57 protein-coding genes, 6 tRNA genes and 1 pseudogene are annotated in these 57671 nt (G+C 41.8%); 20 read left to right on the forward strand and 44 right to left on the reverse strand.

From position 1 onward, the window contains the following. The 19 genes and pseudogenes from FTU75_RS12440 to FTU75_RS12530 all read right to left on the reverse strand — a co-directional run. On the reverse strand, positions 1 to 718 hold a 718-nt coding region (locus tag FTU75_RS12440), incomplete at its 3' end, for an elongation factor Tu (protein WP_180116091.1). Between the two features lie 155 nt (positions 719 to 873). Beyond that, positions 874 to 948 (reverse strand) — tRNA-Thr (locus tag FTU75_RS12445). Between the two features lie 23 nt (positions 949 to 971). Beyond that, a tRNA-Gly gene (locus FTU75_RS12450) sits at positions 972 to 1047 on the reverse strand. 38 nt (positions 1048 to 1085) lie between these two features. Continuing rightward, a tRNA-Tyr gene (locus FTU75_RS12455) sits at positions 1086 to 1169 on the reverse strand. A gap of 54 nt (positions 1170 to 1223) precedes the next feature. After that, positions 1224 to 1299: transfer RNA gene (locus FTU75_RS12460), tRNA-Thr, on the reverse strand. 98 nt (positions 1300 to 1397) lie between these two features. Then, a complete protein-coding gene (gene trpE, locus FTU75_RS12465; protein ID WP_180024951.1) occupies positions 1398 to 2891 on the reverse strand; it encodes an anthranilate synthase component I in 1494 nt (497 codons plus the stop codon). Between the two features lie 117 nt (positions 2892 to 3008). Continuing rightward, a complete protein-coding gene (gene gph, locus FTU75_RS12470; RefSeq protein WP_180116092.1) occupies positions 3009 to 3677 on the reverse strand; it encodes a phosphoglycolate phosphatase in 669 nt (222 codons plus the stop codon). Between the two features lie 77 nt (positions 3678 to 3754). Then, positions 3755 to 4504: an FHA domain-containing protein gene (locus FTU75_RS12475; protein WP_180024947.1), complete on the reverse strand. Its 750-nt coding sequence runs from the start codon at positions 4502 to 4504 to the stop codon at positions 3755 to 3757. 77 nt (positions 4505 to 4581) lie between these two features. Further along, on the reverse strand, positions 4582 to 6813 hold the full coding sequence (gspD, locus tag FTU75_RS12480) for a type II secretion system secretin GspD (protein WP_180116093.1): 2232 nt from the start codon (positions 6811 to 6813) through the stop codon (positions 4582 to 4584). 42 nt (positions 6814 to 6855) lie between these two features. Next, entirely contained in the window at positions 6856 to 7722 is an 867-nt protein-coding gene (locus FTU75_RS12485; protein ID WP_180067030.1) for a type II secretion system protein N, read from the reverse strand. Further along, positions 7722 to 8465 (reverse strand): type II secretion system protein N, encoded by a 744-nt coding sequence (gene gspN / locus FTU75_RS12490; protein ID WP_180092862.1) that lies wholly within the window; start codon positions 8463 to 8465, stop codon positions 7722 to 7724. Before gspN ends, FTU75_RS12485 begins: the two co-directional genes overlap by 1 nt. A gap of 167 nt (positions 8466 to 8632) precedes the next feature. Further along, a complete protein-coding gene (locus FTU75_RS12495; protein ID WP_078190459.1) occupies positions 8633 to 8959 on the reverse strand; it encodes an H-NS family nucleoid-associated regulatory protein in 327 nt (108 codons plus the stop codon). Positions 8960 to 9101: 142 nt separating this feature from the next. Continuing rightward, the gene (locus FTU75_RS12500) at positions 9102 to 9533 is read right to left on the reverse strand and encodes a thioesterase family protein (RefSeq protein WP_180050746.1); all 432 of its coding nucleotides are present in this window, start codon (positions 9531 to 9533) and stop codon (positions 9102 to 9104) included. Between the two features lie 9 nt (positions 9534 to 9542). After that, a complete protein-coding gene (locus FTU75_RS12505) occupies positions 9543 to 10736 on the reverse strand; it encodes a heme biosynthesis protein HemY (protein ID WP_180116094.1) in 1194 nt (397 codons plus the stop codon). A 6-nt stretch (positions 10737 to 10742) separates the two neighbouring features. Then, complete coding sequence (locus FTU75_RS12510) at positions 10743 to 11585, reverse strand: hypothetical protein (RefSeq protein ID WP_180116095.1); 843 nt, start codon at positions 11583 to 11585, stop codon at positions 10743 to 10745. After that, positions 11582 to 12361: a uroporphyrinogen-III synthase gene (locus FTU75_RS12515; protein WP_180116096.1), complete on the reverse strand. Its 780-nt coding sequence runs from the start codon at positions 12359 to 12361 to the stop codon at positions 11582 to 11584. Before FTU75_RS12515 ends, FTU75_RS12510 begins: the two co-directional genes overlap by 4 nt. Positions 12362 to 12364: 3 nt before the next feature. Further along, positions 12365 to 13282 (reverse strand): hydroxymethylbilane synthase, encoded by a 918-nt coding sequence (hemC, locus tag FTU75_RS12520; protein ID WP_180116097.1) that lies wholly within the window; start codon positions 13280 to 13282, stop codon positions 12365 to 12367. A 95-nt stretch (positions 13283 to 13377) separates the two neighbouring features. Next, the gene (locus FTU75_RS12525) at positions 13378 to 14118 is read right to left on the reverse strand and encodes a LytTR family DNA-binding domain-containing protein (protein ID WP_078190465.1); all 741 of its coding nucleotides are present in this window, start codon (positions 14116 to 14118) and stop codon (positions 13378 to 13380) included. A 53-nt stretch (positions 14119 to 14171) separates the two neighbouring features. Further along, positions 14172 to 15325, reverse strand: a pseudogene (locus tag FTU75_RS12530) (sensor histidine kinase). Between FTU75_RS12530 and argH the strand changes: the two are divergent. Together argH and FTU75_RS12540 are read left to right on the forward strand one after the other, a co-directional pair. Then, complete coding sequence (gene argH / locus FTU75_RS12535) at positions 15316 to 16746, forward strand: argininosuccinate lyase (protein WP_171319324.1); 1431 nt, start codon at positions 15316 to 15318, stop codon at positions 16744 to 16746. The pseudogene FTU75_RS12530 and the gene argH sit on opposite strands and share 10 nt — an antisense overlap. Positions 16747 to 16773: 27 nt before the next feature. Beyond that, positions 16774 to 17046: an oxidative damage protection protein gene (locus FTU75_RS12540; protein WP_078193129.1), complete on the forward strand. Its 273-nt coding sequence runs from the start codon at positions 16774 to 16776 to the stop codon at positions 17044 to 17046. A 748-nt stretch (positions 17047 to 17794) separates the two neighbouring features. On the opposite strand, the gene pgsA is transcribed toward FTU75_RS12540, so the two are convergent. From pgsA to uvrC, 3 genes are all read right to left on the reverse strand, one after another. Further along, positions 17795 to 18382: a CDP-diacylglycerol--glycerol-3-phosphate 3-phosphatidyltransferase gene (pgsA, locus tag FTU75_RS12545; RefSeq protein WP_078190467.1), complete on the reverse strand. Its 588-nt coding sequence runs from the start codon at positions 18380 to 18382 to the stop codon at positions 17795 to 17797. Positions 18383 to 18486: 104 nt separating this feature from the next. Further along, the gene (locus tag FTU75_RS12550; RefSeq protein ID WP_180116197.1) at positions 18487 to 19281 is read right to left on the reverse strand and encodes a thioesterase family protein; all 795 of its coding nucleotides are present in this window, start codon (positions 19279 to 19281) and stop codon (positions 18487 to 18489) included. Between the two features lie 136 nt (positions 19282 to 19417). Further along, positions 19418 to 21217 carry an excinuclease ABC subunit UvrC gene (gene uvrC, locus FTU75_RS12555; RefSeq protein ID WP_180116099.1) on the reverse strand — a complete coding sequence of 600 codons (1800 nt, stop codon included), beginning with the start codon at positions 21215 to 21217 and terminating at the stop codon, positions 19418 to 19420. A gap of 178 nt (positions 21218 to 21395) precedes the next feature. Here uvrC and FTU75_RS12560 point away from each other — a divergent pair, with 178 nt between their 5' ends. Beyond that, positions 21396 to 22442, forward strand: a complete 1047-nt coding sequence (locus FTU75_RS12560; RefSeq protein ID WP_180116100.1) for an AAA family ATPase — start codon at positions 21396 to 21398, stop codon at positions 22440 to 22442. Positions 22443 to 22468: 26 nt separating this feature from the next. On the opposite strand, the gene FTU75_RS12565 is transcribed toward FTU75_RS12560, so the two are convergent. The 4 genes from FTU75_RS12565 to lpxO all read right to left on the reverse strand — a co-directional run bounded on the left by FTU75_RS12565 (position 22469) and on the right by lpxO (position 26730). Further along, positions 22469 to 23719 carry a WG repeat-containing protein gene (locus FTU75_RS12565; RefSeq protein ID WP_180116101.1) on the reverse strand — a complete coding sequence of 417 codons (1251 nt, stop codon included), beginning with the start codon at positions 23717 to 23719 and terminating at the stop codon, positions 22469 to 22471. Positions 23720 to 23771: 52 nt separating this feature from the next. Continuing rightward, a complete protein-coding gene (locus FTU75_RS12570; RefSeq protein ID WP_180116102.1) occupies positions 23772 to 24182 on the reverse strand; it encodes a PH domain-containing protein in 411 nt (136 codons plus the stop codon). A gap of 180 nt (positions 24183 to 24362) precedes the next feature. Continuing rightward, positions 24363 to 25445, reverse strand: a complete 1083-nt coding sequence (locus FTU75_RS12575; protein WP_180116103.1) for a diguanylate cyclase domain-containing protein — start codon at positions 25443 to 25445, stop codon at positions 24363 to 24365. A gap of 370 nt (positions 25446 to 25815) precedes the next feature. After that, on the reverse strand, positions 25816 to 26730 hold the full coding sequence (gene lpxO / locus FTU75_RS12580) for a lipid A hydroxylase LpxO (RefSeq protein WP_078190472.1): 915 nt from the start codon (positions 26728 to 26730) through the stop codon (positions 25816 to 25818). 471 nt (positions 26731 to 27201) lie between these two features. Here lpxO and fadB point away from each other — a divergent pair, with 471 nt between their 5' ends. The 3 genes from fadB (at position 27202) to FTU75_RS12595 (ending at position 31631) form a co-directional block, all read left to right on the forward strand. Then, positions 27202 to 29355 carry a fatty acid oxidation complex subunit alpha FadB gene (gene fadB, locus FTU75_RS12585; RefSeq protein WP_180116104.1) on the forward strand — a complete coding sequence of 718 codons (2154 nt, stop codon included), beginning with the start codon at positions 27202 to 27204 and terminating at the stop codon, positions 29353 to 29355. A 12-nt stretch (positions 29356 to 29367) separates the two neighbouring features. After that, positions 29368 to 30540 (forward strand): acetyl-CoA C-acyltransferase FadA, encoded by a 1173-nt coding sequence (gene fadA / locus FTU75_RS12590; protein ID WP_180036233.1) that lies wholly within the window; start codon positions 29368 to 29370, stop codon positions 30538 to 30540. 371 nt (positions 30541 to 30911) lie between these two features. Further along, positions 30912 to 31631, forward strand: coding sequence for a hypothetical protein (locus FTU75_RS12595; protein WP_180116105.1), 720 nt, complete (start codon positions 30912 to 30914; stop codon positions 31629 to 31631). Positions 31632 to 31780: 149 nt separating this feature from the next. On the opposite strand, the gene tehB is transcribed toward FTU75_RS12595, so the two are convergent. Next, complete coding sequence (gene tehB / locus FTU75_RS12600) at positions 31781 to 32653, reverse strand: SAM-dependent methyltransferase TehB (RefSeq protein ID WP_180116106.1); 873 nt, start codon at positions 32651 to 32653, stop codon at positions 31781 to 31783. Between the two features lie 297 nt (positions 32654 to 32950). On the opposite strand from tehB, the gene FTU75_RS12605 reads away from it, so the two are divergent. Beyond that, on the forward strand, positions 32951 to 33571 hold the full coding sequence (locus tag FTU75_RS12605; RefSeq protein WP_180116107.1) for a hypothetical protein: 621 nt from the start codon (positions 32951 to 32953) through the stop codon (positions 33569 to 33571). Between the two features lie 54 nt (positions 33572 to 33625). On the opposite strand, the gene FTU75_RS12610 is transcribed toward FTU75_RS12605, so the two are convergent. From FTU75_RS12610 to FTU75_RS12655, 10 genes are all read right to left on the reverse strand, one after another. Further along, positions 33626 to 34987, reverse strand: coding sequence for a GGDEF domain-containing protein (locus tag FTU75_RS12610; RefSeq protein ID WP_180116108.1), 1362 nt, complete (start codon positions 34985 to 34987; stop codon positions 33626 to 33628). 376 nt (positions 34988 to 35363) lie between these two features. Further along, entirely contained in the window at positions 35364 to 35642 is a 279-nt protein-coding gene (locus tag FTU75_RS12615) for a hypothetical protein (RefSeq protein WP_180116109.1), read from the reverse strand. 79 nt (positions 35643 to 35721) lie between these two features. After that, entirely contained in the window at positions 35722 to 36471 is a 750-nt protein-coding gene (locus FTU75_RS12620; protein ID WP_180101567.1) for a hypothetical protein, read from the reverse strand. 192 nt (positions 36472 to 36663) lie between these two features. Continuing rightward, on the reverse strand, positions 36664 to 37191 hold the full coding sequence (locus tag FTU75_RS12625; RefSeq protein ID WP_257223778.1) for a hypothetical protein: 528 nt from the start codon (positions 37189 to 37191) through the stop codon (positions 36664 to 36666). A 193-nt stretch (positions 37192 to 37384) separates the two neighbouring features. Continuing rightward, positions 37385 to 38119: a class I SAM-dependent methyltransferase gene (locus FTU75_RS12630; protein WP_180116110.1), complete on the reverse strand. Its 735-nt coding sequence runs from the start codon at positions 38117 to 38119 to the stop codon at positions 37385 to 37387. A gap of 105 nt (positions 38120 to 38224) precedes the next feature. Beyond that, positions 38225 to 38947, reverse strand: coding sequence for a hypothetical protein (locus tag FTU75_RS12635; protein ID WP_180116111.1), 723 nt, complete (start codon positions 38945 to 38947; stop codon positions 38225 to 38227). Next, positions 38947 to 39396, reverse strand: a complete 450-nt coding sequence (locus FTU75_RS12640) for a hypothetical protein (protein WP_180106120.1) — start codon at positions 39394 to 39396, stop codon at positions 38947 to 38949. The genes FTU75_RS12635 and FTU75_RS12640 overlap by 1 nt, the downstream gene beginning before the upstream one ends. A gap of 157 nt (positions 39397 to 39553) precedes the next feature. Beyond that, positions 39554 to 39629: transfer RNA gene (locus FTU75_RS12645), tRNA-Phe, on the reverse strand. Between the two features lie 137 nt (positions 39630 to 39766). Continuing rightward, a tRNA-Phe gene (locus tag FTU75_RS12650) sits at positions 39767 to 39842 on the reverse strand. Positions 39843 to 40036: 194 nt separating this feature from the next. After that, positions 40037 to 40426 (reverse strand): GNAT family N-acetyltransferase, encoded by a 390-nt coding sequence (locus FTU75_RS12655; RefSeq protein ID WP_078193146.1) that lies wholly within the window; start codon positions 40424 to 40426, stop codon positions 40037 to 40039. 97 nt (positions 40427 to 40523) lie between these two features. Between FTU75_RS12655 and hisB the strand changes: the two genes are divergently transcribed. The 9 genes from hisB (at position 40524) to FTU75_RS12695 (ending at position 46977) form a co-directional block, all read left to right on the forward strand. Continuing rightward, entirely contained in the window at positions 40524 to 41117 is a 594-nt protein-coding gene (gene hisB, locus FTU75_RS12660) for an imidazoleglycerol-phosphate dehydratase HisB (RefSeq protein ID WP_078190487.1), read from the forward strand. Next, the gene (hisH, locus tag FTU75_RS12665; protein WP_078193147.1) at positions 41117 to 41734 is read left to right on the forward strand and encodes an imidazole glycerol phosphate synthase subunit HisH; all 618 of its coding nucleotides are present in this window, start codon (positions 41117 to 41119) and stop codon (positions 41732 to 41734) included. Before hisB ends, hisH begins: the two co-directional genes overlap by 1 nt. Positions 41735 to 41864: 130 nt before the next feature. Beyond that, positions 41865 to 42374 carry a DUF805 domain-containing protein gene (locus tag FTU75_RS12670; protein WP_180009276.1) on the forward strand — a complete coding sequence of 170 codons (510 nt, stop codon included), beginning with the start codon at positions 41865 to 41867 and terminating at the stop codon, positions 42372 to 42374. Between the two features lie 228 nt (positions 42375 to 42602). Beyond that, a complete protein-coding gene (locus FTU75_RS12675; RefSeq protein WP_180035467.1) occupies positions 42603 to 43076 on the forward strand; it encodes a DUF805 domain-containing protein in 474 nt (157 codons plus the stop codon). 155 nt (positions 43077 to 43231) lie between these two features. After that, positions 43232 to 43897 (forward strand): 3'-5' exonuclease, encoded by a 666-nt coding sequence (locus FTU75_RS12680; RefSeq protein ID WP_180116112.1) that lies wholly within the window; start codon positions 43232 to 43234, stop codon positions 43895 to 43897. A gap of 433 nt (positions 43898 to 44330) precedes the next feature. Continuing rightward, positions 44331 to 44807: a hypothetical protein gene (locus FTU75_RS18470; protein WP_257223779.1), complete on the forward strand. Its 477-nt coding sequence runs from the start codon at positions 44331 to 44333 to the stop codon at positions 44805 to 44807. After that, a complete protein-coding gene (locus FTU75_RS18475; protein WP_257223780.1) occupies positions 44797 to 45096 on the forward strand; it encodes a hypothetical protein in 300 nt (99 codons plus the stop codon). Before FTU75_RS18470 ends, FTU75_RS18475 begins: the two co-directional genes overlap by 11 nt. Positions 45097 to 45289: 193 nt before the next feature. Further along, the gene (gene hisA / locus FTU75_RS12690; protein ID WP_078190493.1) at positions 45290 to 46021 is read left to right on the forward strand and encodes a 1-(5-phosphoribosyl)-5-[(5-phosphoribosylamino)methylideneamino]imidazole-4-carboxamide isomerase; all 732 of its coding nucleotides are present in this window, start codon (positions 45290 to 45292) and stop codon (positions 46019 to 46021) included. Positions 46022 to 46089: 68 nt separating this feature from the next. Continuing rightward, complete coding sequence (locus tag FTU75_RS12695; protein WP_180116113.1) at positions 46090 to 46977, forward strand: DMT family transporter; 888 nt, start codon at positions 46090 to 46092, stop codon at positions 46975 to 46977. 90 nt (positions 46978 to 47067) lie between these two features. Here the strand turns inward: FTU75_RS12695 and FTU75_RS12700 are convergent, their stop codons facing one another. From FTU75_RS12700 to FTU75_RS12710, 3 genes are read right to left on the reverse strand one after another with little or no spacing between them, the layout of a single operon-like run. Continuing rightward, positions 47068 to 47460, reverse strand: a complete 393-nt coding sequence (locus FTU75_RS12700) for a hypothetical protein (RefSeq protein ID WP_168378990.1) — start codon at positions 47458 to 47460, stop codon at positions 47068 to 47070. A gap of 39 nt (positions 47461 to 47499) precedes the next feature. Next, positions 47500 to 48126, reverse strand: coding sequence for a DUF1294 domain-containing protein (locus tag FTU75_RS12705; RefSeq protein WP_180024921.1), 627 nt, complete (start codon positions 48124 to 48126; stop codon positions 47500 to 47502). Positions 48127 to 48153: 27 nt separating this feature from the next. Further along, positions 48154 to 49104 carry a homoserine kinase gene (locus tag FTU75_RS12710; RefSeq protein ID WP_180077976.1) on the reverse strand — a complete coding sequence of 317 codons (951 nt, stop codon included), beginning with the start codon at positions 49102 to 49104 and terminating at the stop codon, positions 48154 to 48156. A gap of 110 nt (positions 49105 to 49214) precedes the next feature. Between FTU75_RS12710 and hisF the strand changes: the two genes are divergently transcribed. Continuing rightward, positions 49215 to 49976, forward strand: a complete 762-nt coding sequence (gene hisF / locus FTU75_RS12715; RefSeq protein ID WP_320109244.1) for an imidazole glycerol phosphate synthase subunit HisF — start codon at positions 49215 to 49217, stop codon at positions 49974 to 49976. A gap of 374 nt (positions 49977 to 50350) precedes the next feature. Here hisF and FTU75_RS12720 read toward each other — a convergent pair whose 3' ends face one another. Then, positions 50351 to 50971, reverse strand: a complete 621-nt coding sequence (locus FTU75_RS12720) for a hypothetical protein (RefSeq protein WP_180116114.1) — start codon at positions 50969 to 50971, stop codon at positions 50351 to 50353. 111 nt (positions 50972 to 51082) lie between these two features. Between FTU75_RS12720 and FTU75_RS12725 the strand changes: the two genes are divergently transcribed. Both FTU75_RS12725 and aqpZ read left to right on the forward strand, forming a co-directional pair. Continuing rightward, positions 51083 to 52093, forward strand: a complete 1011-nt coding sequence (locus FTU75_RS12725; protein ID WP_180116115.1) for an AraC family transcriptional regulator — start codon at positions 51083 to 51085, stop codon at positions 52091 to 52093. 164 nt (positions 52094 to 52257) lie between these two features. Beyond that, positions 52258 to 52944 carry an aquaporin Z gene (gene aqpZ / locus FTU75_RS12730; protein WP_180063003.1) on the forward strand — a complete coding sequence of 229 codons (687 nt, stop codon included), beginning with the start codon at positions 52258 to 52260 and terminating at the stop codon, positions 52942 to 52944. 97 nt (positions 52945 to 53041) lie between these two features. Here the strand turns inward: aqpZ and FTU75_RS12735 are convergent, their stop codons facing one another. Together FTU75_RS12735 and FTU75_RS12740 are read right to left on the reverse strand one after the other, a co-directional pair. Then, positions 53042 to 53290 (reverse strand): hypothetical protein, encoded by a 249-nt coding sequence (locus tag FTU75_RS12735; RefSeq protein WP_111884516.1) that lies wholly within the window; start codon positions 53288 to 53290, stop codon positions 53042 to 53044. Between the two features lie 117 nt (positions 53291 to 53407). Then, the gene (locus FTU75_RS12740) at positions 53408 to 54496 is read right to left on the reverse strand and encodes a DNA/RNA non-specific endonuclease (protein WP_180116116.1); all 1089 of its coding nucleotides are present in this window, start codon (positions 54494 to 54496) and stop codon (positions 53408 to 53410) included. A gap of 263 nt (positions 54497 to 54759) precedes the next feature. Between FTU75_RS12740 and FTU75_RS18685 the strand changes: the two genes are divergently transcribed. Beyond that, positions 54760 to 55476, forward strand: coding sequence for a hypothetical protein (locus tag FTU75_RS18685; protein ID WP_180116117.1), 717 nt, complete (start codon positions 54760 to 54762; stop codon positions 55474 to 55476). Positions 55477 to 55679: 203 nt separating this feature from the next. Here the strand turns inward: FTU75_RS18685 and FTU75_RS12750 are convergent, their stop codons facing one another. Then, positions 55680 to 57560, reverse strand: a complete 1881-nt coding sequence (locus tag FTU75_RS12750) for a potassium transporter Kup (RefSeq protein ID WP_078193161.1) — start codon at positions 57558 to 57560, stop codon at positions 55680 to 55682. Positions 57561 to 57671 lie beyond the last annotated feature (111 nt).

Here is a 57671-nt window from a genome sequence, read left to right on the forward strand (position 1 = left end):
TCACGATACCAGTTTCAACACGGCCAGTTACTACTGTACCACGACCTGAAATTGAGAATACGTCTTCGATTGGCATAAGGAATGCTTGGTCGATAGCACGTTCTGGTTCTGGGATGTAAGAGTCAAGAGCTTCAACAAGAGCAACTACAGCATCTTCGCCGTATTGACCAGCTTCACCATTAAGCGCTGCAAGAGCAGAACCACGGATTACTGGAGTGTCGTCGCCTGGGAAGTCATAAGTAGAAAGAAGTTCACGAACTTCCATTTCTACTAATTCAATTAATTCTTCGTCGTCTACGATATCGCATTTGTTTAGGAATACAACGATATAAGGTACACCTACCTGACGAGAAAGGAGGATGTGTTCACGAGTTTGTGGCATTGGACCATCAGTCGCCGAACAAACAAGGATCGCACCATCCATTTGCGCAGCACCAGTAATCATGTTTTTAACATAATCGGCGTGACCTGGGCAGTCTACGTGAGCGTAGTGACGGATTGGAGAATCGTATTCTACGTGTGAAGTATTAATTGTAATACCACGTGCTTTTTCTTCTGGTGCAGAGTCGATTGCAGCGTAATCTTTCGCTTCACCACCGAATTTTTTTGCACACACAGTTGCAATCGCAGCTGTTAAAGTCGTTTTACCATGGTCAACGTGACCGATTGTGCCCACGTTAACGTGCGGCTTATTACGTTCAAACTTAGCCTTAGCCATGCTTTTCTTCCTCGTTTACGTCGAACACAATTCTGAGTAAAACCCAGCTCCGACATATCGCCTAAAAAAAATAAACACCCAATACTTGAAAAGCAGACTAAAAAGCCTGCTTCTGGAATCTTGCGCAACATCTAAAGTTGCTAAACTGTAAAATCTGGAGCTCTTATCGAGATTTGAACTCGAGACCTCTCCCTTACCAAGGGAGTGCTCTACCACTGAGCTATAAGAGCAAATATAAGCACTTCAATAGATATGGAGCGGGAGACGAGGGTCGAACTCGCGACATGTAGCTTGGAAGGCTACCGCTCTACCAACTGAGCTACTCCCGCACGATGTTGGTACAAACCACTTATTGAAGTCTTAAAATTGGTGGTGAGGGAAGGATTCGAACCTTCGAAACTTTCGTAGCGGAGTTACAGTCCGCCCCCTTTGACCGCTCGGGAACCTCACCATTTTACACTTACTTCAGTGTTGTTCTCTCTACTCACTCTCAAACTTTCTAAGATGGTGCCGGCACACGGATTCGAACTGTGGACCTACTGATTACAAGTCAGTTGCTCTACCAACTGAGCTATGCCGGCGTTTCTTAGTGTTTCGTACGTTTCGTATCGGAACGGTGTGCAGTTTAGCAAATCTTGAAATCCTTGCAAGTGTTTTTTCTAAAAAAAACGTGAAAAACTCATAAAATCAATCCATTTGATGATAATTCAACCGCTTTGATCACTGCGCGAGCTTTTATTTGGGTTTCATTCCACTCTGATTCAGGATTTGAGTCGTACACCACCCCTGCTCCAGCTTGAACATAGACCTTATTTTCACGAATTACACAGGTACGAATCGCAATCGACATGTCCATTTCGCCATGCCAGCCTAAATAACCAACAGCACCACCAAAAATTCCACGTTTTACTGGTTCAACTTCGTCAATAATTTCCATAGCACGGATTTTTGGTGCGCCTGAAAGCGTACCCGCAGGGAATGTTGCCTTAAAAACATCCAAAGCATCGATATCATCACGTACTTCACCTTGCACATTTGACACAATGTGCATGACATGCGAATAACGTTCGATCACCATTTGATCAGTCACGTGAACTTTACCGATTTTAGAAACGCGTCCAACATCATTTCGCCCCAAATCGATCAACATCAAATGCTCTGCAATTTCTTTTTCATCAGATAGCAAATCTTTTTCTAGCGCTAAATCTTCTTCTTTTGTTTTACCCCGTGGTCGCGTTCCCGCCAAAGGACGAACTGTTGCCACACCATTTTCTAAACGAGACAAAATTTCAGGTGATGAACCAACAATATGAAAAGGAATGTCATTTTCTAGTGTCTGCCCTTGCACCAAGAACAAATATGGCGATGGATTGAGGTGACGTAGTGCACGATAGACCTGTAAAGGCTCACCATCAAAATCGGATACCATACGATGACCTGGCACAACCTGCATCACATCACCTGCTTTAATGTACTCTTTTACTTTTGCAATAGAGTCAATAAAGTTATCGTGTCCAGTGATGGATTCAAACTGTGGTGCAGTATGCTTATTTGCTTTGAGTGCAATTGGGGTTGCCAAAAGTTCTTCTAGCTCATCCAATTGTTGCTGCGCCTTGGTATAGGCCTCAGCATCATTTACATCGGCATGCACAATTAAGAATAAGGTATCCTTAAGGTTATCAAAGACGATGACGGTTTTTGATAGCATCATCCAAATATCCGGAATCCCGACCGGGTCAGCTTCTGGAACGTTATTGAGCTTTGGTTCGATATAACGTACAGCATCATAACCAAAGTATCCAACCAATCCACCGGTAAAGCTCGGCAACGCTGGCAAATCTTGCTGTGTAGGCACTTTATATTGTGCTTGGAAGTCACGAATGTATTGAAACGGGTCATCACATTGTTGTTTTTCAACCGAGCCATCAGCATGTTGAACGGTCAACTGCCCTTCATTACACGAAAATACGGTCGACTCGCCCAAGCCAATAATGGAGTAACGCGCCCAGTTTTCGCCACCCTCTACAGATTCAAATAAATAGGCTTGTTTATGTTGTTTTAATCGCGCAAAGACAGAAAGTGGAGTTTCTGTATCTGCCAAGCGCTGACGATATACGGGAATCAAGTTATATCCAGCAGTTTTCAGTTGTTCAAATTGAGTTTGTGTAGTCATTTGGGTTTCTCTATATTTCGCGTAGTCAATTTCAGTTAATTTCTTCTCATGCTGATTGAGTGACGCCATCGAAATACTACACACTTGCTCATTTTCACTTCCTTAACCCTACTTATTTCAACCCAATAATTCTTTTAAGTTATCAACCACGTGCTGCGGCTGACACTCTCGAATATTTTCACCATGATTATAGCCATAGCTGACCACAATACAATCAATACCCGCACGACGTGCTGCCTCTACATCATTGACAGAATCACCCACCATCAAAATTTGCTGTTTCGGCAAGGCATAATGCTCCGCACAATACTCTAGCTGCTTGGGATGTGGTTTACGCTCTTCAAAACGATCTCCGCCAATCACATCATCAAAGTATTCATGCATACCTAGTGCCTGCACAATACTGCGTGCCGGTTGCTCTGGTTTATTGGTCACACAAATCAGAATTTTCTCTTCTGCTTTTGCCCAATCCAAGAACGATAGAATGCCGTCAAAGGGCTGCGTCAAAACACAAGGATCGGCATTGTAAATCTTTAGAAAAGTTTCCAGTAAAAGATGGTGCTGTGCGGCATCCACCTTCCCGGTCAAGTATTCAAGTACGCTATGACAAAACAATGAAGTTCCTTTCCCAATCCAGTTTCGCACCTGCGCTTCTGTGACCAACGGTAATTGCAACGCATTTAAACTCATATTCATCGCGCGATGTAAGTCAGATGCTGAATCGACTAGCGTTCCATCCAGATCAAATAAAATCATTTGGCGTTCTGCTAAACGAACTTCAAACATAATGTCCCTCTATTTTTTTGTAAATTTTCCCCATAAAAAAGGCATGCCCATGCATGCCTTTTGAGGAATGTCTCGGTTTATTTAAACAAGACCCATGCAATAATTGCAAGAATGATTAAAACAATGACTGAGATTAAGCCCACAGAGGCATTTTTTTGCGCTTCACGCTCTTGCTCTACACATGTCGCTGGAATTTCTACATCACATGCTTCATTTTTCGGAACAGCAGTTACGTCAATTCCCTCAGGAATTGGTGCAGGTTTAGGCACACCTACATTGGTCGGCATACCATCACGAGTCAATTGAACCGAGCCATCTCGCTCTTTCAACTCTGGCATACCTTGATCATTCATTTGTTGTGCTGCGGTTTTAACAACAGGCTCTTGTGCCTTAGTTTCAGACGTGTTTGCTACAGACTCTTGTGCCACAGTTTCAGAAACTGCAACAGCTTCAGACGGCTGCTGAACAGGTGTAATTTCTTCTGTTTGCAACGCTTCAACGCTTTGTTCAATATCCGCTGGGATCTGAACAGCTTTAGCTGGAGCCAATAAACTAAACTTCACACTGGCAAACTGTACAATATCACCTTCTTTTAAAAGTGATTCACCAGTCAAACGGACATCATTAATAAACGTCCCATTGGATGAATTAAGATCTTGCAACCAGAGTGCCTGATCTTTCAGTACAAAGGCAGCATGTTTACGCGATACATCAGATTCTTGCAAAACAATATCTGCTTGTTGATGGCGACCCACCAACATATCACGCTCAATACTAATTTCTTGTCCTGTTAAATCACCAGAAATTGCTTGAATTTTCCAAGTCATGAAGTTAATTCTCTATTGCTCGTTTTTTTCATCATAGCATGCTGTGGTTTCAAAGCTAAACCACCCTGCTGTCTCACCTAAGGCGTGCCCGCCACTTTGCCATTCGGTACGGTAATGGTTTCGCGCTTCACCGCAGGCTCAATGGCGACTGGCGTGGAGACCACTGCCGCTGGCTGTGTCGTTTGCGGTGCTGTCGGTACCGTCTTATACACAGGGGCTGGTGCTGTACCCTTTGAAACAGGTATGCGCTGTTGATACACATCGTCCACATTTTCAGGTAATTTCGCAAAATTACCGTCATTATCCAGTGCCAGTTGCAGACTATAGAGCTGACTGTAACGCTGCTGAGACATTTTCTTCACATCAGCAGAATTTCCAACAATGGTCGGATGAATAAAGATCAGCAAATTGCGTTTACTGTTGGATTTTCCTTCCGAGCTAAAGAGTTTGCCCAGTACAGGAATAGCCCCCAACCCAGGAACCGATTGGCGTCCATGCAATGTATTGTCCGAGATCAACCCCCCCAACACAATCGTTTGACCATGCTCTGCCAAGATCGAGGTTTTGATCGCGCGTTTAGTCGTAACCAAATCCGACGCTTGGCCTTTATTGTCTTTTACATCAGAAACTTCTTGCTCTACCTCTAAACGCACAGAGCCGCCGTCGCCAATATGCGGCACAACTTTCAAAGTAACACCGACATCTTTACGCTCAATCGATGTATATGGATTGGCTGTACCACCATTGGTGGTGACAGAACCTGTCACAAATGGAACGTTCTCACCCACCACAATATAGGCTTCTTCGTTATCCATCGTCACAATAGACGGTGTAGATAATAAATTGGATTTGGTTTTTTCTTTTAGGGCCTGAATCATCGCACCATAGAGTTTGCGTGAACCATCACTGCCTTCACGATAATCACCAAGGACCAAAGAAGTACCGGCACTCACCGCGCTACCTGCACCCGCAGCGCCGCCAGTTAAATATCCTGCGGCAATATTTTTTAAACTCGAACCAAAGTTATCAAAGTTAATTAAGCCGATACCACTACTGATATCACCCAACGCCCATTGCACACCGAGTTGATCGGTATCCGTGCCTTCGACTTCAATAATCGCCGCTTCGATCAGCACTTGCTGACGACGAATATCGAGCTGTTGAATCGCAGATTCAATTTCACGCATGAGCTGCGGATCTGCTTTCACAATCAGTGCATTTTGTGTGGTATCGGCAATAATACTGACGCCATTGGCATTAAAACTTGAAATACCGTTTTGCGTATTATTGGAAGAGTTATTGCTGTTGAGGTTAATACCTGAACTGGTGTTATTTTGTGAACTGAATGACTGTGAATTTGAACTGTTATTATCATTCATTAAGCTGTTCATCGTGCTGCTATTTGAGCTATTCGATGAATTCGTACTCGAAACGGCCTGCCCCGTGACCAAGCCTTGTAAGATTTCCGACAAGTTTTTGGCACTTGCATACTTTAGACGAAAAACTTTCAATCCACCCAATCGATCTGCCGCAGGCACATCTAAGGTTTCAATAATTTTACGAATACGCTTACGTGTCGCTGTATCACCTTTAATGATAATACGATTGGTTCGATTGTCCGCAATAATACGAATTCGTGACCCTTTCGGGTCTTTTGATGCGCCGGTCGAACTCATCGACTCTAACAGCCCAATCATTTCTTCGGCCTGACTCGATTGCAGCGTCACTGCTTCGATATCATTTTGACCCGTTCCATCTAAATTACGAATAATCGTTTCGAGCTGGTAAATATTACTAGCACGGTCTGAGACGATCAGCGCATTGGTCCCTGCCACTGCCGACAAATGTGCAAATTGTGGCATTAAGGGACGTAGGGCTGGAATTAAGTCATTCGCATTGGTGTTATCGAGCCAAATTACTCGGGTGACAATTTGGTCTCCAGACGCACGGTGGCGCGCATCATAAGGAATGCCCGAGCTTTTTACATTACTGTCTGGAACCAGTTTAATGGTGTTGCCCGATGGAATTGCCACTACACCATTCACATTCAACACACCGAGAAACAGGTCATAGACTTCATTTTTATTTAAAGGCTTATTGGAAATAACCGTTACATTTCCTCGTACCCGTGGATCAACTGCAAAATTTTTCCCCGTGATATCTGCGACTTCATTAATGAATGCCGTAAGATCTGCATCACGTAAATTGATTTTCCAAGTTTGTGCATAACTTGCTGTGCTGACCATAGCAACCAAGGGCACCATGGCATAGGCAGCTAAAGTTGAACGGTTATTATTAAATAAAGCCATATACGCCTGTGTTTCCTAACCCTATAAAGTGATGAGACATCACTAAAAATCCTGTTGTATGGTCATCACTTGATCACCACGTTTGACTTCAAGTTTCACCTGCCCTTCACGGCGGGCTTGTTCTAATAATTGCGCCTCAGATTGTCCTGCACCGACCGCCTGCCCATTTAAAGACATGATGCGGTCACCCGGCTGCAAACCCAATTTATTTCTTAAGGCTGCAGGTGTTCGATTTGAAACTTCAAACCCACCATTAACTGATGGATTTACCCCCATTTCCTGCATATATTGTTCACGATTTTCAGTCATGCGTTGTACGGCCTGACCAATCGCGGACTGCGTTGTGCTTTGCCCTAAATTTGCAGGATCAGTTGTATTTTGCATGCTGTTATTCTGCAAAGATCCGCCTGATGTTGCATTGGCTGTAGGGACAATCGGTTGATCTAATCCGTTTTCAATACCTTGGAACGCCAATTCACGCCGTGCACCATTACCCTGCGTTAAAATCACCTTATCCCAATAAACTTCAGCCAGTTGATATGATGAACCTTGAATGGTTTCTCCAACCAAGTAGCGATCTGAACTCTCATTGACCTTAATCACTGCTGACGAGTAGCGACTTGGCTGTCCCACCACCACACCTTGCAATACCATATTTAACTGCGCGTCAGCTGCTGAACTACGATTTTCCTGAAACAAGGCAAAAGAGCTAATATTAGGAACTTGCGTTTGCTGTGAACCCAATTCAACTCGGTCTAACTGCATGGCTTGTGGCGGTGCAATCAATAACCAAAATAAAGCGGCTAACTTCCAGCACAGGTACAAAATTATTAAAGCCAAGACCACAGGTGCAAGTCGATCTGTTTGCTTCCAATTGATCTCGCGGATTTTTTCGAAATAGTCAGCCATCAGTTCACCCCACTCAATAGGGGTTGACGCGAACTAATCACATACGTATCTAATCCGGCCTTACCTTCATAGGAAGCAACATTCATCAAAAAGCGCTGGGTTAATTGCACATCCAACATGAGGTCTGGCTCAAGTGACAAATTCATCATTTTTTGTTCACGTTGATCTCGAACATCAATCGATAATTTGCCATTATCATCTTTTAATTGGGCCAACATGGCAGGCACATTCATTGACTCTTGACGCTGTGCAAAGCTAAAGGATAAATCCCCGCCTGCCCACTGCATCTCACCTGATGACTGACTAAATCCCTGTTGTGGCTTATATTTAAACTGCACGTCATTTAATTGAATGGCATTCGTTGGCCATTGCCAATCGGCAAAACTTTTTAAGGTTTCAGGAGCAATTTGACCCTCTAAGTTTTTAATACTAATACTTTTACCAAAACCATAGCCCATCACACCTTGTAGTTTGGTATTGCCACTATGAATCTCAACATTTGCACCCAAGCGCAATAAGATCAAGTCCCACGGGCGTGTGCTCCAGTTTAACGAGCCTTTCAAATTTCCTCGTGTCCAATCTGCTTGCCCGTGCCAAATATTGCCACTGACGTTATGTAGCATTTGGTTATTTTTATAAAATTTTGTAATGAGCCAAGCTGCAGGTACTTGCAGCATAACGAAAATTAAAAAACTGATCGCAGCAAAAATGAGCCACCGAATATTATTAGTTTTATTGATCATCCCACCACAACCGATCCATCAATTTTTTTCCATCATTTAAACATTTTTCTTTATAGACACATTATGCATACTTTTTCTTCATAGCCAATTCAAAGAGATAAAAAAACCAGGCATTTGCCTGGTTTAATTATCCTGAACTCAAGATATGACGATTTCATGAATTATTCTTAAATTAAGAAATCTTCTAGTTTCGCGCCTTTTTCCAACTCAGCCACTAACCAACGTGGTTGCTTACCACGACCAGTCCAAGTGTCATCTGCATTGGTTTTGCTACGGTAACGTGGCTCAACCGCTTTACGAGTTGATTTTTTACGTTTGCTTGAACCAAATTCAAGGATTTGTTCAACGCTTAAATCTAAATTTTCTGCAATTTCAACAATACGGTTGTACGCATCTTCAATCGCTTGATCTTTTTTAGATGCAATCAGTGCTTCAGCTTCTACTTGAAGCTTCTTTAACTCTTCAACTGATAAATTACTAATATCAGGCATAATCTTTAACTCCGAAATTTCATTTTAATAATGCTTATGAAAACTCGCTCATAATATTATAATAAAATTTTTATTCAATAAATAATTTTCATTTTACTACAATATTTTAACACGACTCCTTAAAATATATAAAGTTAAATTGTATTTAAATATTATTTCCCACTGAAATCTCTAAAGCTTTTATTTTGGTCTTTATACTTTCTGGAATTGAAGTTTTTTGTAGGGTAGTTTTATCCACGCACACAATAACTGCATCGCCTGTTGCAACGATTTTTTGTTGCTTTTCACTCCATAATATATAACTCATACGAAATGCACTATTCCTTAATTCTTCAACGCGCGTTGCCACTTTTAAAATATCAGGATAAATCACGGGGCTTAAATATTTACACTGGCTTGAAGCCACAACCGTAACCACAGACTGATCAAATATATCCAACTGGTCTAAATAACCAATCCGCGCACTTTCCATATAACGATAATAATGCACGTTATTTACATGCCCAAAAGCATCCATATCCCCCCAAGCGACGTGTTGAGTATGAACCAATGAATATTGAGCTAAATCTTCTTGCATATAATGTCCTTATATTCGAATTTCCATAAAATTGGCATTATTTTCAAATATTAAATTTAATTGTTTGATCAAGTCATCCTGCTGATTTAAAGCTGACTTGATGCGTAAATAACTCATTAATACATCATCTGGATATAATTCTAACAATGCATCTGCTTCAGCTTGGCGTGCTGTCGCTTGGTAAATATTCCATTTTGCAAAACTAAAAACAGGCAGCGCAGGATACTTTTCTTCCCAACGTCGAATCTGCTGTTCTACAGCCACATAGTCAGGGTTTTGCTTCAGCATTTTTTGCTGGAACCACAAAAAGAACACTTCTTTGTTAAATTGCTGTTCCAGCAAATGAATAGCCAATTGCTCATGTTCCTGACTCATCTCTGGCATACGAGACAAGACTTTCAACCATAGCACTTTGACCGCATATTTACGCTCTGTAATTTGATCTTGCAGATCCAAATAACGCTGCTTTAAATGCTGTAAGTCATCGACATCAGCTTGATCAAATGCAGATAATAATTGTTCCAACCAAGCTTGTTTTGTCAGCTCATCTAAATGTCCATAACGTGTCGAACGCAAATACAACCAAGGAAACTGCAACGCAAACATGCCCCATAGCGTGGTTAGGCGCTGCTCATAGGCACTACTGACTTTTTGCAACCATGGCGATAGTTCATGTTGATTTAAAAATTCAAGATGCGTTAAAGCCTTTTCACCCTCTTGTTGAGATAAATAAATTTCAATCCGTTGCAATTCTGCAAGCTCAAAAGCCATTGGATTGGTCTGAGTTAATGCATTTAATGCTGTTTCATATTGTTGCTGAATCCAATATAAACGCGCATCGATCACCCCTTTTAATAATCCAGACTCAGTAAAAGCTTGCTGAATAAAGTTTTTTTGATCTTGCGCAGCATTTAAAAGCCAAATGACAGCCAATTGCTCATAGGGATGTAGTTTATTAAAACTAAAGACCGTTTCAGATTTACGTTGTTCTCGACTTAAATAACGTTTAACCGCATACCAAAACATTTGCACGATCAAACTCAGTAGTGCCAGCAATAATGCTAAAAACCAAATATTAGATTGAACTTGCCATTCACGCCAGTATAAATACACATAGCCTGCACCATGTCCAAAACTCAGCAAACTAATAATGGCAACAACCAATAAGCTAATAAATAAATAGGCCAATAATATATGTTTCATAGTCAATTATCCTATGAGTGCCCGAGTATTTAATAGCGGTACAGAAATAACCGGAATGTCCTTTAATTGTTCTAAACGCTGGCGTATCGGTTTTAATGAAGCATCTGGCAATTGCTGCATAATTTGCATAATTTCAGTAATTTCTTGTTGAAACTGAGGATATTGTCCTTGATTTAAAACTTGCTGAGCCAAAATTAAACGTAACTGCATTTCTTTTAATACTAAGCTACGCTGCATTAATACGGGACTTGGTTGTTCGACTGATTCGACTTGAATCCATTTTTGCCAAAAAGAAAGACCTTTTTGCTGCTCTATTGAACTGTATGGCTTTAATATTTCTTTTTCTAACAATTGATCGATCGATTGCAGAGTATTTTTCACTTTATCAGATTGCAACTGACGCTCTGTCACATATTGCTTTAAGGTCTCACGGTCTTTTTGAATCACCTGATGCAAACTCATGCGCAATGCAGGTGCCAAGCTCAACTGGTCTAATTGTTGATCTAATTGGTTTAATTTTTCCAAAGCAACAGCAAATTGTTGTTGCTGCATGGCAAATTCAACCAAATCAAGTTGCTGACCCACCACAATCATTGGCTCAATACTATGGGTCGCCTCAGCAGTAATCGAAGCATTCGATGTCGTTGCAGCCGACATCTCGGTCGCTGTGCCGTTCAACTGGCGTTTCAAAGCCACGACCTGATCATTCAAACCTGCATTGCGCTGTTGCAATAAAGTTTGTTGTTGCATCAGTTCGGTTTGTTGAGCATTGACCTGAAACAAATCAAAACTGAGTTTAGCCAACCAAAGTACGGCGACAATGACCACAACGACAAACAACTTCTTCATGTATTTCCCTGCACGACTTGCACATGCTGCAATATGTGTGTCGCGTTTAAATCTTCGAGTTGAATAATTTTAAAATCTTTGTTCAGTGTTATACGACTTTGCTCAAGTAGCTCGAACAACCTTACACCTAAAACTAAAAAATGTGCATGGCGCAGTACTGATAAATGCGACTGAATCAGGTCAAGCCAATTGAGCCAACTGGCCTCACTGGTGATCAACATACAATATGGAGATGACAACTGATGTTCAGAAATGAGTGTTTTTACTTTTTGAATGGTCTCTTCCGGTAGATGCCGTTCATATAGCACAAAATTGAGAACCTGAATGCCACGTGCTAGCAACTGCTGCATCATAAATTGACGACCACCTTCACCGCGCCAAAACGCAACACAAGCCCCGGCCTCTAATTGTTCTACATGGCTTAAGGTGAGCATTCCCTCCGAGGTTTCTACCTGCGGTACGACACTGTGAATGCCATAATCAGCCAGCTTTGCTGCAGTTGCATCACCGACTGCAACCCATTGAATATGTTCGAGCTGATCAAGTGAAATGCCTGCCTTACGCAAACCTTGCATTCCAAAGGTAACCGCAGATGGGCTCACCACAACCAATACATCCGCAGCACTCAACTGAGCGTAGCACGCTGCCAATACTTCTGACCATGCCCGTGGCTTGAGCTCAAGTAATGGAAGCTCAGCCACAGCAACACCCGCAGAGCGCAGCGTCAAGCTAAGCTGCGTTGCACGATCTGTCGGACGTGTATTGATAAAAAGCATGTATTAATACAGTGCCTTTAAAATTTCACCTGCACCTTGAGCTAACAAGTCTTGTGCCAATTTGACACCGAGCTGTTCAGCCTGTTCGGGAAGACCTACTTGCTTTGCTTTCAACAAGGTTTGACCGTCAACACTACCGACACGACCTTCCAAATGAATCTGACCATTTTCTAAGGTTGCATAACCTGCAATCGGTACTTGGCAGCCACCTTCTAGATATGCATTAAATGCACGTTCTGCGCGTACACAGGCATTGGTCTCTGTATGCATTAAGGGCAAAATTAAATCCAATACAGTTTGATCTTGGCTACGACATTCTAGGCCCAATGCACCTTGTCCAACTGCAGGTAAACTCACAACAGGCTTAAGAGTATGACGAATACGCTCTGCTAAACCCAGACGCTTCAACCCTGCACTCGCCAAAATAATCGCATCATAGTTACCCGCATCGAGTTTAGATAAACGCGTACCCACATTGCCACGCAGATCAATAATCTCAAGATCAGGACGTTGTTTTAAAATTTGGCATTTGCGGCGCAAGCTCGATGTCCCAACCTTCGCACCTTGTGGTAAATCATCAAAACTGTTATAGGTATTTGAAACGAAAGCATCTAATGGGTCTTCACGCTCACAAATCACGGCCAAGCTTAAACCTTCAGGCAATGCCATCGGCACATCTTTCATCGAATGAACTGCTAAGTCTGCACGACCATCCAACAACGCCGCTTCTAATTCTTTTACAAATAATCCTTTTCCCCCAATTTTGGCTAAAGGGGTATCTAGAATCTTGTCACCTTGAGTCACAAAGGTCACCAACTCAACTTTCAAATTTGCATGAAGTGCTTCTAAGCGTGCACGAATATGTTCCGCCTGCCAAAGTGCAAGCGGGCTTTGTCGAGTTGCGATCTTAAGGATATTCATAAATTTTTAAATACAGTCTATAGGGCTATTATTCTAAACTTAACTTGCTCAGTTGAAAATGCAAGCTTAATTCGCAATGTGCTTTGACCCTTGCCCTATAATTTTTGTATTCGCTCACGTAAATTCGGTAAATGTCGACGGCTGACCGCCAAACGTTCTTCTAAATCTCGACAACGCACCTGATATTGCCCTGAGCTTACGACTTCTAAACCATCTAAAAAGCTCACAGACACCAAGGCATTACGATGGATGCGTATAAAGCGATCACCAAATTCATGCTCTAAATCTTTCAGCGTTTCATCAATGAGTACGCTGCCATTTTTGTGCCGAACAGTGACATATTTCTGATCTGCAAGAAAATAGTAAATATTTTCCACAGGTACCAACTCTACACCACGATAGGTCTTTGCCGCGATTTGATGGCGGCTGATTTTAATTTCGTCCATATTTTCTTTTTGTTTTATCGTGCTCAATTGAGCTTGGGTTAATTTAGTTAAATGATCTAAAACCTGCTGCAATTCCTGTTGCATAACTGGTTTTAGTAAATATCCCTCTGCATTCGATTTAAATGCATCAAGTGCATGATGATCATATGCAGTACAAAAAATAATAGCAGGCATGGGGTCTAATTCACGCAACAATTTCGCGCAAGTCAACCCATCCATTTCAGGCATTTGAATATCTAGTAAGATGACATCAGGCTCGAGGCTTTGAGCCAAGTCAATCGCTTGTTGACCATGTGAGGCTTTCGCAACCACTTGATGTCCAAGTTGAGTGACTAAACGTGACAATCGCTCTACTGCTAGAGGCTCATCATCACAGATTAGGATGTCCATTTCTCCTCCTTATCTCGTTAACGTCATTTATTTTTATTGGTCAACTGAGATTTCTATTTATATTGATATTGCACCACAGTCGTATACATTCCCTCGCCTGCGTAGGTTTGAAAAGTGACATGCTGACCATAATATGCCTCAAGTCTCTGTTTCACGTTTTCGATGGCAATACCATTCCCCTGACGTAATTTAATTGTATCCTGTGTATAGGGATTTGTAATAACGATATTAATTTGATTTTGTAATATTTCAATCAATATATTTATCGTACTCTTTGTCAAAATCTTTTCAACTCCATGAAAAATACTATTTTCTAATAAAGGTTGTAAAGTTAATAGTGGAATTTGTACTTGAGCGTATTGTTCAATACCTTCTAGTTTCCACTCCACCTTAAGCCGATCACCTAAACGCATTTGTTCAATGGCCAAATAACGCTGACACAGATCGATCTCATCTTTGAGACTTACCAACTTCAATTCTTGAAAACTTGCACGGAACAATCGAGATAAATTCAGTAGCATTTGCTCCGCTTTATCTGGGTCAATCGCAATCAAGCTAATCACATTGTTTAAGCTATTAAATAAAAAATGTGGATGAATCCGAGCTTGCATAGCCTGAATGCGTGAGTTTAATTCACTATGATGTTGTCGACCCCACTGTTCTCTTAAATATAAATATCGAAAACAAAATGCCCCAAGTAATACCCCATAGCTCAGATTTAAAACCACACCAGCAGTTAAAACGTCTGCACTCAAACCAGCTAAACTGAAATTTTCACCAAAATAGATCAAAACATTTAAAGTTATGGTGGTGAATAACACCAAAGCTTGCAATAAAACAAACCCGCTAAACATGAGCATTTTCATGCTTAAACCACGCGTCTTAGTCTGCAAAAGCTCTGAAAATGCAGCAAATGCCAATAAAATCCAGTTAATAAACAACACATGCTGCATGACACTGGAAACACTTAAGGCTTGCCACGAATGAGCTTGTGCCAAAGCCAAGACCAACGCCACAATATTACCCGCAAGAAAAAGCTCCCACAGATAGTGCCAACGGCCCATTTTTCCTGAAAATACAGAAATTGTCATAGACCTAAACCCTGTCTAAAAGTTTGATCAACTTGCCCTTCGGCAACTGGGTTCGAATTTGCTATACTCTTGCTCAGTTCTATGCTTTTTATCTTATTGAGCCGACATGACCACATCTTCTAATTCCTCAAATCCGTCACAAGCCCAAACTTCAGGCATGTGGGGCGGTCGTTTTTCCGAAGCTACTGACGCTTTTGTTGCTGAATTTACAGCATCTGTACAGTTTGACCAACGCTTTTATAAACAAGATATTGCAGGTTCAATTGCACATGCAACCATGCTTGCAAAAGTTGGCGTTCTAACTGAACAAGAGCGTGACGATATTATTAATGGCTTAAACACCATTAAAGCAGAAATTGAAGCGGGTAACTTCGAATGGCGCATTGACCTAGAAGATGTGCACATGAATATTGAGTCACGCTTGACTCAACGTATCGGTATTACAGGTAAAAAACTACACACCGGTCGTAGTCGTAATGACCAAGTTGCAACCGATATCCGTCTGTATGTTCGCGACGAAATCGATGCGATTTTAGAATTATTGAAAAAATTACAAAAAGGCATCCTAGGCTTAGCGGCGAAAAATACCAATACCATCATGCCGGGCTTCACGCATTTACAAACTGCACAACCAGTGACTTTTGGTCACCATTTAATGGCATGGTTTGAAATGTTAGTACGTGATTCAGAGCGTTTAATTGACTGCCGTAAACGTACCAACCGTATGCCTTTAGGTTCTGCTGCACTTGCAGGAACAACTTACCCGATCGACCGCGCATTCACTGCAGAATTACTAGGTTTTGAAGCTGTCGCTGAAAACTCTTTAGACGCCGTATCTGACCGTGATTTTGGTATTGAATTCAATGCGGCAGCATCACTCATCATGATGCATTTATCACGCATGTCAGAAGAAATGATTCTTTGGACATCGGCTCAGTTCAAATTTGTGAACATTCCTGACCGTTTCTGCACTGGCTCTTCAATCATGCCGCAAAAGAAAAACCCAGACGTTCCTGAGTTGATTCGTGGTAAAACTGGCCGTGTATATGGTGACTTGATGAGCCTATTGACCCTAATGAAAGGTCAACCTTTGGCATACAACAAAGACAACCAAGAAGATAAAGAACCACTATTCGATGCAATTGATACTGTTCGTGGCTCACTCATGGCATTTGCCGACATGATCCCTGCACTAGTGCCAAACATTGACATCATGCGTGAAGCAGCGCTGCGTGGCTTCTCAACTGCAACTGACCTTGCCGACTACCTGGTTAAAAATGGCGTGGCATTCCGTGATGCACATGAGATTGTGGGTAAAGCAGTTGCTCTCGGTGTTCAAGAAGGCAAAGACCTTTCAGAATTAACCCTTGAGCAACTTCAACAGTTCTCTGACTTGATTCAAGCGGATGTCTTCGAAAAAGCTTTAACACTCGAAGCATCTGTCAATGCACGTAACCACATTGGTGGTACTGCACCTGCTCAAGTTGAAGCAGCAATTGAACGCGCGCATGCACGTTTAGAAAAACTTTACGCATAACTTTTTCAAGTTAAATGGAGTATTGATATGTCTCGACAAGTTTTTTGCCGTAAATATCAGGCTGAAATGGAAGGTTTAGACTTTGCACCATTCCCGGGTGCAAAGGGACAAGAATTGTTTGATACGGTATCTAAACAAGCTTGGCAAGAATGGCTAAAACACCAAACTACGTTGATCAATGAAAAACGTTTAAACGTGTTTGAAGCTGACGCGAAAAAGTTCCTTGAAGAGCAACGTGAAAAATTCTTCAGCAATGATGAATCTTTAGAAAAAGCCGAAGGCCTAAAGCCTGAGGCGTGATAAAGCGGAGCACTGCTCCGCCACGCCGCAAGACAAGCAGCTATGCTGTGCGTAGGCTTTAATTGAAAAGAATCTCCAATCTTGGGGATTCTTTTTTATTGCTCTAAAAATTACGCAAGACAAGCGAAGCGCTTAGCTTCAAATGTCATGAAGGAGCCTAAAAAGGCTCTTTTTTTGTGCTTCGGAGCACTGCTATTTTCGCAAAACCAAGATGACGTCTGTGTAAGCTTTCATTCAGAAATGGTCTTCATCATTGCTGAAATATCTTTTATGCATTGATCAATTTTATTTAAACTTAAATAAATGAATTTATTATTTAAATAACGTTAAATGTATTTTTATCATCACATATATCGATTTTCATTGTTTAAATCCAAACAAAACCTACCAAAGTTATCGGCCAATTTGTATCAAAAATTCTTAATGTAAATTTGTGATACATTTCTCAATAAAACACAACATTACACTACAAGAAACTCCATGTATTTCTAAAATGGCTTTCCTATAATAGTAATCAAGGAGATGGAAACATCTTCCATAATAGCGATAAGTAACCCCGATTTTCCTTCCCAGATTTCCCCCAAAATCTGGGAATTTTTTTATCCAAAATTTGCGCTAACGTCTCACATTTAACTTCAAGCTCTAATCAAATGAAGCGCTGTTCAATCTAGTCAAACCCTCAATTTTTTTCTAAAAGCTCGGCAATAAAAAAGCCCCGATAACGGAGCTTTTAATAACTTACTTTAAATCAAGGTTGCTTTAAATACGGCCATGCGGCTTTTAAATAAATAAACATCGACCATAACGTTAAAACTACGGCTGTATAGAGCAATCCATACGCCAACATTTCTAACGGTTGCCAATTTAGCAAGAATACTGAAATCGCAATCATCTGAAATGCTGTTTTATATTTACCAACGGTTGAAACCGCAACACTTGTACGCGCGCCTAATTCAGCCATCCATTCACGAAGCGCAGACACCGTGATTTCACGAGAAATAATCACAATCGCTGCAAAGGCCATCGAAATGGTCGGTTGCCATTGCACCAAAACGATCAACGCTGTTGCAACCATCAATTTATCTGCAACAGGATCGAGAAAACGTCCAAATGCTGAAGTTTGATTTAAACTTCTTGCAAGGTAACCATCAAACCAGTCAGTGACAGCTGCGATCACAAAAATAGCGGTCAGCAATATATGACGTGACATGCTTGCAGCATGCTCACCCACGCCCATTGCAGGTGGCCAGTACGCCACCAACAAAAACACAGGAATTAAAGCAATTCGTGCCAATGTTAAAATATTAGGAATATTCAGGATTCGACCTGTTGTCATAGACACCCCAGTTTTCCCCTCATGCACGATGAAAATGCAGAATAATTTAAGGATTTATCCATCGTTAGTTGCACTCACTTTATACGAAATGCCCCGCAGTGTCACTAGGCAAACACCGTAACAGTCTGTCGCGCAATCGCAATCAACTGGTCATTTTCATCCCATAAATGAGCATATTCTGTAGCGTATCCATCCGCTGCATAATCGGTAAATACTTTATATTTAAACCAATTATGTAAGTTTGATTGCAAGGGATGTACATAGGTCAATGTCCACGTTAAAGAACTCGCAGGTGCCATGGTTTTGTACATAGGCAGTACACCGGGCGGCCACATATCCATCGAGACCATTAGGTCAGCAACAGTCATCTTACGGTTATCATGGCGTTCTGGATTAAAACGCATCCAACCACTAAAGTCAGGCTTTTTGCTTGCTGTACACGGATACTGCCCATCTACCCAGGCCAAATCCATTTGCTGAAAACACTGGGGTGCAAGTGGATGATGTTCCGCGATCTTTAAGCTGCTCACTTTTGGGAAGTCGGGTGCTTGACGCTCCTGATTGACGGCAATGCTTGATTCACGTGGAACACCAAAACTCGCCAATAAAATGCTTTGTACAACATCATCTTGCCAAAGTCGAACTTCGATGGTGGTGACGGATTTGCCCTGTCTTAAAATTTCAGCACTTAAACGCACGGGCGCCAATTGTACTGGCCCAACAAAGGTCACATTACAACTGAGTAAACGTCGCTGCGGATCGGCAATGGTGGCAACGGCTTTGTGCATCATCATGCCAGCCACTAAGCCGCCATAGATCGTACGCCCTTGCAACCATCCTTCTGGAATCTCAACCCATTCATTGTGTTCAATATGTTGATACAACTGTGCGAGTGACATCATCATCCCTGACCATATTTTTGATTTTTATATCATTGTATAAAAATCGAATGATGTGAATGATCAGTGACTCATGCGTCAATGAGCATTTTGGCAAATTAAGACTTGATGCGTCATCGATTGGGCTTAGTTCGCGCTATTCATGCAGGATTTTATAAATGGTGCGCGCCATCACATCGCCTAATCCCGGTACAAGTTTTAAATCATTTTCCGAAGCTTTGAGTACCCCCTGAATGCCACCAAAATGGGTCAACAGATCCCGACGACGTTTTGGCCCTAAGCCCGGGATCACCTCAAGTACCGAAGAGCCGCGCTTTTTATCTCGTTTCGCTCGGTGTTTGGTAATGGCAAAGCGGTGGGCTTCATCACGAACCTGTTGAATCAAATGCAGGGCTTTATGGTCTTCGGGCAATTGGATTTTTTCACCATCGGTAAAGTGCAATGTTTCCAGACCAGGTTTACGCCCCTCACCTTTGGACACCCCGACCATAAAGGCATCGAGCTCGAGCTCCTGCATGACTTCCATCGCCATGTGTAATTGACCTTTACCCCCGTCAATTAATAGCAAATCGGGTAGCATATGCTTTTTATAGCGGCGGGTCAGCGCTTGACGCATGGCAGCATAATCATCGCCTTCGGTAATGTCATTTATGGAAAATTGTCGATAGTCGCGCTTTCTTGCACCGCCAGCATCAAAGACCACACAAGACGCGATAGTTGCCTCACCCATAGTGTGAGAAATATCAAAACACTCAATACTGTCAATCGGCCGCCCAACGACTTGCTCTAACTGATGAAAGCGCTCATTCAATTCAAAATGATCAGCCAATTTACCTTTAATGGCGTGTTGCACATTCATTTGTGCAAGCTCTTGCCACTCTGCACGGGTTTCACGCACTTTATGTTTGATTTGAATTTTTTTATCAAAGTGCTGATGTAGTGCATCTTCCATGTCTTTGCGATCTGGAATATCGACATTGATGATGAGTTCAGTTGGAATCTCATCTGCAACTTGAAAGTAGAAATTGGCAATGAAGTCCGAGAGCATTTGACCTAGATCATCACCCTGCATATCAGGGAAATAACTCTTTCCGCCGAGCATTTTGCCATTGCGCACATGCATGATTTGCACACAGGTCACACCGGCTTGATAAGCAATGGCAATGATATCAGCCTCACCTTTGACTTTATAAATCGCTTGCTGAGTTTGCACATCACGCAGCAGCGCCATACGATCACGATAAAACACCGCCTTTTCAAACTCGAGTGCTTCGGCCGCAGCTTCCATTTTCCCAATCAGCTCTTGATTAAGCTCTTTGGTGTCGCCTTGTAAAAACCGAATCGAGTTATTGACATCTTCTTTGTAATCTTCGGGTGAGATCAAACCCACACAAGGCGCGGAACAGCGTTTAATTTGGTATTGCAAGCATGGTCGTTTGCGCTGCGAAAAATAGCTATTTTCACACTGACGCACATTAAACAGTTTTTGCAGCACCACCAAAGTGTCACGCGCGTTATAAGCACTCGGATAAGGCCCGAAAAACTTACCGGCCTGATGCTTCGCTTTGCCTCGCCCTGCGGCAATTCGTGGATAGGGTTTATCGGCTGAAATAAAGATATAAACATAAGACTTATCATCACGCAGCATGATGTTATACGGTGGACGATGCAGCTTAATCAGGTTTTGTTCGAGCAATAGGGCTTCCGTTTCAGAACGCACCACCAAGGTTCCAATATCATAAATACGGGCGACCAAGGCTTGCGTCTTGGGATGCTCAATGGTTTTCACAAAATAACTCGACACACGATTTTTTAAATTCTTTGCTTTACCCACATACAGCAACTCACCGTCTTTACCCAGCATGCGGTAAACACCGGGTAGAGTCGTCATATTGGCAAGAATTTTTTCAATATGTTCGCGTGCGTTTTCGTTCACTTTTGCCTTGTTCCGTCTTCGATATTGCTCTTTGACATGATGTGATGCTTTTACCTACATTTTCAAGCAATCCCGCAAATTTATTGTTGCTCATAGCAATGATCTGATTGCTAAAAGCTATTAATGCAAAATTCTAAATTTGCTATGCTCAAAACATCACGCTTTAGGAACATGATGCATGACGAACGCCAATCCCGCCATCCATGTCGTACACCCGACAACTTCGACGCATAGCACTGCTGAAAAAAACCGTTTGATGGGTAAGCCGCGTTTTCATTTTGAACCGCATGACGTTATGCAACGCCTAAAGCAACGGATCATTGGACAAGAAGCAGCATTAGACGAAATTGAAAAAATGCTGCATGTGGTCAAGGCTGATTTTTCCAGTCCTGAACGACCGCTCTCCGTAACCTTAATGCTTGGACCGACAGGTGTTGGTAAAACCGAAACTGTGCGTTTAATCAGTGAAGTGATTTATGGCCGACCTGATGCCTTTTGCCGTATTGATATGAACACGCTCGCACAGGAACATTATGCGGCTGCCATTACTGGTGCGCCTCCGGGCTATGTCGGTTCTAAAGAAGGCCATAGTTTATTTGATGAAGTTTCCATTGCAGGTAGTCATACCCGACCGGGCATCGTGCTTTTTGATGAACTGGAAAAAGCGTCAACCGAAGTGCTTCGCGGCTTAATGAATGTGCTAGATAGCGGAAAATTAACCCTAACCTCAGGTACAAAAACCATCGACTTTCGTAATTGTATGATCTTTATGACCAGCAATGTCGGTGCACAAGCGGCACAGCAATATCTAGATAAGTTAAATTTTTTGCCCGAAAAAATACAAAAGGTTTGTCTCAAGCGCGTGCCGGTCAGCAGCATTATTGAAAAAGTCATGCAACGTAAATTCGACCCTGAATTTATTAACCGTATTGATCGTGTATTGCAATATCAACCCGTTCAAGATGATGCCTTGCCCCGTTTGGTGGAGATTGAACTGGAAAAACTTAATCAACGCCTACAACATCAAAAACGCAGTATCAAACTTACAGATGCAGCCAAAGCACATTTTTATCAGAACCATGATATTCGTTATGGCGCACGACATTTAGCACGAAAAATACGGGTTGAACTTGAACCTATTGTGGCGGTGTATTTTTTACAATATTCTGAGAAAAATAGTCTCCAATTAGATTTTCAAAATCAAAAATTTATGGTCATCGAATAATTTTTTATAAGACCCTACCTCAGGATTTATTGCCAATATTCCACGCCATGCTGGTCTATAAATCCTGAATTAATATCACATCCTTTCTCTTTAAAAACATAAAGTAAACCTGATTCGTCAAAATTCCCAAAATGCATAGCATATTTAAAATCAATTACGCGCTGTCCTTCTTGATCCATAAAAGCATAAGGCTTTTCTAAGCTGTATTTAACTAACGTACATAGTGCTCCGTGATAATCCATAAATACATCTGTACAGCCTAAAGAGGCTTTCATTACTCCATTTTCATCTATATATGTTGCTTGCTGATCTATAGATACTGCGCAGCGTTGTTGCCGAAATCCGTAATCACTCAACTCATCGAATTGATGTTCAATCTGCAATTTAACTCCTGAATCATCCACTTTATAAAAGCCCCATTTCTTTTTATATTGAGTCGCAATTAATGCCCGTCTACCTGTGGGAATAAGATTGAGATTTTCATTACTCAAAAAGTTCAGCTGATGAACTTTAGTTTCTTTGGTCTTTAAAACAACTTGACCACTTTTATTAATAAATTCTAGGTATTTAGTCCGTTGAATCAAACTATAGCCAAATGCACAAAGCTCCACATGTTTGAGCTGATCAGCAATGATTTCTCCCATTGAATTAATCACAGAAAAATATTGTTGTTTACCCTTCCCGAAGCTCACTACAGCAATGCCATCACAAAAATGACTAGCATTGCTAAACTGCGCAGAAATCACTTCCTGCCCGGTTTCATCCGAAACAAAACCATAAAGATTACCTTGATTTGGAACATAGCGTTTAAAACATCGCAAGCCGGACTGTTCTTCACCAAGATATTGATATTGTGCATGAATAGTCCAATGTCCATTGACATCTACCACACCCCAGATTGAACCTAAATTTTTTCGAGCAATACTCACAATTGCACGATGATTACTGAATGGGTGAATTTTTGAAAACTGCATAGAAATCAACTGTTGATTTGAGTAATCTACAAACCCCCAGCTTCCATCATCAGACTGCACACCAATGAGTTCTTGACTGTCATAATCTACTGCTAAATATTGTGGTTCTATTTCAACAATTTGACCATTTTCGTAATAGATCCACCCATAGCGTTTATGCTCATTTAAAGTAAAACACAACCAACCTTGATTGAATTTGAAAGGTTTGAGTATTTGGAAATATTTACATTCAATAAGAAAATTCAGCTCAACATCAACAATGCCAAATTTTTGATTTTTATGATAAGGAATTATTGGAGTCATTTTTATTCCCTTGTATTTCAAATATTTTCATATCAAATCAAATTAATTTAATCTATTTATATATACCTAAGGCCTTCAAAAAATACTGTTGATCTTTGGGTGAAACCATGACGAAATTGCGTTGTCCATTCTGTATATATTCAATTTTTAAACGTTTAATGGAAAGCGCAGGTGCCGCAGATAAATCCTGACTTGCACTGATGCGTTGGATATCCTGCAAAGGAATCTGCCAATGTAGAAACATGCTACGGATGTTTAATTCTGTAGCGGAAATTTGATAACGTGTATTGAATATTGGCCACCACAGCAGTAATACCGTTAAAATATACACCGCGGTATGAAGAGGATATTGCTGCATCGTACCTTTGGCTTGCATGGTGAGTAATAATTGAATGAGTAAACCGCTCATACAAACAATAAACGCCACCACCCACCAATCTTTTTTTGAACGAAAAACTTGCATCTTATCCCCCATCAACTGCTTTTATTCTATACAAGATTTTGCAGGATGCATCTGCTATTTCAGCTTTATTTTTGCAGGAAATAAGCATACTTATCACATTATTTTCAAGAATATGGAGATCCATTTAGCTCAAGTTTCGCTAGTCATCTCTTGTTATTTTTGGCGTTCTTTACGCTCGGATCACGCTTCTTTCGGCAAGGGTTGTTCCTGCAAACGTTTATAATTCTTTTTCTCTTGATACATTTTAGCATCGGCTTGTTGTACCAAGCTCATGGCATCTATATAGCCTTGCTGATGGTCTGTTTGACAGAGCCCAATACTTAAACTTAAGCCTGCTTCCATTTCAGCCACCGCTTCTAATAAACGCGGGATAAAACTCGCTTCCACATGCTTTTCACTGCAACCAGGCAAGACCAAACAAAATTCGTCTCCGCCATAACGGAAGCAATGATCATCTAAACGTGCAACCGACTTTATGGCCGCAGCAACCGTTTGTAGTACCTGATCTCCACGTGGATGACCTTGTTCATCATTGATCTTTTTAAAATCATTGATATCAATAAACACCACTGTCACAGGTTCATGATTACGCTGTGCAGTATATAAAATACTGGTCAATAAGGTCGATAAATGCCGGACATTTAACAGTCCTGTTAATGGATCACGCTGTGAAAGTTCTTCCATTTCTTGTGCACGAAACTCTAGCGCATGCGCATACTGTTCCATTTTTTCACGGGAGATCTTCACCTCATTAATCAAACTCCACACATAGGTTTCCACCACCAATGTAGTGTCGAACATAAAGAGCTTTTCCAAGGTGTTAATAATCCGCTGATACTGTTCCGTATCATTAAAGGTACGCTGAATTAAGCGGAACAACATAGTCTTTAGGGTATGCACCGCAGAGAGATACAACTTCGGCTCTACACCTATGCGCTTATGAACCAAACCAATCCGTAAACGGTTATTCACATAAGCGCTGTCATAGCGTCCCGAAAATAAGTCCAATAAATATTGATGCTGCGCGCGTTGCAAACGCTTCAAGGTATCAAGATCACCAATCAAAGTGGCAATTTCTGGAATTGAGGTCTGATTTTCATAAAATTCATCAACCATACTGTCGAGTATCGGCGCCACAATCCCACCAATCGAAGCCAATTCCGCCAGCTCTAAATCAGTCAAGCCAAGCAACTGTTTACGTCGTTCTATATCTTGCATCGAAATATGCATTTGATGCATCAATGTTTGGTTGGTTGCTTTCATGAATCGGATCCCCTTCCCGCCAAATCCCTCTCTTCAGGCGTTTACACAGGGTTTCTATGCAGTAGGTCTGCAATGTTTCCACCGTTTTCACCCTTGGGTTTTGGCTATCATTGATGATGACGCGTTTCTTTCAGCTCAACGGTTTTGCATGGGCTTAAGTTCGGACGTCAACATCATATTCCTCGTCTATTGGCTCATTTTTTCTGGCTTATTCTGATTCTGGCTTATTTTGGCTAACACGATTCCTGTATTTAGCTGATTTGCTCTGCATAATTATTTTTATTCTGCTTCCACGATAACTGATATTTCACTGACTGTCAGCATAAAAAAACGCCCCTAAGGGCGCATTTTTTCAATATTTATTCTACTTTTAAAATAAATATGGACGTACAAAAATCAGGAAAAACAGCCCCAACATCAGGAACCACTTTAAAAAGTAATACAGTGAACGATTGGTTTTTTTCAAGGCTTTGGCTTTTATGCGAATTTGATAGACATAGCCAAACACTTTATTTAAACCACCCGTTTTATCACCACTTTCATTCGGTGAACTCGCAGCAGTCATGACATTTTTACCAAACCAATGGTTAAAAGCTTCCATCCACTTCGACTTTAATGGCCGTTCAACATCTGCAAAGAAAATGATCCGGTTCTGATCCGTTTTATTTTCAGCATAGTGAATATAGGTTTCATCAAACACCACACTCTCGCCGTCACGCCATGAGTACCGCTGACCATCGACATCAATAAAACAACGGTCATCATTGGGCGTCAGTAAGCCCAAGTGATAACGCAATGAACCAGCATAGGGATCTCGATGACGGACTAAACGACTGTCTGGCGCCAACTCAGTAAACATCGCGGCTTTAATGGTGGGTAGGTTTTTCAATAAAGCCGTGGTTTTTGGGCAAAGTTCAGCAGCTGAAGGATGGGCTGAGTCATACCATTTTAAATAAAAGCGTTTCCAACCTGTTTTAAAGAACGAGTTAAATCCAAGGTCATCATAAGTACTCGATGCTTTGATACCCCCTTTTTCATATAAGGCCTTAGCTTCATCACGAATCATTTCCCAGTTTTCATCTAAGACTTTTAAATCTTTAAAATGCTGCGTGTCGATATAGGGTTGGCTCGGCACTTTTGAAAACATGTACATGAGAAAATTGATCGGTGCGAGCAATGTCGAATGATCAAAAAACTGACGATAAAATGAATGACGGACTTTACCGCGTTGTTGGATATAAAACGCAGAAATGACAAAGACCGCCAGGATAATCCACTTAATCATATGAGGACCTCGTGCTAATAAGCGTTGTGCTTAATGAAAAATTAACTTTTGAGAACGCGGCGAGTATAGCATAGTGCTCAGTGATGCCTAAATAAGCAGCATAGAACACTGTGTCTCAGCAAAGATGGATGACAATGTTAAAAGTGAATTGACCATTCTGCCGATAAATACACTTGCTTTTTTCTTGAATTTTTCTTTTGCATCTCAATCTATAGCTTACATTTATAAAAAAATGTGAACTGAAACATAAGCTTCAACATATTTAATTAGAGCGATAGCGTTTAAAGGCAGATCCGAAGGCTATTTCCAAAAGAAATTTTGATGACCCTAGCGTCACGGCTTGATACAACTTGTTATGTTCTTTTTAGATATAGTTATCGTAAGATTAGCGAGGCATAAAGTGTACGCAGGAACCGCGTACTCGCTTCACAACATCAACTTAGAAGTCCTCCAAAATAAAGGAGATCAGGCATGATCCACGCTGGCAATGCCATTACCGTCCAAATGCTTTCGGACGGAATTGCAGAATTCCGCTTTGACTTACAAGGTGAGTCGGTCAACAAATTTAACCGCGCAACAATTGAAGATTTTAAAGCTGCAATTGACGCTGTTAAAGCAAACGGTGACATCAAAGGTTTAATCGTTACTTCAGGTAAATCTACATTTATCGTGGGTGCAGATATCACTGAATTCGGTGACAACTTCGCTCAAGGCGAACAAGCGATTGTGGATTGGGCATTGCCTGTTCACGACATCTTCAATGCGTTTGAAGATCTAAACGTTCCTAAAGTTGCTGCAATCAATGGTATGGCATTGGGCGGCGGTTTTGAAATGTGCTTAGTGTGTGACTATCGTGTGATGTCAGAAGCTGCACAAGTTGGCCTTCCAGAAATCAAACTGGGTATCTACCCTGGTTTTGGTGGTACGGTTCGTTTAAGCCGCGTGATTGGTATCGACAATGCGGTTGAATGGATGGCAATGGCTGCACCGAAAAAGCCGGCTGCTGCGCTCAAAGACGGTGCTGTTGATGCAGTTGTTGCTGCAGACAAACTACAAGACGCTGCAATTGACCTTGTGAAACAAGCAATTGCTGGCCGTGTAGACTGGAAAGCAAAACGTCAAGAAAAATTAGATCCTGTTAAATTGAACATGCTTGAACAAATGATGGCATTCAATACAGCGAAAGGTGCAGTTCTTGCAAAAGCAAATCCTGCTCAATACCCAGCGCCAAAACTTCTTCTAGACTCATTACAAGCAGGTGCAAGCCTTCCACGTGATGAAGCATTGAAAATCGAAGCGCAAGGTTTTGCTAAAGCGGCTGTGACTCCACAAGCAGGTGCGTTAATTGGTTTATTCCTTAACGACCAAATTGTGAAGAAAACTTCGAAGAAATATGAAAAAGGTGCTCACCCTGTCAACCAAGCTGCTGTACTAGGCGCAGGTATCATGGGTGGTGGTATTGCTTACCAAGCGGCAAGCAAAGGCACACCAATCATCATGAAAGACATTGGTAACCCACAATTGGCGTTAGGTATGTCTGAAGCGAACAAATTGTTGACTAAACAAGTTGATCGCAAAAAAATGACTGCGGCGAAAATGGGTGAAACTCTTGCGCGCATCCGTCCGACTTTAAGCTATGACGAGTTTAAAGAAGTGGACATCGTGATTGAAGCAGTTACAGAGAACCCTAAAGTTAAGGGTATCGTACTTACTGAAACTGAGAAGAATGTTCGTGAAAACACGATCATTGCGTCTAACACATCAACCATTTCAATCACACGTTTGGCTGAAAACCTAGAGCGTCCTGAAAACTTCGTAGGTATGCACTTCTTTAACCCAGTTCACATGATGCCATTGGTTGAAGTGATCCGTGGTGAGAAAACATCTGCTGAGGCAATCGCAACGACTGTGGTTCTTGCTCAGAAAATGGGTAAAACCCCAATCGTTGTCAATGACTGCCCGGGCTTCCTTGTAAACCGCGTATTGTTCCCTTACTTCGGTGCATTTGACCTTCTACTGAAAGACGGTGCTGACTTCCAGCAAGTTGATAAAGTGATGGAAAAATTCGGCTGGCCAATGGGTCCTGCTTACCTCATCGACGTTGTGGGTATCGACACAGGCGTACACGGTGCGGAAGTAATGGCAGAAGGTTTCCCTGACCGCATGAAGCCTGACTTCAAAGGTTCAATTCAAACAATGTACGAAGCAAAACGTTTGGGTCAAAAGAATGACGTTGGTTTCTACAAATACGAACTTGACCGTAAAGGTAAGAAAGCCAAAGTGGTTGATCCAGTGGCTTACGAACTTGTGGCTTCTGTTGCAACTGCGGAAAAACGTGAATTTGATGCTCAAGAAATCATTGACCGTATGATGCTGACGTTCTGTAACGAAACTGTTCGTTGCCTAGAAGACAATATCGTAGCGACTGCTGCTGAAGCAGATATGGCGATGATCATGGGTGTAGGTTTCCCTCCATTCCGTGGTGGTCCATGCCGTTACATCGACCAAACAGGTGTCGCTGAATACGTAGCGCTTTGCGACAAATATGCGTATTTAGGTAAGGCTTATGAAGCGCCACAAATGTTGCGTGACATGGCTGCAAACAACAAAAAATTCTACGGTTAAGGAGCAACGTGAATGGCTACTTTAAATCCACGTGACGTTGTCATCGTTGATGGCGTACGTTCAGCAATGGGTAAAACCAAAAATGGTATGTTCCGTAACGTACGTGCTGACAGCTTATCTGCTGAATTAGTACGCGCGCTTGTTGCTCGTAACCAGTTTGATACCAATGAAGTTGAAGACGTAATCTGGGGCTGTGTAAACCAAACCCTAGAGCAAGGTATGAACATTGGTCGTAACATTGCGTTATTGGCTGATCTTCCAAAGACTGTTGCAGGTCAAACAGTGAACCGTCTTTGTGGTTCTTCTATGCAAGCAATCCACACGGCGGCTGCGCAAATTGCAACCAACCAAGGTGATATCTTCATCATTGGTGGTGTAGAGCACATGGGTCACGTTGGCATGATGCACGGCATCGACATCAACCCAGAAGCGTCTAAGCACTATGCAAAAGCGTCTAACATGATGGGCTTAACGGCTGAAATGTTAGGTCGTATGAACGGTATTTCTCGTGAAGAACAAGATGCGTTTGGTGTTGAATCACACCGCCGTGCTTGGGCTGCAACACAAGAAGGTCGTTTCAAAAATGAAATCGTGGGCGTTGAAGGTCACGATGCAAATGGCTTCAAAATTCTGTGCGATATCGATGAAGTGATTCGTCCTGATGCAAACCTTGAAGCATTCCAAGCTTTACGTCCAGTATTCGACCCGAAAGGCGGTACAGTAACTGCTGCAACATCTTCAGCTTTGTCTGATGGTGCTTCTGCAATGTTGCTGATGTCTGCTGAACGTGCTCAAGCTTTAGGTCTTAAGCCACGTGCTGTGATTCGTTCTATGGCGGTTGCAGGCTGTGATGCTGCGATCATGGGTTATGGTCCTGTACCAGCAACTCAAAAAGCGCTTAAACGTGCTGGCTTGTCAATTGCTGATATTCAAACGTTTGAATTGAACGAAGCGTTCGCAGCACAAGGTTTGTCTGTTCTTAAAGGCTTAGGCATTTATGACCAACAAGACCGTGTGAACTTGAACGGTGGTGCGATTGCATTAGGTCACCCATTGGGTTGTTCTGGTGCGCGTATCACAACGACTTTACTGAACGTTATGGAACAGCAAGATACACAAATCGGTCTTGCGACGATGTGTATCGGTCTTGGTCAAGGTATCGCGACGATTATCGAACGTGTTTAATGTTTAGTTAAATACTGAGATAAAAAGAAACCCCGCTTATTGCGGGGTTTTTTTATTTGTTAACTAAACTCACATGAATACATACTGAAAATCCCTTCTCCCTCTAGGATGAGCAGCATGCTCCGCAAGAGGATGAGGGAATTTTTTCATATAAATCCTCTCCCTGAGCGGTATTCTGCGCAAGTCTCCTTAAAAGGAGAGGGAAATTTCATAGTGAAATAAATTTTGTTCAAAAATCTTCAACAATAAACCGTGCTAAACAAACCGTAAAAACGTCTCAGCATATTTTTAAAGTTAATACGTTAATTCTCGATTTTCAGCGATTTTTGAATTATGGTAAGGCCTGAACTAAAACTTAAATATGCATAACAATGATAAATAAACGACTTCACTACCTCTTAAAGATGAGCTGCCTAAGCACTTTTATTTTTCTTACAGCTTGCGCTACAAATAATGAAATCGGTGAACTCTCCCGTGATCTGTTTCAAAAATACGAAACAAAATATGCATGGAGAACAATCCTTGAAGATGATGTGATCGCATTTGGCAAACCCGCTAAAGCAATACCCAATGAACCAATCGATAGCATCGTAGTCGCAGGCAATAAATACAGCTATGTGATCAATAAAGGCGGTGCTGATTTTATTCAACTGATTAGCCAACTCAATCCACAATATATTCGTCTCCATCGAGAACTTGACTTTAATTCTCCGAGCCCGAACAGCACTAAATTTAGCGGAAGCTTTAAATTTTATTATGCGCCTCCCAATGGAACACTAAGTCCTACGGAAAGGGCATTATTCAACCAATATGGCGTAGCACCATGTGATTGTTCAAAGGCAGAACAGCAAGATCATCTCTTTAACTTAGAAATTGCAGGTACGGTTTACCCAAAAGTTGCGAATGCCGCAGATTTAAAGCCCTTAAGCCATCCATATAAGATCCGTATCCAGCATTACGAAGACCAAAGTGGCTATGTCAAAAAGTCAGGGCAGGAAAAATTGGCAGAATTACCACTATTGCCTTTAACACTCACAATCGACATCATTCAATTGCCTTTAAAAGCTTTAGGCTTTATTTATCAGCCTTAAATCAGAGTATGATCATATTCAATTGGTTGAATTTTCTAAGTACACATACACCCTGACTAGCTCAAAAATGGTTCCCTTTTTCCAATTTAAGTAAAGTAAGTGTTGAGTTGATCACCAATCCTTCAACTCAACATCCTACAATTCTTGGCTTAAATTTTCTGCGCCAACAAAGTCGCAAAATGCTGTTGAATCCGCTGCCCTTCGGCATCCACCCGATGCAGCTCACCGACATTTTCATTGTATTTCACAATATTCCAGCCTTCATACAACGCACTTAACTCTCCTGCTTTAAAGCTAAATGGAAAGTCAGGCTGCGCAGGTAAATCAGGCGTATCCATCGCACAGACGATCAGGTTATAGCCATTTACACTTGTCGCTTGCTGCATCTGCTGAATCAGCGGCTTGACTGTATTGGCCTCTAAAAACATCATCACCACGGTACAGCAAATAAAGTCGTATGTACCTGTAATGCTTGGGTCAGCGTTTAGATCACGCTGCTGTACATGAATATTTTCAATGCCTTCCGCAGCGATTACCTCTTGCAGCTTGTACAAACTGTGTGGGTTCACATCCCATGCATCCACCTCAAAACGCTGCTCAGACAACTGACTTAAGTACAGCGAATTACGCCCCTGACCACAGCCGACATCCAAAGCTCGACCACCTTGCAAATATGGTGTTGCTGCCAAAAGTTCTGAGTGTGTTGGGCTGAGCTGATACTTTTTATAAAAATAATCCTGTGCTAAGCAATAAAAACTTAACTGACATTGCACATCGTCACTCGCAGAGACAATCTTGTGCCACGCCTGTGGTTCGATAAACGGCGGTGGTAGGTCTGGACTAAATACATGCGTCGAGAGGACATTTCCAGACGCATCTAACATGGCAAAATTTACTTCACCTTGCAGCACGGTGAGTTTTGCCCATGTGCCTGCTTTGGTATTGTGCTGTTGTTTAAAACCTTGTGGAATCGACTGCTGCGTCCACACAGGGAGCTGTTTATAACAAATAATCTGCTGCATCTGTCGTTATCCCTCATGCGACGTTATTTTTATGCCATACCAATGGCGGAAATGTATATTCACCATAACGGCTTTAACAGTGATTTTAAATCAGCTTTGAATTGAAAATTTCGAATGCTGTGGAATGTACGCTGTTTTTGTTTGTTTTTCTGCGTAACACCATGTTATCCGTTTGTAACATTGGTGGAATATTCACACAATCGAATCCCTCACTCTGTGCCGTGTAACCTAAGTACTGTTGATAAGGCATAAAATTTACAATGCCTTATTTTAACTAAGTTTTATAGAGTGATGACTATGAACGCGATCAAAACTACTTTAGCTGTTGCTTTAGTTGCTGCTACAACTTCTGCTATGGCAACTACTGCTGTAGAACAAAAACCTGCGACTGCTATTGAAGCTGTAAAAGCTCAAGCTGCACAAGCAAAAACTGCAACTGTAGCTGCTGCTCAAGCAACTAAAGATGCTGCTAAAACTCAAGTGGCTGTTGCAGAAAAAGCGACTCAAACTAAAACTTTAACAGTGAAAGAAACCACTAAAGCAAAAACTGCTGACATGAAAAAAGCAGTTGTAGAAAAAGCAGCAGCAACTAAAGAAACTGCAGTTGCAGCAAAAGATGCAACTGTAGCAAAAACTGTAGCGGCTAAAGACGCTGTTGTTGCGAACACTGTTGCAGCAAAAGACGCGACTGTAGCAAAAACTGTAGCAACTAAAGATGCTGTCGTTGCAAAAACTGTTGAAGCAAAAGATGCAGCTGTAGAAAAAGCAACTGATGCAAAAGAAGCTGTTGAAACTAAAACTGAAGAAGTAAAAGCTGAAGCGAAAAAAGACTGTGCTAAAAAATGTGCAGAGAAAAAAGCTGAAGCAGCGAAAGCTGAGAAAAAAGGTTTCTTTTCTTGGTTCAAAAAAGCAGCTTAATCGTTGATTAAATGCTAAAAAAGATGCCTTCTCGGCATCTTTTTTTATGCCGATTTAGACCGCAATGCTGCTTTCTGCCAACGGAATAATCTTTTGATAAACAAACTGATTTTTCCCTTGTGATTTCGCCTGATATAAGCAGGCATCGACATGTTGTAGAGTCGTGGAGTAATTGGATAAACTCAACTGTTGAAACTCGGCCAAGCCCATACTAAAGCTGACATCTAGCCTTAATTGATTTTTTCGAAACGGTACATGTTCACAGCGTTCCAAAATCGTTTCACACAACATTTTACCCTGTTCCAAATCGGCACCTTCAAGCAAAATTAAAAATTCTTCACCGCCCCAGCGACTGATAAAACTCGCGCGTGGACTACAATTTTTTAAGATTTTTGCCAAATGCACCAAAACACTGTCCCCCATTTGGTGTCCATATTGGTCATTAATTTTTTTAAAATTATCGACATCGAGCAAAATGACACAGCCTTTATCAACCGCACCCTCTATAAATATTTGTTCTTTAAAAGCATGGCGATTTTTCAGCCCCGTCAACTCATCGCAAAAACTTACACGTTGCAAAGCCAAATACAGGCGTTTATTTCGTGCATATAGCTCACAAATAAACAGAAAAATGATCAGATAAATACCCAATGCCAAACGATAAGAACTGATCCGCGAGAGCATATGTACCTGTGCATCTGACCAATATTCCCCAGCCAATGGCATGGCACCATACCAGCCACAGATCAGCGTCATTAAACCAATCAGCCAGCAAAAAGTTTTGAGGTCGTATTTGATCGCGTAATAACACATCAATAAAGGCAAGACCATGCAGGCATAGAAGATCTGATCATTTGAGATCACATATTGCACGGCCAATGCCACGATCAGATAGCCATAATCTATCCACGGTACATTCATCCAGCGCTGAACACCAAATAATAAACACACCACAGCCAAACTTGTTGCAAATTGCTCTAGAAAATAATCAACAAAGGCAAAGTATTGGTTGTCCATCTGAAAGCATGCCACGAATAATAGACTGCCTGCAAAAGCACCCACGATACTCGGAACAGTTAGCATCAAGGTTCGTTTAAAGCGGCGCTTTTTTAAATGGCTCAGTGCCAAATAGGCTTTAATAAATACCCAAATTTGAAATGCCGAAATCGCACACAGGAGAAATTTATCTTCTAATGTCTTGGCGGGATCGACCATCAGCGAAGCCACAAAAATCGCACTAAAAGCATAGAGTACGATCAGTAAATCGTGGCTTAAATGCTTCCGCATTAAAATCATGCCATAGGCAGCGAATGCATTTACCACCCAAACAGGGCTAATGAATAATTCATAGGTATAGCCTATCGACACCAATGAAACCGCACATATGGCAAGCCATAGCAGTATTAATTTTTTCATACGCTAAAAAAATCGTCTCTAAAAATGGCGATAAACCTTTCATTCAAAGCCAATCGGTCTAAGGTTAGAATGTTTGCAAGTTCAATACAGCTCAGCTTCTTATGAGTTATGGGCTGCTGGCTAAAAATTTATGTTTAAATTTTCGGCGTATTTTAAGTGATTTAAGTCACACTATTGATTAATAGTTGTATTAAATTTGCAATTTAAACAATCGAAGACTGTTTTAAAGCCAATGTTTTTTGCGTTATTCATGCTAGTTCGGAACTCAGCTCCCAAATTGATGCTCGATAGCAACAAAAAAGCCATCCGCTAAAGGATGGCTTTCACTTGTATAACATGTCTCGAAGCTGTGCTGAATAATTTGAATGAGAAGGACTTATTTTAGTATTTGTAATTGTTCCATCAACCAAGCCATGTATTTGTCTTGATCCATAAAGTCAGGCGCCGTCCCTGTATCCAAACTATAAAATTGTTGATTAAATTCAATCACAATCTGTTCAGTCAGATGCCAATCTTCAATCATGCGAAAATACTGACTAAAGAAAAAACGGTTCTTGCCCCAGTTGTTTAAACTTTCCAAACGTGGATATTGGCGGTTTGCGATAAAGTCGATATAGACCTGCTGAATATCATCAAAAATCTGAATAGTTCGCATGAGCATGGACCTCTATATGATGTAAAACCCTGCTAAAAGCCACTTTATCGCGCAAATTTGAAAGAGAGATGACAGTCAGTTAAAGCTTTTGTTTCAACTCTGAACGGTTCTTTTGGCGGATCTCATCCATTTGCGCATTGAGCGCTAACATCTCTGTATAAAGCTGATTAAACTGCTTTAAAGGCGCATCTTCATAGAACATAAATAATTTATTTTTCTTTTCCCATTTATTGGCTTTCAGCACAGCAAAGAGCTCATCAGCCTTCGCCAAGCTTTGCTTTTCTAACTCAAATAAAGCATGCGACTCATCACTATCACGACTGTCTCTTAAACTCTGGGCAATTTGCTGACGAAACACCTGTTTGACCGCCAACTGTTTGGCCTGAGCTAAACCATTTTCCTCTTGCTGAGTGGTTTTTTGCTCATAAGCATCGACCACAGCATGCACCTGTTGCAGCATTTGCTCAGTCTCTTGATATTGGTTTTTTTTATCTTGCAACAAGCGATCGATGTCGAGAAATTTATCCCAATTCAGTGCTTTAAGATCACGAATATATTGATTCCGCGCTTCTGCACGCTGCAGCATTTGGCTCAAAATAAAATCCGACATGATTTTATAATCACCCGTTAGCCGTGCATCTGTCACATTGAGTTGTATCGGCTCTTCCCAGTGCTGAGCTTGCTGAAAAATTTGCTCGGTTTTTTCGCGCAAAACCGTTTCATAGGTCGAGAGTTGCACAGCTTCTTTTTGCTGTACTGAATATTGATAAAACATCCATCCAAAGACCAATACCGTAGCACTGGCTAAGACAACAAAGATACGCGGCATAATGAGCTCCGAATGCCCTTTTATTCAGTTTAACCAAAAGTTTGAAGGTTGACGATAAAATAGCCATGCTTTTTAAGGAGGCTATTTGAAAACATCAATGTAAATAGACTTAAATTACGCATGCCATCAAAACGAAAATTCATGGATAAAACATGAATTTTCGCCTTCAATTTACTGTAGAGATGTATTCGATTATGGGGTCTTGATCGGATTGGTATTTAACTGACGGTCAATATTGCCAAGATTGATTTGATCACGACTGATTTGCACATTGGTTGCATTACGGTCTATCCCAAAGGGTTGCAACATAATATATAAACCATTGCGTGGGTCAGAAGACTGTAAACCTGCGGCAATATCCAAAACATGCTGCTGCATCAAAGGTGATAAATTCGACATATCAGGCACTGCTGTGGCAGGCAAGACATCTACATTTGACACGATTGTTGCATCGACACCTTTGTTTTGCGTATCGCGCTCAAGTTGCATCACCCGTTGCTGTAAAGCTTTACGGCGATCCACCTGCTCTTGATACTCAACAATCCCCGTCTCTGCACGCATTTCACGCTCTGCCATAATGGTTAAAGCAGGCATCTGAATAGCTTGTTGTTCGGTATCCTCAACTTTTGTAGTGGCTTTTTCCGCAGCCAAAGTACACATAGCCGTCATTGCTGCACTAACAAAAACCAAAACGGAAACAGATTTAGAGAGATTCATCATGTTCATTCCGAGAGATTTAAAAATAGAAAATTGAAAAAATTTACACTGCTATTATTGTACAACAATTAATCAATTCACTAGATTTAACCCCGACAAACGGCACGAAAGTACAGCCGATTCAAACCTCACATTGCTCATTCTAGACTTAAGATTTCATCCTTTATCTATCTATATTGCGGCTACTTTTTCTTTTTTATACGGTCCCGATTCTTAATAGCACAGGAAATGACAAAGCAAACTCTTGCTGCGGATGGCGGCTAAAGAAGTCGTTCAAAGCTGCACACGGTTGATGTGTTGGATGTTGCTGTTGATAGTGTTTTAATCCAGACCATGTGTGCAAATAGTCTAAAATTTGCTGTGCACTCCATCTATAATTTAAAAACAGTTGAGGTGTCGCTAACTCCTGAAATGGAAACGGAATACTGCGATATTCTTCGTCGATGTAACGACGTTCAGCATCCCAATAGCCTTTTAAGGTGACAAAATACAGATCCTGTAAAAGCTGGTTCAATTCTGCATATTCAAATTGAATCAGACCATAGCCCACAATGGCGATGTGACCATGGGGTTTCAATACTCGTCGTACTTCTGCATAAAAGGCAGCAAAATCGAACCAATGAATCGCTTGCGCGACTGTGATTAAATCCACTGAATGGTCAGCAAGCGGACAATGTTCTGCGCTAGCTTGCTCATAACGTACATTGTCTAAATTGGGTGCTTGTGCCAATTGTTCGGCACTCAGATCTGTCGCTAAAACCTGTTGAAAATAGGACGCCAAACCTTTGGTAAATTGACCTGAACCTGCACCACAGTCCCATGCCAGTTCACGCACGGCAACATGCTGCAAGATGCTATCGACGACTTCAGCAGAATAACTTGGACGTGATTGTTGATACAGCGCACTCCCTGTAGAGAAAAGGTCTTTCATTGTAAAAATTCATTATTTATTTTTTTATCAGTTTAATCGAATTTTTAGGGTCGGAAACTAGCACTTAAGTCCTAGCTTCAGCGATAAAATTTGAGCTTCAAATATTTACTCAATCACGTGCTGTATATAAAAACTGGTCTGTGCAATCGGGCTTAATTGATCATTCATTTGATAATATTTCACATCATAGTGCCCTGGCTTCCAGCCAGCGACAGGACTAAAACTGACCCAATTCTGTTCACGCTGAGCACTAATCCGTTGAGGCATAAAAAACAGCACTTCTCCAGTAGATTGATCGCTCCAACGTACAAAAACCTGCTCACTATTCGGAGTTTTTCCTAAAGTATCAAAGTGAGCAAACAACTGCTGTTCTGCATAAATGTCACGCGGCAGTACATTTTCAACCCCGTATTCTTGTTGTGCCATAACCGTGGCTCGTCCACTCATAGGCTCATGAGGATTATTTTTTGCATCAACAAATTCGCGTACAAGATGCTTTGCAAATTCGCGTTTGTTTTTTATTGCCGATAAATCATAGCTAGGAAAGGCTTGTTTTAAATATTGGTCCAACTGTTGTGGTGTCGCCTGATCAATGACGGCATTCACCTGAGTCATTTGATTTTTGAGTTGCTGTTGTAATTCGATATTATTTTCAGACTGCTCAGGTATATTCTGCTGAAAATTTTGAATAAACCTATTCCCTGTCTGATCTCTATTACTTTCTATAACTGTAGGATCATCAGATACAGTATTAGACGGGGCTATTAAATAGCCCAATCCCAAACAGACGAGGCCAATCAACATTGGCACAATGAATTTCATCAGCATTAATTACAGGTAATCGTTTCAGTCACGTTATTCGCCAGCGTGATTTTCAGACTTCCATTTGTAAATAATGCCCCCTGATTCACTTCTTCTTTAGTTCGATTACTGCCTGACAATAATCTTAATCCTTCTGATGTACAGATTCCTGTCTGGATATCATTTGTTAGCTTTAATACACAGCCTGCTGTTGTCACTTTATGGGTTTTTGCTACAGGTTGAGTACATATTGCCGTGATCACATTGGTAGACGGTGTTTTAAGATCACACGCTGAACAATCTCGACTTGCACTACCGCATGCATTTGCTGCTTTTTCACTGTGGCAAATATAGGTTTGAGTACCAAAAGTAAATTCTTTTTCATATGATGAATTAAAACTTCCACTGCTTCCACCGCCACATGCTGTTAATACAGCGCTTGTAATTATGGTTAAAGCCATTAACATTTTTTTCATATGCATTGTCATACCTTTTATTTTTAAAAATTTTTTTTAACTATCAGTCAAATTATATTCGGTAGATTGTAGCAGTTAAATTGTGTAAATGATAAACAACCGAAAAAACAACAGGCAAAAAAAAACCTCAAACAATGGTTTGAGGTTTTTTCGAATATGGTGGCGAGACCCAGGATCGAACTGGGGACACACGGATTTTCAATCCGTTGCTCTACCTACTGAGCTATCACGCCGATGCGGTGTATTAAGCCGTATCTTAGTTAATTAGTCAATCATATTTATAAAAATATTTTTTGTATGCATATTTTTTAGGCAAAAAAAATCCCTGATGGGATCAGGGATTGATAAACTGAAAAATCAGTTTTGAATATGGTGGCGAGACCCAGGATCGAACTGGGGACACACGGATTTTCAATCCGTTGCTCTACCTACTGAGCTATCACGCCGATGGGGCGTATTAAACAATTTAAGCTGTATGCCGTCAAGCATAAGCATGGGCTTTTTTCTCAAATGTTTATTTTTAAATCAACATTTCACACTAATCGCTTACTTTTTGTCTTATTTACATTTAAGTCTGAGTCAATTTAATTATTCAGACGAAAAAAAGACAGCACGGAGACTGTCTTTTAAAAATTGAACTTTACTCAACTACGTCAATTTTACCAATGTGTGCTAAACAACGATGAATCGCGCCACAACCTGGCTCGAAAGTTTTCACCCCTTTTTCTTCCTCCATACGTGTCGCTTCACTCACTAGACGTTCTGCAACACCACGCCCACGATTTGCTGGGTGTACCACAATATATTCAAGGGTTTTGCTTTCACCTTGGCCTGTACACCAAATCGCGCCAATCAATTTTGTATTAAATTCTGCAGTATAAACTAAGGTATACTGAGCTAAGTTCTGCTCAAGTTGTTCAATCGCATCGGAACCGTCGCTAAACTCAGGGCTGGTGTCATACAGTCGCTCAAGCTGGCTGCGCACTTCATCATTTTCCAAAGAAGTATAGGCATGTACGGTAATAGGCATTGATAAACCCTCCTGAGCAATCTAATATGCGGTGACTTTTCGTCACAGCGAAAATATTTTTACATCAATCATTTTGACGTATTTGAGGAACGTGTCTATGACAGATCGTATCAGTGAAGTGGTAAGAAACACCAACGAAACCAAAATTCGAGTTCGTGTGAATCTTGATGGTACTGGTCAAGGCACTTTAAACACTGGTGTTCCATTTTTAGATCATATGATTGATCAAATCAAGCGACATGGTCTGTTTGATATTGATATTCATTGTGATGGCGATCTTGAAATTGACGATCATCATACCGTAGAAGACTGTGGGATTACACTTGGCCAAGCCTTTGCTCAAGCACTGGGCAATAAAAAAGGTTTACGTCGCTACGGTCACTTCTATGCGCCGCTGGATGAATCACTGAGTCGTGTTGTGGTTGATTTATCTGGCCGTCCGGGTCTTTGGATGGATATTCCATTCACTCGCGCACGCATCGGGACTTTTGATGTGGATCTTTTCTCTGAATTTTTCCAAGGTTTTGTGAACCATGCGTTAATGACGCTGCACATCGACAACCTAAAAGGCAAAAACAGCCACCACCAAATTGAAAGCGTATTTAAAGCCTTTGCCCGTGCATTACGTATGGCGTGTGAAGTTGACCCGCGTGCCGAAAATACTGTTGCGTCTACCAAAGGAACATTGTAATGACCCGTATTGCCCTTCTTGACTATGGCATGGGAAATCTTCACTCAGCAGCAAAAGCCCTCGAACACGTGGGTGCAACTGTTGATGTCACCAATGATCCTAAGCTGATTGCACAAGCAGATAAAATTGTGTTCCCCGGTGTGGGAGCAATGCGTGACTGTATGCAAGGCATGCATGATGCAGGGATTGATGAAGTCGTCCGTAAAGCGGCATTTAATAAACCTGTGCTTGCGATCTGTGTCGGCATGCAAGCCCTAATGCAGCATTCCGAAGAAAATGGCGGTGCAGATGCATTGGGTATTTTTGAAGGTTCGGTTAAACGCTTCCCTGATGTAGAGGGATTAAAAGTGCCGCACATGGGCTGGAACCAAGTGCATCAGGCAGACCCAAGCCACCCGATGTGGAAAAACATTGAGCAAGATGCACGTTTCTATTTCGTACATAGCTTCTATGTAGAGCCGCAAGACTCAAGCATTGTCGCTGCTACCTGTGACTATGGTTTGGAATTTTGTACCGCAATTCACAAGGAAAACTTGTTTGCGACACAATTTCACCCAGAAAAAAGTCATACAGCCGGTCTGCAATTGCTGAAAAACTTTGTGGAATGGGATATTTAAAATTCCTTCACCGCAAAAAAGCCCGCTCCTTGCGGGCTTTTTTGTACTGTTTATTTTTCATCCTTTTATTTTCTACATATTCATTTTAGAATTTGCCTACTTATAAAAATACCAAAGCCTAGGAATAATAATGAATACATTCACATCTGACTCACCGACCCAAGCCAGTGGCCGCTTTAGCCGGCGCGCATATCTTGCATGGAATCTACTTCTCGGCATTATTTTTACGCTAATTGCTGTTGTAGTCGGCCTGCTCATACCCGGTGCGCAAAATGCGTTGACTGAGGGTGCAATGTCGACGCCACTCATGATTATTTTCTTTATCATGTATGCCATCGTCATTTATTACAGCGTCATTTTCTTAATCCGTCGTTTACATGACCGAGACCATTCTGGATGGCTTGCACTGCTGATCTTAGTTCCTGTAGTGAATATATTATTTGCGCTCTATGTGTTATTTGCACCGGGTAATAGCGGTAGTAATAGCTTTGGACAACCACGCCCGACCAAAGGCTGGGAAACAGTGCTGGCTGTTTTGTATATCGTGGTGTTTATAGTCGGGATACTTGCTGCGATCATGATTCCGTCTTACCAAAACTATGTGATCCGCTCTCAGCAAACCACGATTCAACAACAATAATGATAAATCATTAAATGCCGCCTAGATCGCTCTAAACAGCAATACATCTACTCAAACAAGCTCACACATGTGGGCTTTTTTTGTACTTTACCTTTATAATCAACGCGCTTTTTATGTTCAGGATCAAATCCTGTACTTTTTCACATTTTTATGTCGTTTTTAGCTCAATTTTTGCGGTTAAAAATGAATGATAACTATACTTTTTACGATAATTTAAGATCATTTAATATGAATAATTCACCCAATATAAACTCTGGTTGGAACCGTGACGGTCGTTTTAATCGCATGTCTTTTATCGGTTGGAATGTCTTCTATGGCCTCATGCTGAGCATATTGATGCTACTGATCGTCAGCATGATGCCCAATACCCTCAATGCCCTAATAGCTCATGCTGAAAATCCAATGACGCAAGTGATTGGATTGATCCTAAATATTTTAATGCTGATCCCTTTGATGATTTTTTCAGTGCGTCGTTTGCATGACTTTAATCTCTCAGGCTGGTTTGCACTCTTAGAGCTGATTCCGTTGCTCAATATCGTCATGTGCATTGCGCTGATGCTCATCCCGGGGTCTGCAAATGCCAATCAATATGGCGAGCCACGTACATCCAAAACATGGGAAGTGGTCCTCGCCTTTCTCTTTATCGGTTTATTCTTACTGATCTTGGTAAATGTATTATTTACTGCGCGTTTTCTATTTTAAGTCGTCACTGACTTTAAGCCTATTGGTCACTGTCATAGCAACGCGCTATGACAGGCAGGTGAGTCAATGGCTCATGCTCAACGCCACATCTCGGTATTTGCATTTCCCTACTAAACACTCTAGGCTGCAACAACAAGCCTTTGAATTGAATCACAATGACTGATGCTTTACTGACACCTATTTTGCCAACAAAAGAACAGATTAAAGATTTTCCATTGTTCCAAAATTTAGTGCCAGAGCAGATCCATGTCATTCACAATGCCGAACAATGCCAACACTGGTCCGATGAATTACAGACAACTGCCTTATTCGGTTTCGACTCTGAATCTAAGCCGACTTTTCGTAAAGGTGAGGTCTCTACCGGCCCACATTTAATCCAACTCGCGACGGCGCAACAGGCATGGTTGTTTCAAATGAACGAATGCACTTGGGATTTTTTAAGACCAATCTTGAGTAATCGTGATCAAATTAAAGTAGGTTTTGGCTTAAAAAATGATGCACATTTATTTCGTAAAAAAGGCATCGAACTGAATAGTGTATTGGAACTCTCCAAGTGCTTTGCTTCTTTTGGCTTAACCCAACCCGTCGGTTTAAAAAATGCCATGGCACTGCTTTTTCGTGTGAATTTTCCAAAATCTAAATCGGTCAGCACCTCGAATTGGGCCAAAAAGCGCTTAAATCCAGAACAAATTCGTTATGCCGCTGCCGATGCCTATGCCCCTGTTTTGGTCTTTGAAGAATTATTACAACGTGGCTTATTACCTAAAACCATTCCCAATACGTCTCTCAAACTAAGAATTCGTCCGCACATGAAATTTTAAATCCTTAATTATTTTAATGATTTAATTTATGTTCAGCGATGTAACCACTCTGTAACTGGATATTGCCCCAATCTATGGCATGACCAAGTGCAAAGATCGGCTGAAGAGTGCCAATGAATTTGCAGTTTATTTGCGCTAAAGATTTGAACAGTACGTTATTGCTTTAAAAATAGTCACAGCACAGCCTAAAAACAATAAATTTGCACCTTTTAAGTACATTTATATCTTTGATTTAACTCATTTTAATTACATTAATATACATTTATATTTTTATTCAACTAAGGTTTTGATCTCTCTGGGTTTTCTAGCAGAATTACATGATTTATCTCATTCTTTCTATACTTTCATAATTTGTTTTCATCAATCTCCTTTTGCTAAAACAAGTCTGCCAAATACATAACACATCATAATTTAAAAGCTTGGAGAACCTGACATGTTGAACTTATTTACAGGAAAAATCAGCGGTGTACTCAGCCTGACTTTACAAGGGATCAGTAAAGCGGTTGGACTGGTCTTAAATACTGTTTTGGATACAGTAGACAGCGTATTAGAGACCGTAAGTAGCTTAACAGCGCCCTTAACGGATGCACTGACTGAGCTTCCGCTCATTGGTGGGACCATCGAAAAAGTACTCGCGGTTGAAAATCAGTTGGTTGGCACCTTAGGTGATGGCTTACATGCTGTAGCCGATCAACTAGCGACAGGTGATCTTCTCGGCGGTGTACAAACCGCTCTCAATGGCGTAACTGGTGTGGTCGGTCAAACCGTGACGGAAGTTGCAGGTTTGGTTGATCATCTCAGTGGCGTGGCTGCACCAATCACAGATGTACTTTCTGACCTGCCATTGCTGGGCGGTCTATTGGATGCAGTAGGCGAAACTACGGGGGAATTTAACAGGCTTGTTGGCTGAAACGGGCGACTATGTAGCCAGTATTGATCCTACCGAATTATTAACATCCGTCCTGAACGATCCTTTAGCAAGTATGGGTAGTGTCGTGCAAGATGTTTCAGGCACTTTAGATGCCTTACTGGATGACATTGTACCGATTACATCGATTGCCACTGAACTTCCTGTGGTGGGTGATCTTGTTCAAGTGGTCGGTGAAAGTACCACAGCCCTCAATCAAGGCCTATACGATGTCGGTAGCTTACTTCAGTCCGTAAACAGCGATTTATTACAAACAACCGCTTATGTTTAATGACTAAAAACGCTAATACACAGCGCATTTTTATAGACCAACAATAAAATCCAATCCTTTATTTGCACTAGCCTGACCTATGTCAGGCTTTTTTAATTCATCAATTCTGATATTAGCATTTAGTGAATAGCCGTTTATTTGATAAGATTAGGCACAAATTCATTCTTAATTTGATTGAGCAAGGAGCGAAAGCATGCTGATCATCCCTGCAATTGACCTGAAAGATGGCAAATGTGTCCGTTTAAAACAAGGTCGTATGGAAGACGATACTGTATTTTCTGACGATCCAGTGGCAACTGCACAGCATTGGGTAAATGAAGGCGCGCGTCGCTTACATTTGGTAGATTTAAACGGTGCTTTCGCTGGTACACCGATTCATAAGCCTGTGGTTGAAGCGATTGCTAAAGCACAGCCTGAATTGCCAATTCAAATTGGTGGTGGTATCCGCTCTCTTGAAACCATTGAACATTACCTTGATGCCGGCGTCTCGTTTGTCATCATTGGTACAAAAGCGGTAAAAGAGCCTGAATTTGTTGAAGAAGCGTGCAAAAAATTTGCAGGCCATATCATTGTCGGTATCGATGCCATGAACGGCATGGTAGCAACGGATGGTTGGGCAAATGTCACTGATGTGAAAGCTACTGATTTGGCAAAACGCTTTGCAGATGCCGGCGTATCGAGCATCGTCTACACCGACATCGCACGTGATGGCATGATGCAAGGTGTGAACGTCGAACAAACCGTAAACCTTGCAACATATTCAGGCTTACCTGTTATTGCATCGGGTGGCGTGACTAACCTTGACGACGTACGTAACTTAAAAGGCCAACCGGGCATTTTAGGTGCGATTACTGGTCGTGCAATTTATGAAGGGACATTGAACCTTCGTGAAGCTCAATTACTGCTTGATCAACAAAGCTTATAATTTGCCCGAGCAGAAAAGAGGTCTTCGGGCCTCTTTTTTATTTCTCCTCTTTGAACATTCAAATACACATGTCAACCGTACAATCTGCTTGGAAAGCCAAGTTTCCGCAGCTCGCACTCATCCTGATTACCATGATTTGGGGCGCCAGTTTTATCACCGTGCAATACGGTTTAAATTTTAGCAGTCCCGTTCTGTTTGTCGGTCTACGTTTTGCCGCAGCAACACTGGCTGTGAGTCTTTTATCACTCAAATATCTTAGACACTTTTCTCAATATGATGTCATTGCGGGCGCAAGCATCGGCGCGGTGATTGCGATCGGCTATGCGACGCAAACAATCGGCCTGCAAAGCATCAGCAGCAGTGAATCGGCTTTTTTAACTGCATTGTATGTACCGCTGGTGCCGATTTTTATGTGGCTGTGTTTTCGGCATAAACCGCATGTGATGACATGGCTAGGTGTAAGTTTGGCTTTTGTCGGTTTGGTCTTTTTAACTGGTAATGGTTTTGGGGCTATTCAGCTCAATTTTGGACAAATCATTACGTTGCTCGGGTCAATTACCATTGCCTTTGAAATTATCTTGATCAGTTATTTTGCACCCCGCGTCAATCTACGCAGAGTGACGGTTCTACAATTGGCATTTGCTTCACTGTTCTGTTTTTGCTTTGCTCCACTGGTAGGTGAAACCACATTGCCCAAATTTGAATGGCCATTAATCGCTGTACTGTGCGGATTGGGGCTGGCCAGCGCCGTGATTCAACTGGTGATGAACTGGGCGCAGCGTATGGTTGATCCTGCACAGGCGGCAATCATCTATGCAGGTGAACCGGTTTGGGCCGCAATCATTGGGCGGCTTGCAGGTGAACGCTTAACACCGCTCGCTCTCATTGGCGGAATGTGTGTTGTTCTGGGTGTGATTGTGAGTGAATGGCGGCCGAAATGGTTAAAGAAACGCTAATTTCAGCTTCCTCTCTTAAATCAAAAAAGCGGCCCATACAGCCGCTTTTTTGATGCCAAGATTTTTATGCCAAAAAGTTCTGAACTCGTATTACTCATACATAGGTCGGTTGTCATTGACACGGATTAAACCTTTAATCGCGCGGTACACAATCCATAACCAAGACAGTCCGATTACCGTGACGCAGAAGGTACTCGCTCCCAGTGCTACACCTGCAAAAGCATTGGCATTATTGCCGGTAAAGAACAGAAAAATAAAAGGCACGAAAGCAATGATGTTCCAAATGAGATACCACCAAAACGTGCGAATCTGCCAAGTGAAATGGCTTTCAAAAATCGTGCCGCGCACATCACTGCGTTTGACGTAATTGATAATCAACGCGAGGACCGCAAGCAAGCCGGCAGAAAAAATCGCCACAATATAAAGAATATACAAAATAATCGTGAGCAGGCGGTTTGGATCTTTATCAATGGAATAATTCATTTCGCTCTCCGTCATGATGATTTTGCGGATCATTCCACCCTAGATATGCACGATATTAAATGGTGAAATCAGCCATAAAATCAGTAATATGTTAAAAGCTATGGTACAGAAGTATATTTTCCGAAACGGTTGTTTTTGTGTTTTATGCCGCAAACGTTGCTGAGCTAGCCATGCCGCCGGCCACCCACCTAAAAAAGACAAAAGATGCAGTGTATTTTCTGGCACACGTCGGTTCCCCATTTGCGCAGCTTCTTTATCTTGAGCATAGAACCAATAGGTCAGGACATTAATAATACTCACAAAAAGCAGCACCATGCCACTGAGTAAACCCGCCACAGATAAGCCCGCCAAGGCTAGGATATACACAATGCACAAGATTTGCATCGGCTGTGCCTGACGCGGCATCTGCACCACATTTTTTTTATTGGGGCGTTGTGTAGCTTTGGTTTGTGAGGCTTTTAAATAATGCACTTGCTGCGCACGAAAGCGTCCGCGTTCGTCTAAGATCACAGCATAATCCAACGCGCAGCCCACGATTGGTCGTGGGCCGGGACGGGAAAAGTCTTTGATGTGCAAAAATACGCGATCTTTGGTGCTATCGTTCGGTTGAATGAAGCCGTAGCCCTTATCATCAAACCATTCTACTAAGCGTCCTTGATCACGCATGCTTTTCCCTCTCGTTGTTTTTAAAATTTATGCAGTGACGAATTTTAATCGTTCAATCAGCATATTACGCATTTCAGCAGGGTTTTTCTGCAAAATATCATCACCTGTACGGCCTTCTGCCGCATTTTTCTGTGCCACCTGTAAACGCATCATCCAGAAGCGACCCGCCGCCATCGCCAAATATAACTCTAGGCATGATTTTTCATCTGCGGTTAATGGACGCACGCTTTCATAGGCATTTAAAAAGGCAATGGCTTTGTCTTCATTCAAATGTACATCCGGATATTCAGTACAAAAGTCATTTAAAGTAATAGCAATATCAAACAAGAGTTCGTCTTTATTTAACTCATAAAAGTCTAAAATGCCGTTGAGTTGATCGCCTTCAAATAGAGTATTGTCACGGAACAGATCAGAATGAATAAAACCGGTAGGACGGTCTGGATACATCGCCGTTAAGATGTCATATAAGCCCAACAGATTGTTAAGTAACGTGGTATCTGCTTCATTTAATGTTGGACGAATATCACGTGAAACTTGTAACCAATAAGCATGATCACGATATTCTGCACGTTCCAAAGGGAAATCTTGTAAAGCCACATGCATTTTCGCTTGGGCTACAGCAATCGCTTCTGCTTGCGCTAAGCTCGCAGGCATGGGATGGTGACCTTGCATGCGTGGCGCAATTTGTGCAGGTTTATCCTTTAAACTATGAATCGCTTTACCTGAATGATTCAGCGGTACAGGCACAGCTAGACCAGCCTGCCCCAAATGTTCAAGTACAGGGACCAGCTCCCCTGCACCTTGCTCGTCCATCTCTTCAAAAACGGTTAATACATACTGCGTGCCATTTTCGCAAACAATAAAATAGTTGGTATTTTGAATACCGCCTTGAATCGGAATCAGGTCAATCACCTCCAGTCCATAAGGTGCTGCAAAATCCTGAACTTCCTTTAAAGTCAAAGTGGTATAAACCGACATAGAAAACCTGCGAAAAAACTTACATATTTTTGATAGAATAACCGCTCCGACTACTAAGGTGTAGCATCTAAGTCGCGAAGTTTCATAATCGGCTGTTATTTTTGGAAAAAATTATGCTTGCTAAACGTATTATTCCTTGCCTCGACGTGGACAACGGTCGTGTAGTGAAAGGTGTTCAATTTCTTGATATTCGTGATGCAGGCGATCCAGTTGAAGTTGCACGCCGTTATAACGAACAAGGTGCGGACGAAATTACCTTCTTAGACATTACCGCAACCTCAAATGGTCGTGATACCACTTACCGTACGGTAGAGCGTATGGCTGAGTCTGTATTTGTGCCATTAACAGTCGGTGGTGGCGTGCGTAAAGTAGAAGATATCCGCCTGTTATTAAATGCGGGTGCGGACAAAGTTTCGATTAACTCTGCGGCTATTTATAACCCTGAATTTGTACAAGAAGCCTCTCAGCGTTTTGGCGCACAGTGTATTGTGGTTGCTATTGATGCGAAAAAAACCGGCGATAATAAATGGGAAATTTTCACCCACGGTGGTCGTAAAGAAACCGGTATCGATGCCATCGAATGGGCGGTAAAAATGGCGGACTTCGGTGCAGGTGAATTACTTATCACCTCGATGGATGCCGATGGAACCAAAGCCGGTTATGACATTGAACTGATGCGTAATATCAATGACCGTGTGACCATTCCAACCATTGCTTCTGGTGGTGTCGGTAATCTACAACATTTGGCCGATGGCATTTTAAAAGGTGGTGCAGATGCAGTTCTGGCAGCCTCTATTTTCCACTTTGGTCAACACACCATTCCTGAAGCGAAAAAATATCTAGCAGAACAAGGCATTGAAATGCGTCTTTAATTGATTCATTTTCAATGAGGATTGAAAAAGAGCGATGATTCGCTCTTTTTTTGCTTTGGAATTTTCGATGCAACGCCATTCATTTGTAGCAGAGCATCGCCCATGCAATTGATTTACTATAGACATAAAAAAAGGAGCCTTGTCGGCTCCTATAAACCAAGAAAAACTACAGCACTTGGTCTGATACTTAAAACAAATGAAAAAATATACATAGCAACTTCATCAATCAACTCGTCGTGTACAAGCCTTTTGATGTTTTAAATATAGGGCATTTGCACTGCATTTGATTGACAGTAGATTCATAATTTATTGACAAATTGCGACAGCTCAATTGGATGGCAAAGCTTGTTGTCAAAACGCACAGTGCATTCATATTAGACCGTTTCAAGAAGTGCAGCTGGCTTTTCACGCTCAGCCACCCACTTTGCAGGAAATACCCGATTGACCCAGTGTGACAATGGCTTGGCAATCGCTGTCGGCAGTAGCACACCCAGTGGATTCTGTTCCTGTAATTTTGCCGATGAGATCACCCGAGTCCCTAAAATATAATCAAACCACGGTTTGGTCACACACCAATTGGCATCCTGATTTGAGTTCATATGGTGGTCATAGTGCCATGGAATCTTTTTCATCGCCCACTCTGGCTCAAGATGTGCGCGACGATGGATATAATAATAATTCCCTGCGCAATACAGCACTGCCAAGCTCATTCCTTTCGACACAGGATAAAATAACGGCGTAAATACACCTGCAATTATAGCCAAAGATATAATTTCATTTTTCGTGCGCCAGTTCTGTACACCTTCAACATAGCCATGATCATGAAAATCTGTTTTTCGAACTTCACGATGATGTTCCCAATGTGATTTCATGCTTTTCGGTACTGGACTAAAACGTGGCTTGCCTGACCGATGTGTCCCATGCAAAACATATTTATGCGCGAACCATTCAAAGGCATTGGCGACGACCAACCCTGCAATAAAACCTTTTAACATGACCAATATCTCCTTTTCTTAGCTCCACTATAGGTAATGAAAAGGGCTAGATATTGACCGTTTTTTTTAATATTATTGACAAAACACGACAAAATTTAGAATTAAAAAAATATGCAACAACTCAAGGACTATACAGGATCGGTCTATGGAGGACTGGGCCATTTGCTCTATGCTTATCACCAAGCTCAAGGCATTGCTATTCCTGAAAAATTGAATAAAGTTAAAAACTTAGAGCGTTTTGATTATGCCGTTTGGCGTGATTTATTGATGGATTTAGATCAAAAGATCCAAAAGCCGGCGCTGGGTTTAGAAATTGCAGAACATGTGCAACCCAAACATATTGGCATTATTGCGTATATTGCCCTGTCCTGTGAAAACTTGGGCGAAGCACTGCTCCGCTACCATGATTTTCATCGCTTAATCTTCGATGGCAGTCCATTGCTGATTGATATTCAAAATGATTTTTTCTCCATCGGTTGGAATGATTTACCCATGAATATGGCCAATCAATTGACCGATGAAATTGCGATTGCGTTAATGCTGCAGTTTCTAAAATTATTTATGCGTTTTGAAGATATCAATTTACACGAAGTGCATTTTCATAATCCTGCACCGAAAAATGTCGCTCAGTATGAACAATATTTTCGCTGTAAAGTTCGATTTTCCCAAGAAAAGTCGAAGGTTATTGTTCCCATTCAAGAACTGTCTCGTCCCTTTTCCCAAGGCGATCAGACCTTACAAAAACTGTTGATGCAACAGGCACAGTCTTTATTGGAAAAGCTGCCGAATACCACGCAAATCGACCAACGCTTACAGCAAGCCATCTTAATGGGTTTGCAAAAAAATCAGTTCCAAATTGAACATGTCGCTACGCAACTCAATCTTTCCGTCCGACAATTACAACGCCATTTACAACAACAAGGCAGTACCTATCAGCAACGTATGCAGGAAGTCCGCTGCATGATGGCTGAAGAATTTTTAAGAGACCCGCATTTAAGTTTGCAAGAAATTGCGTTACTGCTGGGTTATTCAGAACAGAGTGCGTTTCAACGTGCGTTTAAACAATGGCGAAACTTAACCCCACAGCAATGGCGCTTATCGCAAATTGAAGCAGCAAGTTAAAATGTGACACAGTTATCATTTTAATGTTGTGATTTTCAGCAAAATCCATTAAATCTATGCATATTCAATAAATGAATAAAACAACACTTCACAACTAGATTGCACTCATGCTGAGTGAAAGATTGAAAATCTATTCCAAATGACAAAAACAAATGGAGTTTTAAATGAATAAATATTTAGCAGAACTGATTGGTACCTTTTGGCTGGTCTTTGGTGGTTGTGGTAGTGCGGTCTTGGCTGCGGCCTTTCCTGAACTTGGCATTGGCTTCGCTGGCGTGGCACTGGCCTTCGGTCTAACCGTATTAACGGCTGCTTATGCGCTGGGTCATATCTCAGGGGGACATTTTAACCCTGCCGTGAGTATTGGCTTGTGGGCAGGCGGTCGTTTTGAAGCCAAAGAACTAGCACCCTATATTATTTCTCAATTGCTGGGTGCAACCCTCGCCGCATTTATTCTATTCATCATTGTGCAAGGTCAGGCTGGATTTACAGGCGTCGGCGGTTTTGCCACCAATGGCTATGGTGAATTATCTCCGGGCAAATACTCTATGCTCTCAGCGTTAGTTATTGAAATTGTGCTGACGGCTGGCTTCCTGATTGTGATCATGGGAGCAACAGATAAACGTGCCCCTGCTGGATTTGCCCCAATTGCGATCGGTCTTGCGCTTACATTGATCCATCTCATCAGCATTCCCGTCACCAATACTTCGGTCAACCCAGCGCGTAGTATGGGTGTGGCATTCTTTGCTGAAACTGCTGCGCTTTCACAAGTTTGGCTGTTTTGGGTAGCCCCAATCATTGGCGCGGTGATTGGTGCTGTCATCTATAAACTGATGGCAAAAGACGCATAAATAGAAGAAGACACCATAAAAAAGCTCACAACCTGTGAGCTTTTTTTCATTCATCCCGAATTGAGCATTGCGTCCTTCGACGGCCGATGAAACAGCATTAAAGAAATGGATTTTCCACTTCGTTTTCATCACCGCCCTGCACTATTTTTTCAGCTAAGTTAGTTTCTGCCTCAAGCGTGGTCACCACATCATTGAAAAATGCCTGTAAAGCTTTCGCTGCAGCTAAGCCAGCTTGGTCTTTCGTCACCTGTAAGTTGCCATAAATATTAATTCGATCTTGGCCATTTTCTAGTGTTAAGTCATGAATTGCATGCGACGCTGTGTCATTTTCAAATGCTTTAAACATGTTGGATATCCTTCTTTCTTTTTGTAGTGATGCAGCAATAGAAATACGTGAAAAAGATTTCAACAGCAAGCAATGCTCCTCTTCATCGCTCGCAGTTCAACGCTATTATCTGCTCGATTATTTCAAAATTTGTAGCAGATATTGCAAAATTTCTTCAATCAATTGTTTGACCAAGGCATCTTGATTGTTGTCATTTCCACTACTTGCCGTGGAAGTCTCACCCACGGATCCACCACTCGATTTAAAGTCTTTTTGCAAACTTAAAATCTTGTCTTCTGCGACATCTGCAGCACACTGGCTTTCAGCATCCCAATGCAAATAAGCGATATCTTGATTTGCTTTTACTTGGGTGGCTTTGAGTGGCAAACGGTAGGTATTACGCTTTTGGTCTTCAGTTAATTCTGGAAAGAAATTAATTCCAGTCAGTTCTTCTAGCGCACAAATACTCATGACTTTGACTGTCGGTGCGGTATCACGCAAGGTATTGTCCGCATAGTACACGCCTGCAACACCTTTTTTCGGCAAATAGATCGCCTTATAAGTAGCGGTCGGCACGATGACCCCTTGTCCGATGGTTTTTAATTTTTTCGCACTATATACCGGCCCCGTTACCACATAGACATCTTGCTTTTGTTTGGTCACTATCGCCCGTGTGGCTTCTTCTAACTCACGCCACACTTGCTGATTATTTTTGGGAGCTTGCGGCACCATATTGGCCAAAGAAAAACTGTCTAACTGCGCAGCTTTATTGGGCATATCGGCATTTGGCGCCATGTGTCCACGGTCATAGCCTGAAGATTTATAGTCTGAAAGCAAAGCCCGATATTCAGACGGCACGCGAGTCTCTTCATGAAAGTTATCTTCACGCGGAATTTTTTGACTCAGGCGTGCGGGGGTTAATGCTTCTGCAACCCAAAGCGGTGTCTTGGATATCCCTGAATACATGACATTAAAGCCATTAAAACACAGTGGAAAACTGTTTTTATGTAGGCTTTCACGGACCAAATAAGGTGGCACTTCACGATAAAATTGGTCCAAACAGGCGCTATTTGAAGTGCTGCTCATAGAAACAAGTTGTTGAATTTTTTCTTGCCCGAAAGCAATAGCAAAGCTTCCTGTTGCCACCAGACCCAACAGCACTTTTATGCCATTTTGCCCAAATAACTGTGAAAGCGGATTTGCTAAATTGCGTTTCTTTTTGACCATGACTTACAACAATGACTTCTAAAAGGACTATTTTTCCGCAGCTTAGCAAGGGTGCAAATTTTAGTACACTTTTCTTTTTTAATTTGCTTAACAATCACACAAATATTGTTTAACAAAGCAGCAGTTGATGTAACTTTATGTCGCAGTTGTGCAGTTCTTTATAGGAGGTCATGAAGCAGTTGCGTATGTTTCATTGAATTCGCCTCAAGAATTATGACAAGGTAAAAATACGAAAAATTGCGATAAAAATATACGGAGTGATTATGCATTCTAAAATTTTAGGTTTAGGTTTAATTTCAGGTTTAATGAGCGCAGCAGCATTTGCAGAGCCGCCGATTCAACCCGGTGATACATTAGAAAGCTTATCTAAAGTCAAAATTGTGACCACCGTGAATGGTCAACCTGGTTCCATTCAGGACTTAGTTTCAAGTGGCCAAGTTCAATTGGTTGAAGCTCCTGCCGGACAAGTCAATGCCGCTGCAACAGAACAGCCCTTAAACCCTGAACAAGCTCAGGCAAACCAAATCGATCCGAATGCCCCTGCAGTCCCTGCAAATGCTGAACAAGCCGTGACTGAAGCGGAAAATGCACTCGCAAATGAACAACAAAGTGTAGCTGCTGCACCTACAGAGCAGTCCGTTCCAACTGAACAAACAGCAGTGGCCAATACACCTGAAGCCGTTATAACTGAAGCACCTGTGGAAACAGCACAGCAAGCACCTGAAGCCGTAGCAACGGATGCCAATGCTGCACCCGTCATTGCCTCTTCTGCAGAAGCGCCAGTGAATGCCGATAGCGCATCGGCTGCATTGCCTGAAGCTCCTCAAGCACAACAAGATGCTTTTATGGCAGCACCTGAAACTCAAAGTGCAAATCCTGCAGATGCATCAATTCAAGCCAACCCAGAAGCACCTGTTGCTGACGAAGCCATCCAAGCTGCGCCTGAAGCCTCTGCAGATGTAGACGCGACAATCAACTAATCAGCGTATTTTCAAGGATGAAATAACGCAACATCTTCATTCTGTTGTTTTGCTCGCATACTCCTCCCAGGAAAAAGCAACAGAATGATCTCTATGTCTTTGGACTAAAAAAGTTTAATTATTACAGATAAAAAAAAGCCAGAATTGATCTGGCTTTTTCGTGTCTAACTTTTAAATCTATGCCTAAAAGTTCAATCTAAGTCTTAAATTTCAATCTGACTGCCCAACTCAACCACACGGTTGGTTGGAATTTGATAAAAATCGCTGACTGGACTGGTATTTCGCTGCATAGAGATAAACAGCTTTTCTCGCCAAGGTGCCATGCCTTCACCCAAGGTATGAATAATACGGTCTCTGGAAATAAAGAAACTGATTTGCATTAGATCAAATTCAAAGCCCAATTCACGATACGCATGCTCCAAAGCGGCAGGAATATTCGGCTGATCTTTAAACCCATAAAACATCGTGATTCGATAGAATCGATCATCTAGTTTTTCCGTGATCACCCGCTCATTTTCGGGTACAAATGGCACATCTCGGGTGTTGACCGTAACCATAATATTGCGTTCATGCAGGACTTTATTGTGCTTGATATTATGCAACATGGCATGAGGCACGATCTCAGGCGTTCCAGTTAAGAATACCGCATCACCTGGAACAAACTTGGTTTCACTGCCCATGCTGACACTGCGAATAAACAGGTCAATAGGCAAAGCATCTTTACCGAGCCGATTGAGCACCAATGCCCGTCCATCTTTCCACGTCATTAAAATCGTAAACAATACCGCACCAATCAGGATTGGAACCCAACCGCCCGCTGCGATTTTTAATGATGTCGATGCAACAAAGATCAAATCAATCAATAAAAATGGCACTGCAAAAATCGCCACTTTCCAAACCGGCCAACGCCATAAACCATAAGCTAAAACTGAGATCAAAATCGTACCGCAGAGCATGGTCATGGTCACAGCTACGCCATACGCACTGGCCAAATTCGCACTGTTTTCAAACAGCAAGATCAAGATCAGCACCGAGATAAACAATGCCCAGTTAATAAATGGCAAATAAATCTGACCACGTTCAACTTCAGAGGTATGTTTCACTGTCAAACGCGGCAAATAACGCAATTGAATCGCCTGATTGACCATAGAGAATACCCCTGTGATCACCGCTTGAGAGGCAATCACCGCGGCCGCTGTCGCCAAAGCAATCATTGGATACAGTGCCCATTCTGGGATCAGCATATAAAATGGATTGGCTAAAGCTTCTGGATTACGCAGTAGCAAGGCACCTTGGCCTGCATAGTTCAACAGCAAGCACGGCATCACCACAATAAACCATGCCAAGCGGATTGGGAGTCGGCCAAAATGCCCCATATCGGCATAGATTGCCTCACCACCCGTCATCGTCAAGATAACCGCACCCATGGTCAAAAACGCAACATAAGGCTGCTGTACCACAAAATTGAAAGCCCAATGCGGACTGATCATGGTCAACACAAATGGCGTTTGCGAAATACTCCATAGTCCAAAACCACCAATGGATAAAAACCACATGAGCGTCAAGGGACCAAAGAATTTACCCATCGTGCCTGTGCCATGGCGTTGCACTAAAAATAGCCCCGCCAAAATACCGATCGATAAGGGTTGCAGCCATTGGTTAAACATCGGCGTCGCAATACTTAAGCCTTCAATCGCAGATAACACAGAGATTGCGGGGGTAATGATCCCATCACCAAAGAACAAAGATGCCCCAATAAAGCCAAGGGCGATCAGGTAGATTTTTTTGTTTTCGGCAATTCGTGTGGTTCGTAGATTCAAGGCCAACAGCGACATAATACCGCCCTCGCCATTGTTATCTGCGCGCATGATGATGCTGACGTATTTAAAACTAATCGTCAGCATGATGCACCAGAAAATCAGGGACAGAATACCCAGCACAGACGCTTCGCTAATCGCCAAGTGTGCTGTGAGGAAACATTGGCGCAGCGCATATAACGGGCTCGTCCCAATGTCTCCGAATACTACGCCCAAAGCTGCCAAGGTGATGGCAGGCAATGCGGCTTTTTGTGCAGTACTTTGCATATAATTGTCTTCAATTTAGACAGGATTTTTGCGAATCATAGCACCGCTCAAGATGTTTTTGTCTAATTCAATTGTTTCTCTTGGCAGAATATATTTTTTTCGCTATTATCC

It is taken from the genome of Acinetobacter sp. YH12140, from assembly GCF_013418475.1.
Taxonomy (GTDB): domain Bacteria; phylum Pseudomonadota; class Gammaproteobacteria; order Pseudomonadales; family Moraxellaceae; genus Acinetobacter; species Acinetobacter amyesii.

What these genes read in the sequence shown, in the direction of transcription:
- FTU75_RS12595 (WP_180116105.1), top strand. Translation starts at nt 30,912, where the DNA reads ATGATAAATAAACGACTTCACTACCTCTTAAAGATGAGCTGCCTAAGC.
- FTU75_RS12735 (WP_111884516.1), bottom strand. Translation starts at nt 53,290, where the DNA reads ATGTTTAAAGCATTTGAAAATGACACAGCGTCGCATGCAATTCATGAC.
- FTU75_RS12575 (WP_180116103.1), bottom strand. Translation starts at nt 25,445, where the DNA reads ATGAAAGCAACCAACCAAACATTGATGCATCAAATGCATATTTCGATG.
- FTU75_RS12605 (WP_180116107.1), top strand. Translation starts at nt 32,951, where the DNA reads ATGAACGCGATCAAAACTACTTTAGCTGTTGCTTTAGTTGCTGCTACA.
- FTU75_RS12740 (WP_180116116.1), bottom strand. Translation starts at nt 54,496, where the DNA reads ATGGTCAAAAAGAAACGCAATTTAGCAAATCCGCTTTCACAGTTATTT.
- fadB (WP_180116104.1), top strand. Translation starts at nt 27,202, where the DNA reads ATGATCCACGCTGGCAATGCCATTACCGTCCAAATGCTTTCGGACGGA.
- FTU75_RS12705 (WP_180024921.1), bottom strand. Translation starts at nt 48,126, where the DNA reads ATGCGTGATCAAGGACGCTTAGTAGAATGGTTTGATGATAAGGGCTAC.
- FTU75_RS12515 (WP_180116096.1), bottom strand. Translation starts at nt 12,361, where the DNA reads ATGCTTTTTATCAATACACGTCCGACAGATCGTGCAACGCAGCTTAGC.
- FTU75_RS12540 (WP_078193129.1), top strand. Translation starts at nt 16,774, where the DNA reads ATGTCTCGACAAGTTTTTTGCCGTAAATATCAGGCTGAAATGGAAGGT.
- FTU75_RS12560 (WP_180116100.1), top strand. Translation starts at nt 21,396, where the DNA reads ATGACGAACGCCAATCCCGCCATCCATGTCGTACACCCGACAACTTCG.
- FTU75_RS12670 (WP_180009276.1), top strand. Translation starts at nt 41,865, where the DNA reads ATGAATACATTCACATCTGACTCACCGACCCAAGCCAGTGGCCGCTTT.
- FTU75_RS12695 (WP_180116113.1), top strand. Translation starts at nt 46,090, where the DNA reads ATGTCAACCGTACAATCTGCTTGGAAAGCCAAGTTTCCGCAGCTCGCA.
- FTU75_RS12680 (WP_180116112.1), top strand. Translation starts at nt 43,232, where the DNA reads ATGACTGATGCTTTACTGACACCTATTTTGCCAACAAAAGAACAGATT.
- FTU75_RS12610 (WP_180116108.1), bottom strand. Translation starts at nt 34,987, where the DNA reads ATGAAAAAATTAATACTGCTATGGCTTGCCATATGTGCGGTTTCATTG.
- hisA (WP_078190493.1), top strand. Translation starts at nt 45,290, where the DNA reads ATGCTGATCATCCCTGCAATTGACCTGAAAGATGGCAAATGTGTCCGT.
- FTU75_RS12700 (WP_168378990.1), bottom strand. Translation starts at nt 47,460, where the DNA reads ATGAATTATTCCATTGATAAAGATCCAAACCGCCTGCTCACGATTATT.
- gspD (WP_180116093.1), bottom strand. Translation starts at nt 6,813, where the DNA reads ATGGCTTTATTTAATAATAACCGTTCAACTTTAGCTGCCTATGCCATG.
- gspN (WP_180092862.1), bottom strand. Translation starts at nt 8,465, where the DNA reads ATGATCAATAAAACTAATAATATTCGGTGGCTCATTTTTGCTGCGATC.
- hemC (WP_180116097.1), bottom strand. Translation starts at nt 13,282, where the DNA reads ATGAATATCCTTAAGATCGCAACTCGACAAAGCCCGCTTGCACTTTGG.
- FTU75_RS12500 (WP_180050746.1), bottom strand. Translation starts at nt 9,533, where the DNA reads ATGCAAGAAGATTTAGCTCAATATTCATTGGTTCATACTCAACACGTC.
- FTU75_RS12485 (WP_180067030.1), bottom strand. Translation starts at nt 7,722, where the DNA reads ATGGCTGACTATTTCGAAAAAATCCGCGAGATCAATTGGAAGCAAACA.
- FTU75_RS12640 (WP_180106120.1), bottom strand. Translation starts at nt 39,396, where the DNA reads ATGAAAAAAATGTTAATGGCTTTAACCATAATTACAAGCGCTGTATTA.
- FTU75_RS12550 (WP_180116197.1), bottom strand. Translation starts at nt 19,281, where the DNA reads ATGTCACTCGCACAGTTGTATCAACATATTGAACACAATGAATGGGTT.
- gph (WP_180116092.1), bottom strand. Translation starts at nt 3,677, where the DNA reads ATGTTTGAAGTTCGTTTAGCAGAACGCCAAATGATTTTATTTGATCTG.
- FTU75_RS18470 (WP_257223779.1), top strand. Translation starts at nt 44,331, where the DNA reads ATGTTGAACTTATTTACAGGAAAAATCAGCGGTGTACTCAGCCTGACT.
- FTU75_RS12750 (WP_078193161.1), bottom strand. Translation starts at nt 57,560, where the DNA reads ATGCAAAGTACTGCACAAAAAGCCGCATTGCCTGCCATCACCTTGGCA.
- hisB (WP_078190487.1), top strand. Translation starts at nt 40,524, where the DNA reads ATGACAGATCGTATCAGTGAAGTGGTAAGAAACACCAACGAAACCAAA.
- trpE (WP_180024951.1), bottom strand. Translation starts at nt 2,891, where the DNA reads ATGACTACACAAACTCAATTTGAACAACTGAAAACTGCTGGATATAAC.
- fadA (WP_180036233.1), top strand. Translation starts at nt 29,368, where the DNA reads ATGGCTACTTTAAATCCACGTGACGTTGTCATCGTTGATGGCGTACGT.
- FTU75_RS12565 (WP_180116101.1), bottom strand. Translation starts at nt 23,719, where the DNA reads ATGACTCCAATAATTCCTTATCATAAAAATCAAAAATTTGGCATTGTT.
- FTU75_RS12720 (WP_180116114.1), bottom strand. Translation starts at nt 50,971, where the DNA reads ATGTTAAAAGGTTTTATTGCAGGGTTGGTCGTCGCCAATGCCTTTGAA.
- FTU75_RS12570 (WP_180116102.1), bottom strand. Translation starts at nt 24,182, where the DNA reads ATGCAAGTTTTTCGTTCAAAAAAAGATTGGTGGGTGGTGGCGTTTATT.
- FTU75_RS12625 (WP_257223778.1), bottom strand. Translation starts at nt 37,191, where the DNA reads ATGATGAATCTCTCTAAATCTGTTTCCGTTTTGGTTTTTGTTAGTGCA.
- FTU75_RS12655 (WP_078193146.1), bottom strand. Translation starts at nt 40,426, where the DNA reads ATGCCTATTACCGTACATGCCTATACTTCTTTGGAAAATGATGAAGTG.
- FTU75_RS12710 (WP_180077976.1), bottom strand. Translation starts at nt 49,104, where the DNA reads ATGTCGGTTTATACCACTTTGACTTTAAAGGAAGTTCAGGATTTTGCA.
- hisH (WP_078193147.1), top strand. Translation starts at nt 41,117, where the DNA reads ATGACCCGTATTGCCCTTCTTGACTATGGCATGGGAAATCTTCACTCA.
- FTU75_RS12615 (WP_180116109.1), bottom strand. Translation starts at nt 35,642, where the DNA reads ATGCGAACTATTCAGATTTTTGATGATATTCAGCAGGTCTATATCGAC.
- tehB (WP_180116106.1), bottom strand. Translation starts at nt 32,653, where the DNA reads ATGCAGCAGATTATTTGTTATAAACAGCTCCCTGTGTGGACGCAGCAG.
- FTU75_RS12525 (WP_078190465.1), bottom strand. Translation starts at nt 14,118, where the DNA reads ATGGACATCCTAATCTGTGATGATGAGCCTCTAGCAGTAGAGCGATTG.
- FTU75_RS12505 (WP_180116094.1), bottom strand. Translation starts at nt 10,736, where the DNA reads ATGAAACATATATTATTGGCCTATTTATTTATTAGCTTATTGGTTGTT.
- FTU75_RS12675 (WP_180035467.1), top strand. Translation starts at nt 42,603, where the DNA reads ATGAATAATTCACCCAATATAAACTCTGGTTGGAACCGTGACGGTCGT.
- pgsA (WP_078190467.1), bottom strand. Translation starts at nt 18,382, where the DNA reads ATGACAACAGGTCGAATCCTGAATATTCCTAATATTTTAACATTGGCA.
- FTU75_RS12635 (WP_180116111.1), bottom strand. Translation starts at nt 38,947, where the DNA reads ATGCTGATGAAATTCATTGTGCCAATGTTGATTGGCCTCGTCTGTTTG.
- FTU75_RS18685 (WP_180116117.1), top strand. Translation starts at nt 54,760, where the DNA reads ATGCATTCTAAAATTTTAGGTTTAGGTTTAATTTCAGGTTTAATGAGC.
- FTU75_RS12475 (WP_180024947.1), bottom strand. Translation starts at nt 4,504, where the DNA reads ATGACTTGGAAAATTCAAGCAATTTCTGGTGATTTAACAGGACAAGAA.
- lpxO (WP_078190472.1), bottom strand. Translation starts at nt 26,730, where the DNA reads ATGATTAAGTGGATTATCCTGGCGGTCTTTGTCATTTCTGCGTTTTAT.
- FTU75_RS12510 (WP_180116095.1), bottom strand. Translation starts at nt 11,585, where the DNA reads ATGAAGAAGTTGTTTGTCGTTGTGGTCATTGTCGCCGTACTTTGGTTG.
- FTU75_RS12725 (WP_180116115.1), top strand. Translation starts at nt 51,083, where the DNA reads ATGCAACAACTCAAGGACTATACAGGATCGGTCTATGGAGGACTGGGC.
- aqpZ (WP_180063003.1), top strand. Translation starts at nt 52,258, where the DNA reads ATGAATAAATATTTAGCAGAACTGATTGGTACCTTTTGGCTGGTCTTT.
- FTU75_RS12630 (WP_180116110.1), bottom strand. Translation starts at nt 38,119, where the DNA reads ATGAAAGACCTTTTCTCTACAGGGAGTGCGCTGTATCAACAATCACGT.
- argH (WP_171319324.1), top strand. Translation starts at nt 15,316, where the DNA reads ATGACCACATCTTCTAATTCCTCAAATCCGTCACAAGCCCAAACTTCA.
- FTU75_RS12620 (WP_180101567.1), bottom strand. Translation starts at nt 36,471, where the DNA reads ATGCCGCGTATCTTTGTTGTCTTAGCCAGTGCTACGGTATTGGTCTTT.